The sequence below is a fragment of the Marinithermofilum abyssi genome (genome assembly GCF_014641195.1).
GTDB classification, from domain to species: domain Bacteria; phylum Bacillota; class Bacilli; order Thermoactinomycetales; family DSM-45169; genus Marinithermofilum; species Marinithermofilum abyssi.
Window position 1 is genome coordinate 1 of sequence record NZ_BMHQ01000014.1, and the last position, 57,671, is coordinate 57,671.

The window sequence follows — 57,671 nt, forward strand, 5'->3', positions numbered from 1 at the left end:
CGATCCATGGGAGGAGCGGATACCCAAGAAAACCGCGTTCTCCTTCACCCAAACTGTCACAACCAAGTCCACAGCCAAAATTTAACCGTTGAAAAGCCGCGTCCCTCACAGGGCGTTTGAGAGGCTTAAGCGGATTGCGGGGAAACTCGCACGATCCGTTCTTAGGGGGGAACGGCCCCGTAAGGGGCCTGCCCTACCCGACCCCCCTAAGGGTTTTTCATCGCAGAACGATCCTTAGGCGTATACGATCCCGATCAGAATAAGCGGAAAACAGCTTAACGTACCTTAGGGATTGCCGCTTTCCTAGTCTTTGTTTTTGAGGCACCAATAGTGCGATCCGCCTTACGGTAAAAACAACAGGAAATAGAAGGAGGGGGTAATTCATCTCCTCCCATTTCCAATAACCTTCAAGTTCTAGAAGTCTGGGAATAAGGATAAAAGAAGTAACCGCCATTCTGTTGAAAACCGCCCAAAATGGGCGGCTTTTTTCCGTCCATTATAAGATTGGAACGGCAATTCCAATCAATAATTAAAACACCACATGGCTTTCATCAGAAAAAAGACCTGTTTTAGCAGGTTTGAAAGACCGGTTGCTATCATTCTTATACAAAGTTTTTGGTGGGTATGCTATTTTATTGAGGCGTTTTTCAAGGGCAGCTCTTAAATAACTTAAAACACCCGTGCTATATACACGGGCTGGGAAACGGGTAAGCATACAAGGAGGTAAGTAAACATACAGGAACATCTTAATCTGTTGTTATCGTACAAAACACTAGCCCTTAAACAATCAACCAATGGATCCAAATTTCTAATTCCTAATTTTATATGTCTGACTGTCGGAAGGAGGAACGGTACACTCCCACGGCTTTAGCCATTTGGAGCAAGTCACATCAATCTGAATGAAGGACCTCGAGGCGGGTTTCAATAAACCGCTTTATCCTCTTCAACTTTTGATATTCCTGCATAGAATGACACAACATCGAGAAGCTTTCTTTTTCGGCTGTTCGAATATTCTTTTTTAAATGATGAGAGCCATCTAATGAAAAGCGAATGTACCCGCTCGAGAAAGGCCAGAGAGGTTTGTATAACTCCACATGCTGGATATCTTTAAATAATAGGGTGATATCTTCTAAGACATGCCGTTTTTTCCTAGTAATCGAATGGATGAGTTTTATGGAGCTTTGATACATACGGATACAACCACCTGATAATTTCAGTTCGTGCATGATATCCCTCCAGGTCTGCTTAAAAGTTCATTGGTTTTTAAACCTAAAACAGCCCGTGCTATTTACACGGGCTGGGAAGCAAAGGGTGTTATGTAGAAGAGGTTAGTAAAGATATAAAGGTTGTGACCTTGGCTTATCGTTATCATAGAAAACTTGAGCCACTCTAACAATCCACCATTGGATCCAATTTCTTTTTCCTACTTTCGTATTTCAGGCTATCGGAAGGAGGAGCGCTACAATCCGCCGCAAACACTATCCACCCTTCGTGAAAGAACCCCACCGGCTCCCTGTACATAAGGGAGCCGGTGATTTGTCCCGTCTAAACGCAAAGGAATTATTGGATTGTAGAAGTCACACCTTCTACAACTTCCTGTTGCTCTTTTACAATCTCTTTTGTGTCTTGCACTTGGGGCTGTACAGTATCCCGGTAGATATTTTTATTATCATCAGCCTTTTTAACTTCTTTACCTGTTTCCTTTGCGGCCTTTTTAATTTGATTTTTTCCTTGGAGAAAAAGCGTTGCTTTGGGAAACCACGAAAAAACCCCGGAGTGCCGTCCGGGGTCGGATCAATCATTCTCCCATGTATTTGATTCGGAATTCGGCCGGTTTCATAATTGGCAACGCTTCTTTGATGTGATCATCCTGAAAGTCCTTGTCTCCAGCAAGATATCCGGTTTGGTCAACATTCCGAAGTAAACGACTGGTTGATCTTTGGAATCTCGTATTACCGGCGCTTTTGATAAATCCATCTGTCGTAGATCCTCGATGTCAGCGTATTCATGCTCGGAATCATTCACCGTAACCTTGGGCCTAATGGCGCGTGACTTGTACTTTTTGAGTGCACTTTCGCATTGTGCCGCATCTCGTTGAATCTCTTGGAGTGGACAGTATAGGCTTCTAAGTCGGAGGAAAGGGAGCAACGGGCCACAGAGTCGAAGCTATATAGGTTTGTCATCCATCTGATTTTGTTCAGGTTCAGATCATCTGAAACGGTGAGATGGGAGTCATTTTCCTTATTGTCCGTTTATGTGAAAGTGAGATCGAAGAGGATGTGACCGGATAAATTGTGATATAATCAAGCGGCATAGAGAATCCATGTTCGCAGGTGGGATATCAGTGAGAATCATGGGAATCGATCCTGGAATCGCCATCGTGGGTTACGGGGTCCTGGATCAACGGGGGAATCAGTTGAAACCGGTGGATTACGGCAGCATTCAGACCGAGGCCGGACTTCCCACCTCGACGCGCTTAAAACAGATATATGATGCCGCGACCCATCTAATGGAGAAATACCGCCCCGATGTGGTGGCGATCGAGAAGCTGTATTTCAATCGAAATGTCACGACCGCCTTCACCGTGGGTCAAGCCAGAGGCGTGCTGATGCTGGCTGCAGAGGAGGCGGGAGCCGTGATCACCGAATATACGCCGCTTCAGGTGAAAATGGCAGTGGTGGGTTACGGTCAGGCGCAAAAACGGCAGATCCAAGAGATGGTCAAGATGCTCTTGAACCTGCCGCGAATTCCCCGGCCGGACGACGTGGCGGACGCTTTGGGTGTGGCGATTTGCCAGGCCCACTCGACTACGTTTGAACATCGGCTGGACAAAGGGGGTCGGGTGAGGTGATCGATTGCATTCGTGGGCAGATATTGTACAAAACCCTGGATTACTTCGTCGTGGAAACGGGCGGGGTTGGGTATCGCGTGTTTTGCGCCAACCCTTTTCAATGGCCAGAGGAAGGGGAGATTTGGGTCCATACCCATCAGGTGGTTCGGGAGGATGCCCTGATGCTCTACGGATTCCAACAGGCAGAAGAGCGGGACTTGTTCCGGTTATTGCTGGAGGTTTCGGGGATCGGTCCCAAGGGGGCGCTGGCCATCGTGGGGACGGGCAATCCGGGTGCCCTAGTACAGGCGGTGGAACGGGAAGACATCCGGTTCTTGACGAAACTGCCGGGTATCGGGAAAAAGACGGCGCAACGGCTTATCTTGGATCTGAAAGATAAGTTGGAAAAAGCGGGCTTCACCCAGAAATTCGGCGGGGTACATGCCGAGACGGCTGTGTCTAGTCCGCCATCGGATCAGATGCGGGAAGCGATTGAAGGCTTGAAAGCCCTCGGCTATAATGAGGAAGAAGCGAGATGGGCCGTGGAACAGGCCAAAGCGGATTTTGGCGGGAAAGAAGCGGGGCTGGATGAATGGATCCGAAAAGCCCTGCAAGTTTCGATGAGCCAGAAATGATAGGGGGGAGGCACGATGGAAGAACGCATCATCTCTTCCCGGATGACGGCGGATGATGAGCCGGTGGAGTTTAGTCTGCGACCCCGCTACCTATCGGATTATATCGGCCAAAGCCGAGTGAAAGAAAACCTGAAGATATACATAGAAGCCGCCAAGATGCGGAAAGAAACGCTGGATCATGTTCTCTTGTACGGCCCGCCGGGTTTGGGGAAAACCACTCTGTCCCATATTATCGCCAATGAGCTGGGTGTCAGTGTCCGCACTACGGCCGGGCCGGCCATTGAACGGCCGGGTGATCTCGCGGCGATTCTCACTAATCTTCAGCCTGGCGACCTGCTTTTTATCGATGAGATACACCGGTTGAACCGTTCGGTGGAAGAGGTGCTCTATCCCGCAATGGAGGACTTCGCCCTCGATATCGTGATCGGGAAAGGACCGAGCGCCCGTTCCGTCCGGCTGGACCTTCCACCTTTCACTTTGGTGGGAGCGACGACCCGTGCCGGTTCCCTATCGTCTCCTCTGCGGGATCGCTTTGGTGTGGTCAGCCGTCTGGAATACTATACCGTGGAGGAGTTGACGCTCATCGTCGAGCGAGCAGCAGATTTGTTGCAAGTGGGGATCCGCGAAGAAGGTGCGGCAGAAATCGCTTCCCGTGCTCGAGGCACCCCCCGTGTCGCCAATCGGTTGCTAAAGCGGGTGCGGGATTTTGTTCAGGTGCAAGGAGACGGGGTGATTACCGGCGAAACGGCCCGGGATGCATTGGACCGGATTCAGGTGGATAAACTGGGACTGGATCAAGTGGATCATAAGTTGCTCTTGTCCATCATGCAGCACTTTCGCGGAGGACCGGTCGGCTTGGAAACCATTGCGGCCACCATCGGGGAAGAGGCCCATACGGTGGAAGACGTATACGAGCCCTTCCTGATGCAGATTGGTTTTTTGCAGCGAACGCCCCGAGGGCGTATGGTCACTCCCCGGTGCTATCAACATTTTGGGGTGGAGATGCCCAAATGAGTCCCGTACCGAAGCTGTTGATTGTTGTCGGTGTTGTTTTAGTAGTCATCGGCCTGTTGTGGCAGCTTGGCGGCCGTTTTTTTCCGCTGGGCCGTTTGCCGGGAGATATCGTGGTTCAAAAAGAGAACTTCACCTTTTATTTTCCGGTGGTTACGAGCATCGTGTTAAGCGTGGTTTTGTCGTTGATTCTGTATCTGATTCGCCTGTTCCGATAAGGGGCGGGCGTTTTTCTTGGCGGACACTAAAAGAGGTGAACTGAAAATGGAAGTATCCGCGTTTGATTTTGAGTTGCCGGAGGAACTGATCGCCCAGACTCCGACCCCTGACCGTTCCTCCTCACGGCTCATGGTGGTGAATCGAAAAAACGAAACGATTGACCATGGCCGCTTTCCCGATTTGTTGAATTACTTGCGTGCCGGGGATCTGCTGGTACTGAATGACACCCGGGTGCGCCCGGCGCGGCTGATCGGTGTAAAAGAGGGGACCGGAGCCAAGATTGAGATGCTGCTGTTGACTCCGCTGGGGGAAAACCGGTGGGAAGTGTTGATGAAACCGGCCAAACGGGTCAAGCCGGGGACAGTGATCCATTTTGGCGAAGGCGCCTTAAGGGCCGTTGCCGAACAAGAGGCCGAAATGCCGGGAGGGAAGATCGTCCGGCTGGAATATGAAGCAGAAGATTTGGACGCCCTTTTGGAGACGTTGGGTGAGATGCCGCTGCCTCCGTATATCCGGGAGCGTTTGGATGATCCGGAGCGGTATCAAACCGTTTATTCCCGACATACCGGCTCGGTAGCCGCCCCAACAGCGGGGCTCCATTTCACGCCGGAGATTTTGCAGCAAGCGGAGCAAAAAGGGGTCCACATCGCCTATATTACGTTGCATGTCGGTCTAGGCACCTTTCGGCCTATATCGGCGGACCGGGTAGAAGATCATCATATGCATGCCGAGTATTACGAAATTCCCGAGGAGACGGCTTCCCTCATCCGGGAAACCGAACAAAGCGGGGGACGTGTGGTAGCCGTAGGTACTACAACGGTCAGAACCTTGGAGACGGTAGCCAGGGACCATGGTGAAATCCAAGCCACCAAAGGGTGGACGGACATCTTTATCTATCCCGGTTTTCAGTATCGGGTGGTGGATGCGCTTTTGACCAACTTTCACTTGCCCAAATCGACATTGTTGATGTTGGTAAGTGCGTTTGCCTCCAGGGATTTGATTCTGCGGGCATACCAAGAAGCGGTTCGTGAGCGGTACCGATTCTTCAGCTTTGGGGATGCGATGCTCATTTTGTAACACAAGCGTGACATCCTTCTTTCAATCCCGCCTTTTCCTCATGTATAATGGACGAGTAGGAGGAAGCGCCATTGGCTGTTCGTTATGAGTTAATCAAAATTTGCAAACAAACCGGGGCCCGGCTCGGACGTCTACATACGCCCCACGGCACCATTGACACACCGGTGTTTATGCCGGTGGGAACTCAAGCCACGGTAAAAACCATGAGCCCGGAAGAGCTGAAAGAGATGGGCAGCGGGATTATCCTGAGCAATACCTATCATCTCTTTCTCCGTCCGGGACATGAGATTGTGAAGGAAGCCGGGGGCCTGCATGGATTTATTAATTGGGACCGGGCGATCCTGACTGACAGCGGAGGATTCCAGGTCTTCAGTCTGAGCGACTTGCGAAAGATCGAGGAAGAAGGCGTTTCGTTCCGTTCCCATTTGAGCGGACAGCCCCTGTTCATTAGCCCGGAAAAGTCGATAGAAATTCAAAATGCGCTCGGAGCCGATATTATCATGGCTTTCGATGAGTGCCCGCCCTATCCGGCGGAACGCCGTTATGTCCGGGATTCTATGGATCGAACCCATCGTTGGCTGAAGCGGTGTGTTGGGGCCCATCAACGCCCGGAGGATCAGGCGTTGTTTGGCATTGTGCAAGGCGGGATGTACAAGGATCTCCGCCAAGAGAGCGCCAAGCAGATCACCTCGGTGGAATTGCCGGGCTATGCCATCGGAGGCCTCAGCGTGGGTGAATCCAAGGATCTGATGTACGAGATGCTGGAGGTGACGACCCCGCTTCTTCCGCAAAACAAACCCCGCTATCTGATGGGAGTGGGCTCCCCCGACGCGCTGGTGGAGGGAGTGATCCGGGGGGTGGACATGTTTGACTGCGTGCTGCCGACACGGATTGCGCGAAATGGGACCACGATGACCAGCCAGGGCCGGGTGGTGGTCCGCAATGCCAAATACGCCCGCGACTTCACCCCGCTGGATCCGGAATGCGATTGTTACACTTGTCGAAACTACAGCCGGGCCTATCTCCGCCATCTGATCAAGGCGGATGAAACTTTCGGCATCCGTCTGACGACCTACCACAACCTCTATTTCTTGCTTCGCCTGATGGAACAGATCCGGCAGGCGATTCTTGAAGATCGGTTGCAGGATTTTCGCGATGCCTTCTTCGAAAAGTATTACGGATCGGATGAAAATAAGCCCCGCCGAAGTTTTTAATCGCTGCAGGATGGGCGATGATGAAGATGGGTACTTAAATGGTTAGGAGGAATTTGTAATGAACCAGGGATTTTTGATGCAAATCTTGCCGTTGGTTGTGATCTTTGCGGTGTTTTATTTTTTGTTGATTCGTCCGCAGCAAAAGCGGCAAAAAGAACGAAATGCCATGTTGTCCGCTTTGAAAAAAGGGGACAAAGTGATCACCATCGGCGGACTTCACGGGACGATCACGGATCTGAACGATGAGCGCGTCACCCTTAAAGTGAGCGACAACACCCGTTTGGTATTTGAGCGTTCTGCAGTGAATGCGGTAGTGAACAGCAGCGAAAAGGAAGAGGGCAAAGAAAAAAGTGAAAGCTGAGCCTTACATGATACAATTGCGCAAAGCTCTTCTGCTTGTATAGGCAGATGAGCTTTTTTTTGTTGCATGAACGGAGGAGATTGCTGGGAAACGTTTCATGCTTCGCATTGTTGTTATTTTTATATGTATCTTCGGAAGAATTGTAAAAAATATTAAAAAAATAGAGAAAAATTTGTTATAATGAATATTTGAGAACGATTGTAAAAAACGGCACAGGAGGAAGGGTGATGGAAAAACCGAGCGCACGGAAATGTTTGAGTTTAGTGATGTTATTGGCGATGGTCATAGGGATGGTAGTAGTGCAATCGTCTGCACAGGCAATGTTTCCAATGGAATGGGAAAAGAGAAGTATCTATTTTATCATAACGGATCGTTTCTCCAATGGGGATCCGTCCAATGACAACTTCGGCGGAATTGACTCGGATCAGAGCGACCCGCGAAAATATCACGGGGGAGATTTTCAGGGGATCATCAACCAGCTTGATTACATTAAAAACATGGGCTTCACTGCCATCTGGATCACACCGGTCACGATGCAAAAAAGCGCCCATGCCTACCACGGGTATTGGACCTATGATTTTTACAGCGTGGACGGCCATCTGGGCGATATGAACAAGCTGAAGGGGCTGGTTTCCAAAGCCCGCGCCAAAGGGATCGCTGTCATGCTGGATGTGGTGGCCAACCATACGGGAGACTTCCAGCCCAACAACGGCTTTGCCAAAGCCCCTTTCGACAAGTCGGACTGGTATCACCACAACGGGGACGTTAAGGACTGGAACGATCAATGGTGGGTAGAAAACGGGGATGTTGCCGGCTTGGATGATTTGAACCAGGAGAATCCGGCAGTGGCTGCCGAGCTGGAAAAATGGATCAGCTGGACGGTGCAAACCACCGGGGTGGACGGCTTGCGCGTCGATACGGTGAAACATGTCCCAAAATGGTTTTGGAAGGATTTTGACGGGGCAGCCAACACCTTTACCCTGGGCGAGGTGTACCATGGGGATCCCGAATATGTAGGGGATTACTCCCATTATCTGGACGGTGTGTTGGATTTCCCGATGTATTACACCATCCGGGATGTCTTCGCGAAAGAACAATCCATGTACAAGGTGGCTGACCGTTTCAAACAAGACGGCTCCTACCGCAATAAACACCTGAATGGAGTCTTTATCGACAACCACGATGTTCCGCGCTTCTTAAACGAAGCCTCCGGCAGGCCCGGAGCCGACTGGGACAAATACCCGCAGATGAAAGCGGCGTTGGGCTTCCTGTTCACCATCCGGGGAATTCCTGTGATGTACCAGGGAACCGAACAGGGCTTCAGCGGAGGTCAGGATCCCTATAACCGCGAGGATATGGTCTTCAACGCCAATCACGAGTTGTACAAGTATGTAGCCAAATTGAATGCGGTACGGAATACCCATCCGGCGTTGCAAAACGGCAGCCAGCAGGAAAAATGGGTGGATGACGTATTTTATGCCTTCCAGCGCTCCAAAAACGGCGACGAAGTCGTAGTGATGATCAACAACTCCTGGAGCAATCAGTCCCGTACCGTTCCCCATCTCGACAACCTGCCGGACGGCACCACCATGTACAACCGGATGGGTTCAGATCAAGTGACGGTATCCGGCGGGAAAATCTCTGCCACACTGGGTCCGAAAGAAGTGAAGATTTTTACCAATTAAAAAGAGCCGGCATGTATTCATTTCTGCAAAAAAGCTTCCGGTGATATTCATCGGAAGCTTGGAACCATTTCTCGTCCTGGTCATCAACGGAGCGGATTCCCCGTGTTCACTCCGAACACCCCGCCTAAAGCACTTAAACTGGTCGCGCAGATGAGAAGCAGGGCAGGTTGGACCCGCATGGCTGTATCAAAGGCGAGAAAACCGATGATGAAAATAAGCAGAACATAGACCAAGCCGGTTAACCCGCCGTACAACCATCCTCTTCTACCGGCTTTTCTCCCGCTTACCCATCCCCCTGACAACAGTGCTGCCGCGTTAATCCCGTATGTAAAGTAGGGCAAGGTGGATTCCGAGATGGTGCTGAAACGCAGGAGTAAAGCGGTGATTACAGATCCTGCCAGAACCACAGCCAAAATGAGGGTTACCCCGCCCACCATGGGATTTCGGGTGATCGGGTTCCATTTTTCCGCCGAAGTTTCCTTCATGAACGTACACCTCCCGAGGGTGTTTGTACATGGGTATGAGCTTGTCGCCGTTTTTATGATATCGTGTCCCATCACCTCCTGATAAAAGGCCCCGTTTCTGTGGAGACTAAGGGTATTCCCTGGAGGAGTGTGGGTGACGTGGAGCTGTGGACGGTCATTTTGCGTTCGTTCTTCATTTACATCTTTGTCATGGTGATCATGCGCATGATGGGGAAAAGAGAAATCGGCAAACTGTCCGTGTTCGATGTGGTGGTGTCCATTATGATCGCGGATTTTGCCGTGTTATCCATCGAAGATCTGAAGATGCCGTTGATCAAAGGCATCATGCCCATCATCGTGGTGGCATCTGCCCAGATTCTTTTGTCATACATTTCCTTGAAAAATGCTAAGATCCGTCATATCGTAGATGGTGAACCCAGCGTTCTCATCCGAAACGGAAAGATTCAAGAAAAGGAGATGGCGCGTCAACGATATAATTTGGACGATTTAATGACACAGCTTCGGGAAAAAAACATTGCCCATGTAGACGACGTGGAGTTTGCCTTGTTGGAAACGACGGGCAAGCTGAGTGTGTTTCCAAAAAAAGATGTCACCTCTCAAGTGAAGCTGCCATTGCCGGTCATTATAGAAGGCAAGGTACAAGAAGACGCTCTGAAGCAAATCGGGCAAAACCGCTTTTGGCTCAAAAATCAAATTCAGAAATACGGATACCGGGACTGGAAAGAGATCTTCTTTGCCAGTATCGATCAGTATGGGAAGCTGTACATCGATCCCCGCAAGGATTAACGGGGAAAGAAGGGAGCCAGCCATTTTCCGATTCGGGGGATGCGCTCTATATCGTCCCTTTTCACTAGAGCCAAAACCACCAGGAATATACCGTAAGCTGCAAAGCTGGTGCCCGTGGATACAAGTACATTCAACAAAAGGGATCTGTTTCCGTGATGGAACAACCAGTACGCAACGGCTCCCATCCCGGACATTGCCAGTAACAGCTTCAGTAAATCCCGGCCCATCAACGTGACCGGTACATAGTGCAAGACAGTGAGAAAATGGAGAACCGTGACGATGATAATCCCGCAGTTGACTGCCAACACGACCCCGTCGATACCCAAACGGGGCTGGGAGGCCAGTAAAAAGATCAGCACGGTTTTGACGATGGCGCCGAAAATGGAGTTGCGCATCGCATCTTTCGCTTTGTCCAGGCCTTGCAATACGGCGGAAAACGGGCCCTGTAAATAGAGGAATAGAGCAAAGGGTGCCAGTATTTTCAGCAGGCGAGCCACATCCGGTTGATTGTACAATAAGAGGGTGAGCGGCTCTGCCAGAATGAACATGATTACCGCACAGGGGCCCCCTACCACCAGAGACAGTCGCATGGCCTGGTTTAAACGATGCTCCACCATTCGGTAATTGTTTTGCGCTGCTGCTTCGGAAATGGCAGGTACCAAAGAGACGGACAGGGCATAAGTGATAAACGCCGGAAAAAAGACCAACGGAACGGCCATCCCTTCCAGTTGTCCATAGAGGGAAGTGGATGCGGCTACGCCGATTCCGGCTAAAGCGAGACTTTGAGCAACGACGATCGGTTCTACAGCGTAGGCCAGAGAGCCCACCATGCGACTCGCTGTCACGGGTACGACAATCCGCAACAGTGGCCGAACGGTTTTCTTCACCCGTGACCACCCTCCGACGAGGCCGTAGTCGCTTAAACGAAACCGAAGAGGGGGCCGCTTCGGATCTTTTCGATAAGACTGAATCAGATAGAACATCCCTGCCGTCTCGCCGATCACCATGCCCAGCATGGCCCCTGCGGCGGCATATTCCACACCATACGGCAGGAGGTAGCGGGCCAAGATCAACACGGTAAAAATGCGTACAATCTGCTCCACAATTTGGGAAAACGCATAAGGGCTCATATGCTGCCGGCCTTGAAAATAACCTCGGAAAATGGAAGAGATGGCGACGATCGGAATGATCGGTGCAATTCCCAATAGAGCGTAAATAGCGCGCTCATCCGTCAGCAGCGTATGGGCGATCAAAGGTGCCAGCAGGATCGTCAATCCCGTGAAAAGAATGCTAGTACAGATGACAATTCCGATCGAAACGATTAAAATAGAACGGATGCGACGTTCATCTCTGACAGCTCCAGCCTCGGACACCAATTTGGAGATGGCGACAGGGAGGCCTGCAGTGGTGATCGTTAAAGTGAAAATCAGGATGGGGAAAGCCATTTGAAACAAGCCCATCCCTTCGTCGCCGATCAAACGCGAGAGGGCGATGCGGTAGACAAAGCCGAGCACTTTTGTCACAAAGCCGGCACCGACGAGAATGAGAGTCCCGTGCAAGAAGGTTTGCTTGGTCAAAGTGAGCCCTTCCTTCCGCGAAGTGGTTCGCTGTGATACAAGCTTATGCCCTTGTCCCCCTGCGGCATGACTCAAAATGTCGGAGAGAGTGGCAGGGAAACCGTCGAGGAATCACGAAAGGAAATGTCAAAATCCAACACGGGAGATCCCAACTCAACCAATTCAGACTAGGGGGGAACGTAGATGCGTCAACCCGCGTTGCGACAAACACTGAAGCCCGTTGTCAACCGAAAGAAAAAAGCGGCGGCTGTAGAGCTGTTAAGCGAATCGGAACTGATGAAATGCATTGAGGATTTATGTAACAGCAAGGCCGAAGAGTTTCGTTTTTACGGATATGAAAATGTGACCGGCGAGCAGGTGTGGGCCTGTGTTTCCGAAAGTTACCGGCGGGGGTGGCCGCGCCTGAACCGGCTGGTTAACGACATACTCTCCCTGAAAGCGACCCGTTTCATGAACTGGCTGATGGTCAGCGTATACAAAAACCCGGGCGATCAATAAAAGCTCGGGTTTTTGTGTTTGTGGTATAAAATTGACACACTCCGGCGGACTTGGGATAATGGGAATGGTTGTCTTTGAAATGAAGGAGGAGCGGCAGCATGAAGGTTCGCAAAGGAAAAGTTGTGGTCTTTTCGCTGTTGGTCATCGCCATTTTAGCCACAGTGGGGCTTACAACCCAACAAGTGATCAAAAATTTGACCTTGGGCTTGGATTTGCAAGGCGGGTTTGAGGTCTTATACGAAGCGAAACCCTTGGACAAAGGACAAAAGATTACGCCCCAAGTGCTGGCCAGTGCGGCAGGAGCACTTCAGAAACGGATCGATGTGCTGGGTGTGTCCGAGCCGGAAATCACCGTAGAGGGTAAGGACCGGATCCGGGTACAGCTGGCTGGTGTGACGGATCCGAAAAAAGCACGAAAAATTTTGGGTAAACCAGCAGTCCTGACATTCCGCGCTCCGGACGGCAAAAAGATTTTGATGCGCGGCACGGACTTGGCCGAGGGCGGTGCCAAGCAGGACTATGATCAGAACGGCCGTCCGGCTGTGATGGTCAAGTTTAAGGACAAAGAAAAGTTTGCGAAGTATACACGGGAATATGTAGGGCAACCCATGCCCATTTACCTGGATGATCAGCAGCTCTCCGCTCCGGTAATTCAGGAACCGATCCTGAATGGGGAAGCCAGCATTACGGGCAATTTCAAAGCCGAAGAAGCCAAGCAGCTAGCAGAACTATTGAACGCCGGTTCCTTGCCGGTGAAGCTGAAGGAGCTGCAAAGTTATGCGGTGGATGCCAGCCTCGGGAAAGCGTCCTTACAGGACAGCTTAATTGCCGGTCTGTATGCGGTCGGGTTCATCTTTCTGTTCATGATCGGTTATTACCGCCTTCCCGGACTGATTGCTGTAGTAACCCTTGTGGCATACAGCTATCTGGTGCTGCTTACCTTCTCCCTGTTGCACGTCACATTGACGCTGCCGGGGATTGCAGCATTCATCCTGGGGATCGGGATGGCGGTGGACGCCAATATCATCATGTATGAACGGGTCAAAGAGGAGATGCGGATCGGGAAAAGCATCCCGGTTGCCGTCAAGAGCGGTTCGAAGCGTTCTTTCCTGACGATTTTTGACGCCAATATCACGACGATTATTGCGGCAGCTGTGTTGTTCTATTTCGGGACCGCAGGCGTCCGTGGTTTCTCTGTCTCTCTGATCGTCAGCGTATTGGTCAGCTTCCTGACGGCAGTTGCCCTGTCGCGTATTCTGATGAACCAGCTGCTGAAGGCCAATGTACTAAAAAATCCGGGTTGGTTTGGCGTAAAGGAGGATGAGATCGGTGAACTCTAAAATCGACTTTGTAGGGAATCGAAAATGGTTCTTTCTCATCTCCGGCGTCATCATCCTGGCGGGTGTCCTTTCTTTGTTGGTGCAGGGTCTGAACCTGGGGATCGATTTTAAAAGCGGGACACGGATAGACATTACGATGGACAAGCCAGTCGGCCAACAAGCAGCGCAAGCGCAGTTGGAAAAGATGGGCTATGCCAATCCCGATGTCACCACTGGGGGCAACGGTCAGATTGTCGTTTTTCAGACCACAGAGACCTTGGATTCCGGCAAGGTAGAGCAAATCCGGGATCAATTCAGCAAAGCCTTTCACCAAAAAGTCCAGGTCGAAGAGCAGAAAGTGGATCCCGTCGTTGGGCGGGAGTTGGCGCGCAATGCGATTATTTCCGTGCTGGTCGCATCATTGGGGATTATATTGTACGTTACGCTGCGCTTTGAGTATCGATTTGCAGTGGCGGCCGTTTTGGCGCTCTTTTACGATGCGCTGTTCATCATCAGCGTTTTCTCACTGCTGCAATTGGAAGTGAATCTGGTGTTTATCGCAGCAGTGCTCACCATTGTGGGGTACTCCGTCAACGATACGATCGTGATTTTCGACCGGATCCGGGAAAACATGGACCGGGAAAAACCGAAGACCTGGGAAGAGCTGACCGCATTGGTGAACATCAGTATTCAACAAACCTTGGTGCGTTCGATCAATACGGTGCTCACCGTGGTGTTTGCGGCGGCAGCGCTGTACTTATTCGGCGGAGAGAGTATTAAAAACTTCTCCTTTGCCCTGTTGCTGGGTCTTTTCTCCGGTGCCTATTCCTCCATTTGCATCGCCAGCCAAATCTGGGTGGGATGGAAATGGCGCTCGATGCAGCGGCCCAAATCAGTACCGGGCAGCTGAATAAAGCCGATGGAAATGCATACAATGAGGATGAACGAAGCCGCGGGTTTCCCGCGGCTCATCTTTTCGGGAGGAACGTCACATGAACCGGGAGCAGATGCGGCAGGCGGAAGTGGGAGCATGGGTGGGGATCGTGGGAAATCTCCTCCTTGCCGTTATCAAGGGTGTGATCGGAGTCGTTTCCAACAGTCGTGCTTTGGTAGCAGATGCAGCCCATTCCGCTTCCGATGTGGCGGGTTCATTGGCTGTTCTGATCGGGCTTCGGGTTGCCCAAGTGCCTCCCGATGAGGATCATCCATACGGACATGGGAAAGCGGAATCGATTGCAGCCATCATTGTGGCGGTGTTGCTGGGGGTGGTCGGTGTGGAAATTGGTTACGGTTCTTTTCAAGTGCTGTTTTCCAAAGTGGAAGCCCCCGGCTGGCTGGCCGTCTTAGCCGCTGTGGTTTCGATGGTGGCAAAAGAAGCGATGTTTCAGTACAAATATCGTCTTGGGAAACGTCTCAACAGCCAATCCCTGATCGCCAATGCATGGGAGCACCGCTCCGATGTTTATTCGTCGTTGGCAGCGGTAGTCGGAATCGGGGGAGCCGTGTTGGGAGATCGTTACCACATCCCTTGGCTTGTATATATGGATGCGGTGGCGGGGGTTTTGGTTTCGCTGCTGGTGCTGAAAATGGCGGTGCATTTGTTGCGGGAGTCGATTCACAATACCCTGGACCATGTACTGCACGAGGAGGAAGCCTATGAACTCGTGGAAGCCGCGGGAAAAGTGGAAGGTGTTCGCCGAGTAGATGAGCTGCGCGCCCGGGAACACGGCTTTTATGTTATCGTAGATGCCAAAGTGGCCGTTAATCCGGATATAACGGTAGAAGAAGGTCACCGAATCGGGAAACGGGTGAAGGAAACCCTGGTGGAGCAGTTTGAACATGTCTCCGATGTCCTGGTCCATATTAATCCCTATCATCCGGGGGAGGGAGAAATGGATTGACCCATCCATTTTCCGGAGAAAGAGCTCCTCTGCCAAGCGACGGGTAGAAGAGCTTTTTGCTTAACTTCAGGAGTCCTTGTATGGATTTCGTCCGCCTTATGCTATAATGAAAGGCGGCAAAGCGAGGTGACGGACTGTATGCTGCGGTCCAAAACGCGCTGGCAATCGGTAGCGGCGGACCCTGCCCGCATACGGGAATTGAGCGAAGCCTTGGGAGTCAACCCGTTAATTGCCCGGTTGCTGGTAAACAGGGGCTTGGATGATGTAGACCGTGCCCGCCGGTTTCTTCATGTAGAAGCGGATGGGCTTTACGATCCCATTTTGATGGACGGAATGGAGGACGCGGTTCAGCGAATCCGCAGAGCCCTGGATCAAGAGGAACGGATCTGGATCTATGGGGATTACGATGCGGACGGTGTCAGCAGTACCGGTTTGATGATGCGGGTTTTTCGACAGTTGCAGGCCGATGTGGATTATTACATACCCAACCGGTTTACGGAAGGTTATGGACTAAACCGGGATGCTTTGCAAAAGGCAAAAGAGGCGGGCGTCGACTTGATCATTTCCGTGGATACGGGGATCAGTGCCGTGGAGGAAGCGCAAACGGCCCGGGAGTTGGGGTTGGATCTGATCATTACCGATCACCATGAACCCCCGGAAACGCTGCCGGAAGCTCTGGCAGTAATTAACCCCAAAAAACCGGGTTGTCCGTATCCCTTTGAAATGCTTGCCGGTGTCGGGGTTGCTTTTAAGCTGGCCCAAGCCTTGTTGGGGAGAGTCCCGGAAGAAGTATTGGAAGTGGCGGCGTTGGGAACAATTGCCGACCTGGTACCGTTGGTGGATGAAAATCGTATTTTGGCGGCATTGGGATTGGAACGGATGAATCGGCGAAAGCATGTAGGTTTGTCCGCTCTATTGGAGGTTTCCGGCATTGAAGGAGAAGTGAACGCCGGGCATGTCGGGTTTTCTCTCGGGCCCCGCATCAACGCCAGCGGGCGGTTGGATTCTGCCGGCCGTGCAGTGGAGCTGCTGCTCACGGAAGATCCGGAAGAAGCGCATCAGATTGCAAAAGAGCTGGATGGAATGAATCGGGAGCGTCAACAGTTGGTGGAGATGATCGCCGATGAAGCGTCTGCCATGGTGGCCAGCGAGCCCGACCGTCATCGCCGTGTCATTGTGGTGGCGGGGACCGGTTGGAATGTTGGGGTCATCGGCATTGTTGCCTCCCGTTTGGTGGAAAAATATTACCGACCCGCTATCGTGCTCGGCATCGATGAGGAAACCGGCACGGCTAAAGGGTCCGCCCGAAGTATTGCCGGGTTTGATATCTACCGGGCACTAGCCCGCTGTGCCGATCTGTTACCCCATTTTGGAGGGCACCAAATGGCGGCGGGGATGTCCCTGCCCGCGGAAAACCTTTCTTCCCTGCATGAGCGGCTGAACGGGATTGCAGAGGAGTGGCTGACAGAAGAGGATTATATCCCTTTAACCCAGGTGGACGCGGAACTGACGGTTCAGGACGTGAATCTGGATTTGATCGAACAGTTGGAGCAGTTGCAGCCATACGGCATAGGCAACCCGACTCCCCGCTTCCGGATCACCGGAGCGAAGCTGGGGCGGATGCAGTTGATCGGCCGGGAAAAAAACCATGTAAAAATGGCCCTCGAACAGGAAGGGATTACTCTGGATGCGGTAGGCTTTCGAATGGGAGAGTTGGCGGAAGAGATCGCCCCGCGTTCCCGGGTGGAGCTCTTAGGGGAGTTGCAGATCAATGAGTGGAACCAGCGCCGATCCCCGCAATTGTTGGTTCGTGATGTGGCTGTTCCCCATCTTCAACTCTTCGACTGGCGCGGAAACGGGATCGATGTCAGCCGGTTTGACCGCCTGATCGCTGCTGAGGATGCCTTGTTTATCGGGAACCGGAAGGAGCAGCCGGATCTGTATCTGCGCGTTCAGTCCGGGAGTGCTGTGTGGAAGGACTGGGACGAAATACAAAGTCCGGCTGGGTCGGGAATGGATCGGACATTTACACAAGTGGTGTTTGCCGGACTGCCTCCGTGCATCCCTATTTTCGAAAGGTGCCTTCGGTCTCAAACCGGGTTGCACCGTATATACTTTGCCTATGGCGATGCCGAATGGGATGACGGGTTGGTCCGGACGCCGGAGCGGGAGCATTTCAAACAATTGTATGCGGCGCTTTTACGGGCCAAACGGATTGATCTCCGGCGGGATCTGGAGAAACTGTCCAGGGTGACGGGATTGTCGAAGCGGTGGATTCGATTTATGATGCAGGTGTTTGATGAGCTGGGTTTTGTCCATCAGCAGCAAGCGGCATGGGAAGTCGTAACCCCCGCCGGTAAACGTCCGCTGACGGAATCCGAACTGTACCGCAAGCAGCAAGACCGTGAGCAGGTGATAGAGCGGCTGGTCTATTCCTCGTATCGGGATTTGTGTCATTATGTATCCACTTTCTTCCCACATGAAATGAAGGCAGGAGGAACAGAGAATGGACTTCAAAGAGAAAATTCGCGAAATCGAGGACTTCCCGCAGCCGGGAGTTCGGTTTAAAGATATAACGACACTGTTGAAAGACGGGAAGGCGTTTCGCGCTGCGATCGATACCATGGCAGAACGCTTGAAAGACAAAGAGATTGACGTGATCGTCGGTCCCGAAGCCCGGGGATTTGTGGTAGGTACTCCCCTTGCTTATGCATTGGGGATCGGATTTGTACCGGTTCGTAAATCCGGCAAGCTGCCCGGTGAAACGGTAGAAGCGGGTTACAGCCTGGAATACGGAAAGGATCAGCTGGCCATCCACAAAGATGCGATTGAGCCCGGACAACGGGTTCTGGTCGTGGACGATCTGCTCGCCACCGGCGGTACGGTGAGTGCCACCTTGCAATTGGTTAATCAACTGAAAGGCAAAGTGGTGGGAGCTGCTTTTGTGATTGAGCTGTCCTATTTGGAAGGCCGCAAGAAGCTGGAAGAACAAAACGTCGACATCTTCTCTCTGGTCCAATATTAAGAAGGAAACCTCAGCACCGATGCCAGATCGGTGCTTTTTTGTTTGAAAAAGAGGGAAATGGAGGTGTTGGGATGCAGGCCTTGGACAAATCGCGCCGGGAAGACTATATGGCGGAAGATGTAGAGAATCTGGAAGAGCCGGAATTTCGGTTTGCCCTGATCGGGATGGTGTTGTGGTTGATGGCAGTGGGTGTCTATGTTCTCTTGGTCAGGTTTAACTGGATTCAGGGTTTGTAGAGGAAATGGTTGTAGGATCGGGTTGAAAGCGCTCTCTTGCTATCGGAGGCAGGAGAGCGTTTTAAAATAGTCCTTGTCGAAAAAAAGAAAATTTTCCGACAGGAGATTTCGCTATTCGACAAGACGTTGCCGTATGGAAGGAGATTGTAATCGATTTCACATGTCGATAATTGACGAAATTAAAAAAATGGTTAATAAACACTTAAAATTAACCCTATTGAATAAATGATTGAAATCTAGTAGCATAAAATACTGATCAGGATTACACAAACTGGATGTAGGGAGGCGACATTGTGGAAGAGTACTCCTTTTGGGAGGAGATCCTCAAACGATTGGACCGCGGGGAGTCGCAAGCCTCCATTGCCCAGTCCTTGGGGTGGACACGGGGGCGGTTTCGATACCGGCTGCAAAAATTTCAGGAGAGCCAGCGGCAAGCCCAACGCGAGATGGCCGCTGTCATGACTGAAAAGTCACACGTCCCCCATCGCTTGGAGAAGCTAGAGATATGGATGGATGAGTCCTGGTCGAGAGAAGGAATCGCGGATCGCTTGGTGCTGATGACAAAGGATCCCTGGACGGTGTTTGCCTACTGGACCGTTAGTGCTTCGCGCAAAGAGATGGTACAAGAACATTTTGAAACCGGCTGGGATCAACTTCCTTGGATGTTGCGCTTATCGGATGTCACCGACATGGAATATGACGGGCATTATGCTCATCAACAGATGGCTGTGTCGATTCATCCTTGTGATGATCACTGGTACTTTCGCGGTATTCAGCCCGGGCGTCGATATATAGCGGAGTTGGGTACACGAACCATTCGGGATGATTTTTTCGTACTCTTGCGCTCCAATGTTGCGGTTACGCCTCCCGTCGCCGGAGAGCAGGAGGCAAGCTCCCGTCGATTCGTTCAGGTAAGTGAGCCCAAGCGGCCGTCCGGAACGACGGGCAGGACAGGCCACCCGTATTTCCCCTCTCAAGATATTCCCTGGTCTGAACGTTTCAACGGTTATTCCCTGGAAGAGCGGGAGGGCAGATAAACGTGGCGGAAGGTTACTTTTCTCTTGTGTTGCATGCGCATCTGCCCTATGTTCGTCATCCGGAACAGAAAGATGTGCTGGAGGAACGCTGGCTCTTTGAAGCGGTGACGGAATCTTACATACCCTTGTTGCAAACCTTTCAGGGGTTGATCCGGGACGGAGTGGATTTTCGGGTGACCCTCTCCCTCAGCCCGACCTTGGTGTCCATGTTGGCGGACCCGCTGCTTCAGGAGCGGACATTGCAGCATTTAAACGGCCTGGTGGAACTATCCGAAAAGGAAATCGCGCGAACAGAGAAAATGCCAGAATTTCATTCGTTGGCCCAGGAGTACCACCAGCGTTTTTTGGCCATTCGTCAATTTTTCCTCCGGTATGACGGCAATCTGCTCCTGCCGTTCAAGGAACTGATGGAACAAGGGAGAGCGGAGTTAATTACCTCCGCGGCCACCCATGCCTTTTTGCCGTTGGTATTGACGGAAGAAGCGGTTCGGGCCCAACTGGCCACTGCCGTCGAAACACAGGAACATCACTTCGGTGTCAGGCCCCAGGGGATCTGGCTGCCGGAGTGCGGCTACTATCCAGGACTGGACCGTTTATTGGAGGAGCAAGGACTTCGCTATTTTTTCACGGATGCCCACGGACTGAAACAAGCACAGCTGCAACCCGCTTTCGGTCTTTCTTCCCCGATAGTCACCCCTCGCCGTATAGCTGTGTTTGCCAGAGATGAGATGGCTTCCCAGCAGGTGTGGAGTTCCAAAGAAGGATACCCCGGGGATGTGGATTATCGGGAGTATTATCGCGATATCGGGTTTGATCTGGATTGGGAAACGATTGGCCCCTACGTTCATCCCGACGGCATCCGCATCAATACGGGCATCAAGTATTACCGGATTACAGGAAAAGGTGATCACAAAGAACCGTATCATCCGGGGTGGGCCCGGGAGAAAGCAGCTTCTCATGCAGGCCATTTTCTGCACCTGTTGACCCACAGAGTAAAAGAAGAGCGTCAATCGATCGGCCGCCAACCGGTGATTACCGCCCCCTACGATGCGGAGTTGTTTGGACATTGGTGGTATGAGGGACCGGCCTGGATCGACCTGTTGCTACGTAAAATCCACTATGATCAAACAACGGTCAAAACGATCACCCCCACGGAATATTTATCTCTCTATCCCGATTATCCGGAAGCCAATTTGAATATGAGCACGTGGGGCCGGCACGGTTATGCAGATGTTTGGTTGCGGGAGGAGAACGACTGGATTTATCCGGCGCTGCACCGGGCGGAAACGCGCATGGTGGAGATGGCGGATCGGTATGCGGGAACGAAGGAGCCTCTCAGAAAACGCGCACTTAACCAAGCAGCCCGGGAGCTAATGTTGGCTCAAGGAAGTGACTGGGCATTTATCATGGATGGAAAAACCATGGTGGAGTATGCGGTAAAACGAACGAAGCATCACATCAACCGGTTTCAACGGCTGGCCGATATGGTGGAAACGGGGGAGGTGGATGAAGAGGCGCTGTCGACGCTGGAAGCCTTGGATCCCATATTCCCCAGGTTAAATGCAGCTCATTACCGATCCCGGCGGTCCGATGAAGTCCGGATACAACATCCGCACCGTCCGCGTCTCTTGATGCTCTCCTGGGAATTTCCTCCGATGACGGTGGGCGGTCTTTCCCGTCATGTGTATGACCTTTCTCGTCATTTAGTCAAGATCGGCTGGGAAGTGCACGTATTGACGACAGAGGTGGAGGGCTATCCCCATGAAGAGGAGATCCAGGGGGTGCACGTGCATCGTGTCCATGTGATGCGCCCATTCGGTGAGGAATTCATCCACTGGGTTTTTCAGCTCAATCTGATGATGGTCGATGCATGCAACATGCTGATCAAAGACGGACTGCGGTTTGATTTGGTTCATGCCCATGACTGGCTGGTGGGTCAGGCGGCCAAAACAATCAAACACCGCTTCGGTATCCCGTTGGTCGCAACCATTCATGCGACAGAACACGGCCGGAATCAGGGCATCCATTCGGATCTGCAACGGAAAATCCATCATCGGGAATGGAGTCTCACTTATGAAGCCCAGCGTGTGATTTTGTGCAGCAACTACATGAAACAAGAAGTGGAGCAGTATTTCCAGCTGCCCGCTGACAAGCTGGATGTGATCCCGAACGGGGTGGATCCGGATCAATTGGTGCTTCTGCATGCAGGGGATGGATCTTTGGAACCCTTTGCGATGGAACATGAGCGCATCATTCTTTTTGTTGGCCGCTTGGTACAGGAAAAAGGGGTGCAAACCCTTTTGGATGCCGCCCCCTCGATTCTGAAGGATTTTCCCGAGGCCAAATTCGTGATCGTTGGCAAAGGGCCGATGAAGCCGGAACTGGAATCCCAGGCTCGTTCCCTCGGGTTGGGAGACAAAGTGTTGTTTACGGGTTTTATTTCCGATGAGGAACGCAACCGACTGTTGGCTACCGCAACGGTTGCTGTTTTCCCAAGCTTGTACGAACCTTTTGGGATTGTGGCCCTGGAAGCCATGGCCGCCGGCATTCCCGTGGTCGTATCCGATGTAGGAGGACTGGCAGACGTAGTCGAACATGAACGAAACGGATTAAAAATGTATCCGGGAGATGCTTTTTCCCTGGCTTTACAAGTTCGCTCGATCCTGTCCTATCCGGATCGGGCGCAACGATTGGCTGAAGCGGGGAGAAAAGAGGTATCCCGCTTTGATTGGCACCGGATTGCGGAACAGACCGACCGAGTGTATCGAAACGTGTTGGGAAACGCCGCCCTTTCCAGCGGAAAGCAAGAGATTGCAGCCGCCATGGATGGAAAATGACAGAGGATAGAGAAATTTGGGTCAAAGTGAGAGGAGAAATGCATGGATGAAAGCTGTAATCATGGCTGGTGGAAAAGGAACCCGTCTGCGTCCGTTAACAAGCCGACTCCCCAAACCGATGGTGCCGTTGTTGAACAAGCCTTGCATGGAGTACATCATAGAGCTGCTGAAGCGTTACGGTATTACGGACATCGCCGTCACTGTGCAATATTTGCCTCAAGTCATCCAAAGTCACTTTGGAGACGGCTCCGATTACGGCGTCCGTCTGCACTATTTTGAGGAATCTTCCCCGTTGGGCACGGCGGGCAGTGTGAAAAATGCGGAATCGTTTCTGGATGACACCTTTATCGTGATCAGCGGGGATGCTCTGACGGATTTTAACTTGGAAAGAGCGATTGCCTTCCATCGGGAAAAACAGGCTCTGGGAACCCTGGTGATGACACGGGTGGAAGTGCCTTTGGAATACGGCGTTGTGATGACGGATGCGACAGGAAAAATCATCCGCTTCCTGGAAAAACCGAGTTGGAGCGAAGTCTTCAGCGATACGGTCAACACGGGGATTTATGTGTTGGAGCCTGAGATTCTTTCCCTCTTTAATCGTGGAGAGGTTTTTGATTTCAGCAAAGATTTGTTTCCGATGATGCTGGATCAGGGACTGCCTTTGTACGGGTATGAGGCGGAGGGATACTGGTCTGATATCGGCAATTTGACCCAATACCGGAAAACGCAGCTGGATATGATGGACGGCCGTGTGAATGTTCGAATCCCGGGGACGGAAATCCAGCCCGGGGTCTGGGTTGGACAGGATTGCTCGCTGGATACCGAAGCGGAGTACACGGCACCTGTGATGATTGGAGATGGGACTGTGATCCAACCGGGAGCCAAAGTGGGTCCTTATGCCGTCTTGGGTCGTCATAACCGGGTCGGAAGCGGTGCCGAGATTTTGCGCTCTGTGGTGTGGAACCGGACGTATATCGGGGAGGCAGCATCCTTGTCCGGTACGACCGTTACCCAAGATGTTCGTATTGGGACCGGAGCCCGGTTGGCGGAAGAATCCGTCGTCGGTACCAACAGTAGGATCGGCGAGATGGCGTGGCTGCGATCGGGAGTAAAATTGTGGCCGGAAAAACGGGTAGCCCCTTCGGCAGTTCTCTCGTCATCCTTGGTATGGGAACAGGGGGCCGAAGCGGAACTTTTCGGCAGTGACGGGATCAGCGGCTTGATCAATATGGACCTCACCCCGGAAAAAGCGGGCAAAATTGCTGCGGCTTTTGCTTCCCTGTTCAAAAAAGGCTCCGTGATTGCCGTTACTACGGATGGGGATGATTTTGGGCGGATTTTGCGATATGCGGTCACGGCAAGCCTGTTGGCTGCAGGGCATCATGTCCGGGACGGGGGAGAGATGCCTGCACCCGTCGCACGGTTTACCGTTTTACATCTCTCTTGTGACGCAGGCATTCATCTGCGGAGATCTTCTGTTGCCGGCGAAGAAAAAGTGGTGCTGCAGTTCTTCGATCATCAAGGGCTTCCTATTGACAAAGGGTGGGAACGAAAAATAGAGAACGCCTTTCTGCAGGAGGAAGCGTTGCGTCCTGCAGAAGGAGGTTACGGATGTTTGGAGCCAGTGAATGGGATGATGGAAGCGTATCGGCGGGAAGTGCTGCAGGAGGTGGATGTGGCAGCCATCCGGGAACACGGGATCAAAGTGGTCTTGTATGCAGCAGATTCCCGGGTATTCTCTGTCGTGCAACCGCTCTTGGGCGAGTTGGGCTGCCGTGTGGTGACTGTGATCGGCGGAAACGGTCAGCTGAGTCAGGAAGTAAAAGACAACAGGGCCGACCTGGGGATTGCTATCGATGGGAGTGCACAATCCTTTACCTTGTTTACGGAGACGGGGCGTATTGTGACCGAAGCAGAAACGGTCATGCTCCAAACCCTGTTGGCAGTCTCCCGTCAACAGCAAGTACCGGTTCCCGTCACCGCTCCTTCCGCCTTGGAAGAGTGGTTGGAGCAATCCGGAATTCAAACCCTCCGCACCAAAGGAAATCAACGGGCCATCCTTTCCCCGGGCAGCCGGCGGGGTGTGCAAATCTTTTTCGATGCTTGCAGCACCTTGGCGGCGTTGCTGGCCTACAGCACTTCACGCAAGCAGACGTTGCAACAGATTATCGAAGCGTTGCCGCTGGTCCATATGCAGACAGAACGGGTTGCTTGCCCCGTCGAGGCCAAGGGCCGGGTCATGCGCCGGCTGATGGAAGAGATGAAGGGGCGCCGTCTGGAGCTGATCGACGGCATCAAAGTATTGATGGAAAACGGATGGGCGCTGATTTTGCCCGATGAAGAAAAAGCGTATTTCCAGGTCGTGGCTGAAGGAACAACGGCAGAAGCGGCAGATGCGCTGGTAGCGATGTATAAGGAAAAAATATTACTCCATCAGCGGTAAAGCAAACGACGAGCCATTCATGTATGCTGCCTCCACTTAGGTGGGGGTTTTTTGTTTGGGCGCTCATTTTTTTTCGAGGATTGTGACAAGGAGTGTTTGGGGTACGTATAAAGACAGTAAAGGTTTTCATGGAGGCCGAGGTGTCCATAATGGAGGGTGAAGGGAGAGGTGTCCATGTTGAAACAGTTGCACGAGGTGCTCGAGACGATGCGCCTGCCCAACGGAGCCTATATCGCCAGCCCTTCCAAGGATTACTCTTATGTGTGGATCCGTGACGTGGTGTATACGGTGTTACCGTACCTGACAACCAATTGCACTCGTTATCAGAAAGCCTATCACGCGTTGCTGGATCTGTTCCGCAAATACGAGTGGAAGATTGACATTCACACCAAGAAGAAACCCATCTATCTATATGAGTATATCCACGCCCGGTATCGGAAGGATCTCACGGAAATCGATGAGCCATGGGGTCATGCGCAAAACGATGCCATCGGGGCATTTTTATGGGGGGCGGCACAAGGTGTACGCCAAGGCAAGCCTGTTTTACGTGATGAGAAGGATCGGGAAATCCTTCAGAAGTTGGTTCGTTATCTGGGGTGTGTAGAATACTGGGATCACGCGGATAACGGCATGTGGGAAGAAAACATGGAGGTGCACGCTTCCAGTGTAGGAGCGTGTGTGGCCGGTATGAAGGCGGTTCGTCTGCTGGTGGATGTTCCGGATGAGCTGATTCACAAAGGTGAAAACACGCTCCAACTGTTACTGCCGCGAGAAAGCGTTACCAAGGAAACGGACCTGGCATTGCTGTCCTTGATCTATCCCTATCAGGTGGTGGATCGGCAAATGGCCCATCGCATCCTGGTGAAAGTGACAGGCAAACTGGCACGGACCTACGGCTGTATTCGCTATCAGGGTGATCAATATTACAACGGCGGCAGCGAGGCGGAATGGTGTTTCGGTTTTCCATGGCTGGGTCTGTGCTACTCGGTGCTTGGCAACGCAGCCAAAAGGGAAAAGTACTGGAACAAAACCAAAAAGATTCTTACAGAGGATGGCCGGATTCCCGAGTTGTATATCGGGGGAACCGATCAGCCCAACGGAAATACCCCGTTGGCTTGGGCGGTATCCATGGTATCACTGTTGCAGAAGCATATGCCGGAAGAGGCGTTGGTAGGAGCGGAATAAAGCTCGACAGGAGTGCCCCCGTTATCGGGGGTTTTTTCCATGAACGGTTTAGATAAGTTGCAGTTTCATGGATAATAAGAAACATGGCGGGAATGAAAGGATGAGAATGTACGATGTCTTTTTCGCCTCCTCCTGTTCTCCAAATCGTGGGCTACTCCAACTCCGGCAAAACAACTTTGCTCACAAGTCTGGTGTCTCATTTGACCGATCTAGGCTTTCGGGTAGGAACCATCAAACATCACCATCGGGAAATGGAAATGGACAAGCCTGGTAAAGACTCCTGGAAGCACCGGCAATCGGGAGCACACCGGACGGCACTCCTCGCTGCCAATCAAGCAGCTGTCTTTTTTTCACAAACGCTGGCATTGGAAGAATGTTTGTTTTACTTTGCCGATCTGGATATTGTCCTGGTGGAGGGGTATAAGTGGCTCTCTTACCCCAAGCTGGTCATGATGAGAGGCGCGGAAGACCTCCCGTTACTTCAACAACTGACCAATATTCGCGGTATCGTGGTGGAAAAGAGATTCCCTGATCTTCCGTGGGATCAGTACGGGGAAGACGAGTTGGATCGCATCGCGAAGGAGGTACTGCTTCCAATCATTCATGATGGAGGAAGAAAGCGGGGAGAAGGGTGACTTCCAATACATCCTATCTTGATAAGAGATGCATCTTGATCAGAAGGTTGAATAGAGAGGCTGTAGGTAAGGGGCTTTCTTCATCAGAGAAACGCGTTGCAGGGAGTTCTCAGTCTTTTTCGGCATTTCTGGTACAATACCCTTGAAGCGGTAGTGAAAACTCGGATGAAAGGGAGAGGGAGATGCCGTTTTATCATCGGTTGGGCAATATTCCACAGAAGCGTCACACGCAGTTCCGCAAGCCGGACGGCACGCTGTACCGGGAACAAGTGATGGGAACCAAGGGCTTTTCCGGGATCCAATCCATACTGTATCATCACTATCCGCCGACGCAGGTGAGCCGGGTGGAAAAAGTGCGCGATTGGACGATTCCCGTGGAGGAGTCCGGGGCTAACCGCCATCGTCATCTGAAAAGTTTTGACGTGGCACAGCCGGAGAAAAACGACCCGGTAGACGGTCGTGTATATCTGTTAGCCAATGAGGATGTGGTGATCGGGGTAGCAGCCCCCACAAAACCGATGGACTACTTTTTCCGCAATAGCGACGGGGATGAAGTGCTGTTTGTGCATGAAGGGGAAGGGGAGCTGCAAACCGTTTTCGGTACACTGACCTATAGGCCCGGGGATTATATGGTGATTCCTGTGGGAACCACCTACCGGTTGGAGATGAAAAGTGAACGGAGCCGTTTTCTGGTGATTGAGACCACGGGAGAGATCACGCCTCCGAAGCGATACCGAAATGAGTTCGGTCAATTGATGGAACACAGTCCCTATTGCGAACGGGATATTCGTGTCCCTGAACGGCTGGACACCTGGCTGGAAGAAGGAAGCTTTGAAGTGAGGGTCAAAGCACGCAATGCCCTTCATTCCTACACCTATGATTTTCATCCCTTTGATGTGGTGGGATGGGACGGCTATCTTTATCCCTGGATCTTCAACATCGACGATTTTGAGCCGATCACGGGACGCATTCACCAGCCGCCACCGGTGCATCAAACCTTTGCCGGACCCAATTTTGTGGTCTGTTCCTTTGTGCCGCGGCTGTATGATTATCATCCGGAAGCGATTCCGGCGCCCTATTACCACAGCAATGTAAACAGCGATGAAGTGTTGTATTATGTGGATGGGAACTTTATGAGCCGTAAAGGAGTGCGGGAAGGTTCCATCACCCTTCATCCCAGCGGCATCCCTCACGGTCCCCATCCGGGGAAGACAGAGGCCAGCATCGGAAAAGAGCGGACGGAGGAGTTGGCGGTGATGATCGACACCTTCCGCCCCCTCCATGTGACCCAAGCGGCGCTGCAAGTGGAAGACCCGGACTACATGTACAGCTGGCTCCCATAACAGACCCGATTTTCACGACAAAGGATGTGGCACTATGAACATCGATCCGAAACAGCAGGAAAAGTTGGCCAATTACAAGTTGTTAATCGGCAGTGTCCTGCCACGTCCCATCGCTTTTGTCACTTCGATGAACCGGCGGGGAGTGGTGAATGCCGCTCCCTTCAGCTTTTTCACCGTGATGAGCGATGATCCGCCGATGGTGAGCATTACCTGCATGCGCAAACCCGGCAATCTCCCCAAGGATACCGCCCGCAATATTGCCGAAACCGGGGAGTATGTCATCCATGTGGTGGACGGGGAGAATGTCCGTCAGGTCAACCAGACCTCTACGGATTTCCCCCCGGATGTGAGCGAGGTGGAAGCAGTCGGCTTCGATCTTTTGCCCAGCGAAAAAGTACGGGTGCCCCGCATCGCCCAAACGAAGATCCAAATGGAGTGTCGGCTGCATCAAATTCTGCCGATGGGCGGGACCGTCGGTGCGCCCAATGCCGATGTGGTTATCGGGGAAGTGGTGATGTTCCATATCGATGATGCGTTGTATGAGGCAGGACGCATCGACACAGCCCGTTTGGACCCGGTGGGCCGTCTGGCCGGTGTCACCTATGGCAAGGTGGGTGAGACGTTCTCCTTGCCCCGTCAGAAATATGCAGAGTGGGTGGAACAGAAGAAAGAAAGATGAAAAATTGGGCAACGGATTCAACCCGTTGCCTTTTTTGATGAATGTTCAAAAATTTCCTTCTATACGGTTGATACTAAAGGACTCTATAAAAAGAGGAGATTATCTTTGACTGCAACTCAAGCGGGGTTCCTTACCAACACGCCGCTCGGGTACTGGTCGCCCAGAAACCGAACGGAGCGCGGATCAGCAAGAAGGAGTCCACTGGGTATTGCACCTGTTGTCAGGGGAGTAAGTCTCCCCCTGTCCAGCCGACCCACGCCCAAAAAAGTCCGCCTGCGTATGTCAGAAGCAGATAGGTGAACAGGGCGATTCGTTCCTGTTGTCTTCCAAGCTGAATGCTTTCCCAATTTAGGGTGGAAAACGTGGTAAAAGCGCCGAGAAATCCAGTCCCCAGAAGCAGCATGGCGGTGGTGGAAACGCCGATTCCCCACAGCCCTCCGAGTAAAAGAGACCCGATCCAGTTGACGGTCAGGGTGCCCCAGGGAATCTGCGCAGACCATCGTCTCTTCACCCAGTGGGTGAGAGTGAAACGGGCGATCGCACCCAAAAAACCTCCGAAGCCAACCAGCAGTGCATGCCACATCAAGTTAGTCCCTCCTTTTCAGCAGGACGGGAACCAAGTCCGACGCGGAAGCCGAGCCAAGCCATTGCCAATCCTCCTGCAAAGCTGAGGAACAGATATAACCCGGCGATCGCCCAACGTCCGTTTTGGAGCAGCTGGAGAGTTTCTACACTGAAAGTGGAAAAGGTGGTAAAGGATCCGATCAACCCCGTTCCGACACTGCTTCGAACCGATTCCGGCAAAGCTTTGGCCCAGCGGCTCGTGTTCCACCATCCCAGAACAAAGGACCCGATCCCATTGGCGATCCATGTAGCCAACGGAAAACCAGCAACCCACCCGCCTATCACAACCAGGCCCAAACCGTATCGCAGCCATGCGCCGATTACACCGGCACAACCGATGGCCAATATCTGCATGGTTTCAACGCTCCCGTTTATCTTATGCGTCATATTGGATCCACAACAGACAACTCCTGCCCCCGCCGGCAGGAGTTGTCATCTGGCAAAGGATGGGGACCCATACCCACACCTTTCACCTTCAGTGTAGCCTATTTGAGACGGGAGGATCAAACACTCCTCCCTTAAATTTGTGTAAAAATCGGGTGAAAAAAATCTGAAAATAAACAAAAAAGCCCTTGCATATTTTGTTTCACATGTGTATTATATAACACAAATACAAAGACGGAAATTGTACTAATACAATCATGCCGCCATTCCATTTACAACGATTTTTGGGAGGGTTACGTTATGCAACAGCCGGAAACCCTGAAATACCGCGGAATGTATACCAAAGTTCCGGGAGATCCTTCCCGCTGGCGCAAATGGGAAGAGATGGGGTGTGCCTTGTTGGACGAAGAAAACAAGTTGGCCGAACAGGTACAATGGACAGGGGGAGAAAACCGGTTTCCCCGCGCTTTTCAAATGCTGGCCCCAGGGGGAACCGTCGTTCTGGGAGCAGGAACCAAGGGGCATCATTACACCTTTATGGGGAAACCGGGAACGAAATCGTCGGAAGCGATGCTGAAACAGGCGGAGATGGAACGGGGAGAGAGTGTGCTGCTCTATTACGGTATTCAGGGTGAGGCCGTGGACACGGTAGGTTTGGCCATGATGGAGACCGCTGTTACGCTTGGCGGGCGAGTAGGGGTGCTGTGCCGGACGACCGAACAGAAACGGTTTTTGGAAACCCGAGGCTATATTCACAACCTGTGCGGCATTTTGACCTTGCCGGAAATCCGGGCACAACATCCTCGATTCGACTGGCCGCCGTCGATGCCGGCACTTGCGGATGCCCGCCGTCAACCCCGGGAACACGCATTGTTATGGGAGTTGTATCTGACCCGTACGGTGCAGCCTGTGATCAAAGAAGTGAAACGGCTGTTTCAGATGTCAGGTTGGGTGGATCTCGTGATTGAACGGGCGGCCCAGGACGCATTGGGAGTCAGTGTGGCATTGACCCATCCGGACAAGGGGCGGATCGTCTACGGTGAAAACATGGCCGGACGCCGGTACAGCTTCTATGCCCCCTGGATCCAGGAAAGCCGCCGCCGGGTGATTATGCCTGCTGCCGTGATTGCGGGGAATGCGGTAACTTCAGCGCAGCAAGATGCGGAACCGAAGTATGAGGAATCCACTGCCCATTTGGGATGACGACTCGTCACGAACGGGCTGTTGGACATAGAAAGGATCAAAATGATGACAAAGTCTAGTAAAAGCTCTTCTGCCCAGGAACGACGGGTAGAAGAGCTTTTTGCTGTTTTCAAGAGGTTTGTCGTCAATCTGTAGTTCCTAATGGGGTGTTTTTTTGTACATCGGATTAAATTTTCAAACAACAAACACCATCCGACAATATTTTCCTCTGAATCTTGTTAAGATAAAAGCAAGAGAGTAGGAGGGGTGACGATGAAAAGGAAGTTTCGTTGGCTCGTCCTGTGGTTGACGGTTGTGTTGGCTTTGTCGGGGATAGCGGTGCCCTTAAGTACCACAGCAGCGGCTCCTCCAGAGGAACGGTTGCAGCATGCACTGTTACTCGAGATCCAGAAAATGAAACAATCTCCTGAAGCCGAGGGAATGGTCGTCGGTTTTGAAGTGGATTCCCTTTCCAACGGAAAAGTGTTGGCAGCTCATCGGGCAGAGCAAACCTTTGTGCCGGACTCGGCGGTCCAGTTGTTGACTGCGGCTGCAGCGGTGGACCATTGGCCAAAGGATTGGAAAACTTCCACCCGCTTGTCTGTGGATGGCAAGGTGAGCGGGGATGGAACATTGACGGGGGATGTGATTCTGGAAGGGAGGGGAGATCCCTTTGTAGAAACCCGTGATCTTGAGCGCTTGGCGAAAGGATTGAAACAGAAGGGAGTGCGCCGGATCACAGGAAACCTCGTCGTGGATGATACACACTTTGACCGGATTCGTCTGGGAGAGAGCTGGATGTGGGATGAAGAACCCTTCTCCTACAGCGCACAAATAGGAGCTTTGGGTGTAAACGGAAATACGGTGGATGTAACGGTAAACCCTGGCGACTGGCGGGAACCTCCCGAGGTGAACGTCTCGCCTGCACCCGAGTATATGCGGGTGGTCAATCGGGCGCAAACGGTTTTGGGAACGGACGACAGTATTCGCGTCGAACGGACCCGGGCGCGCAATGAACTGGTGATTACCGGAGAAATCGGGCTGTTTCACAGACCTGTACGGGTGAAACGAACGGTGGAGGAGCCGGACCTGTTTACCGGTCATGTGATGAAACACGCCCTCGAGGAGCAAGGGATTGTTTTTTCGGATGCTTCCCGGGTGATTCGGGGCACAGTTAATTGGGGCGAGGCAGTAGTCCAACTCTCTTCTCCTTCCCTGGATTTCTGGTTGAGAGAGATGATCCACAAGGATGATCACCTGGCTGCCGAGATGCTGTTAAAGCAGCTGGGGGCGGAAGAGAAGCAGGTCGGAAGCGCAGAAAAAGGGATTGATGCGGTACAAGATTTTACGAAACGATTGGCCATTCCCGATGCCGGCAATCTGCAGCAAAAAGATGGCTCCGGATTTTCCCGGATGAATGTGGTCTCTCCCTGCCACCTGGTTCATCTGATGGAAGGAATGGACAAGCATCCGGAAGGTAGGCGGTACTTTTCTTTGTTGCCAACAGCAGGGGAAAAAGGACCGCTGCAGGAACGGATGACAGGATCAGCCGCCGAGGGGCGTCTGCAGGCCGTCCCCTCGGAAGCTGAAGGAATCGGCGGTTTGACCGGCTTGGTAACCGCAGAGAATGGGGAGAAGCTGGCTTTTTCCATTATGATCAACGGGGTAAACCGGTCGGAAGATGCCCGCCGTCTGGTGGATGAGATGGGAGAAACGATTGCCTCCTATCCGGATGTCCCGGATCCCGGTCCTCCGTCTCCCGATCCCAAGCTCCCCTTGAACGAAACACTGGATCCAATCCTTAAAGATCCCGCCTATAAAGGGATCATTTACGGGGTAGCTGTCCGTTCGGTCAATACCGGGGAAACGCTCTACGACGAAAATGCGAAGAGCTTGATGACTCCCGCCTCCAACACCAAGCTTTTTACCTCAGCGGCGGTGTTGGAAGCGTTGGGGTCGGATGCCCGCTACGAGACGAGGCTATACAGAACAGGCCCGGTGGAACAGGGGGTTTTAAAAGGGGACTTGGTACTGCAAGGGACAGGAGATCCCACCTGGTCCACGGAAGGCTCCCTGCAAGTGCAGGAAGGACCTACTTTGGAGCAGGTGGTCCAAGACATCCAGAAGGCGGGGATACGGCGGATTGAAGGGAATCTGGTGGCGGATACGTCTGCTTTTTCCGATGCGGTATACGGCAAGGGCTGGGCCTGGGATAACGAGAGTGACTACTACCAGCCACAGATTACGGCCCTCACCATGAATCGGGGCACCGTTCGCTTCGATTATTTGCCGGGAGAGAAGCCGGGCGATCCCATTCAACTGAACCTGACTCCGAAAACCAACTACGTCCGGGTAGTTAATGAAGTGACGACGGGCACTGCCGGTTCCAAGAACACGTTGCGCATCCAACGGGATCGGGGGAGCAACACCATTCGGCTCACCGGAAGCATCCCCGTCGATTTCAAAGGGGATTACACCCGGGTTCCTGTGGAAAATCCCCACTTGTACGTGATGACCGTGTTAAAAGAGAATCTGGAAAAAGAAGGAGTGATCCTTTCCGATTCTTCCCGGGTCACATCCAATACATTGCCGAGGGGAGCGGAACCGATCGCCGTATATACTTCTCCGCCGCTGGCAGAGATCGTTAGTTACCTCAATAAAAACAGCGACAACTTTTATGCCGAGATGTTGCTGAAAACCGCCGGGTACAGAAAGGAAAGGGAAGGTACAACTGCCGCAGGGCTGCGGGTGGTGGAGCAGCATTTGAAGAAAATAGGGTTCACCTCGCCTTACCAAATGGAAGATGGTTCCGGTTTGACTCGGTATACCTTGTTTTCCCCGGAACAATTGGTCACCTTGCTCACCGCGATGACGAAGCAAAAGGAGTTTGCTCCCTTTTATGAGTCTCTCCCCGTTGCAGGGGTGGACGGCACCTTGAAAAACCGCATGAAAAATACCGCTGCCCAGGGAAATCTCCGGGGGAAAACCGGTTCATTGACCCATGTCAGTTCGTTGTCCGGCTATGTAACGACCCGTGACGGGGAACGTTTGGCTTATGCCATTGTGATGAACGGATATACGGAAGCTTCGGAGCGGTCCCTGCAGGATCGGATCGGACAGGCGTTGGCGGAGTTTTCCCGAGGATCTCGCTAAAAGGAAAAAGGGAGAGGATCTTCATGGGATGGGGTAAAAAAAACGGGGTGCTGTGGAGTGTGATGGGGCTGTTGTTTTCCTTCTGGGGCTCGGCGGCAGGGTATGCGGAGGAGTCCAATCGTTCGTTCCGTGCATTCTGGGTGGATGCCTTTCATGACGGGGTGAAAACCCCGGATCAGGTGGACAAGCTGCTTGCCGATGTGAAAGAGGCCAATGCCAATGCCGTGATCGTACAAGTGCGGCGGAGGGGAGACGCCTACTTCAACCAGGCATTGGAGCCCCGCACCCAAGATCCTAGGTTGCAGCCGAGGTATGATCCCTTGGCTGATCTGATTCAAAAAGCCCATGCCTCCCAACCCCGGATCGAGGTACATGCTTGGCTGGCCACTTTGCCGATCTGGAATTCGGAAACACCGCCGCTGTCGGATCGGCATGTGTTCAACCAACACGGTCCCTCTACGGTGGGGAGGGATTACTGGCTAATGGAACGGGTAGATGGTGTCAACCGAAACGGGGCGGACTATGTGCTGGATCCAGGACATCCGGATGCCCTGGACTATACCGCGGACCAGTATGTGAACGTAGTCCGGCATTATGCAGTAGACGGTATCCACTTGGATCTGGTCCGGTACATGGGCCCCGACTGGGGGTATAACCCGACGGCGTTGGAACACTACCAGAAGCAAACGGGCACCGCCGATAAGCCGGCTCCCGATGATCCCCGGTGGAAAGCCTGGCGGCGGGAGCAGGTGGATCATCTGATGCGGCAAGTTTATCTCCGCTCCATCGCCGTTCGTCCAGACGTCAAAGTATCCGCTGCGGTGATCGCCTGGCAACAAGGTCCCTCCACGTTGGAAGAATACCGACAGTCGGCTCCCTATCAGCAAGTGTTGCAAGATTGGAACGGTTGGCTGGAAGAGGGGATCATCGATATGGCGATTCCCATGAACTATAACAGGGAACATGTTCCCTTGCAAAAAGAATGGTTTGACCAGTGGATCGCCTGGGAGAAAGACCATCAACATCAGCGGCACATCGCAGCCGGGCCCGGGATTTACCTAAATGCTGTAGAAGGCAGTCTCGCCCAGATCCGCAGGGCAATGGCTCCTTCCGCTGCCGGGAACCGCCTGGCCGGGGTCAGCCTCTACAGCTATGCGGTCACCAATAAGGACGGAGTTCCCAGTTTGGACTTCTTTCGTGCCCTCAGTAAGGAAAGCCCTTATGGTCAACCCGTATTTTCAGAAAAGGCGGAAGTGCCCGAAATGTCGTGGAAATCGCAGCCGACAAAAGGCTATCTCATGGGTCGGCTAGTGATAAATGACGATATCGCAGACAACCGGGAAGTGATCATTCGCGGGGATCACCAACAAGAGTACCGGGTTCGAACCGGTGGAAACGGATTTTTCGGAAAAGCAAATCTTGCGCCGGGGTATTATGTGGTTCAGGTGAAATCGGGCTCCAATTCCCTGTCCCGGTCTGTCATTGTTAAGGCGGGGCGTGTATCGGAAGTGAACATTCGGAAGAAGTGATGGTATATCCCTCCGAATCTGTCGGGGGGATTTCCTGGTCAAAAAAGACCGCAGAAGCGGTCGGAAGGTCGACGGGCATTGCTTGGAATGTCCGTCCTTTTCGGGATGAGGACGAAGAAGAGAAAGAAGGGTTTTACTTAGAAGCTTACCTTGATCTCCTGCGATCAAAACGAACCAGAGATTAATTTGAAAGGAGAAAACGTAGGTTCTAGGAGTACAATGCCTCTGCAAATTTTGTCATGGAAATGGCTGTAGACGTGCTGTGGATAGTATTTCTGAGAAGCAAAGCGATAAGGAAAATCCAAGAAGGAAGAATGAGAAATGGCTAGGATGACGTGTAAATGTGGGGAGATTCTTTCAACTATAAGATCTCCCAATGAAATCGAGCTCATCGTTTATACTGATGTCGAATGGGATGAGATTGTGAACATGGATATACAAAGTCCTTTAGACATTCCGCACCTAAAAAAGAGGTATGGATCTGCCCAAGATGTGATCGTCTCTTCGTTTTTAACGGTTCCAATGATCTGGAGTACCATCCGTTAGCCAAAATAACTCATCACCGTTGTCTGTTATTCCCCAAGGCAAAAGGCCGTTTTTATTTGGATATACTTCATGCTTGAAATGATGAGGAAATTCATTTTTCAATACTGTGTATGCGTCTAAGATGTCACTTTTTTCACTGATCAAATTCAGATGCTCATTATCGACAAACGGATTCAACACCCAAATAAAGTGTTCTATACTACCTGTCCCGTAAATTGAAATAAACTCTTTATAGTCTGTAGGTAAAGGGGTCCCTAGCTGTTTTTCGATATCCTCAAAAGTCCTTTGTCCTCCAAATGTTGGGGTGGCGGGTGGTCTCAAGATTTGCTTTAAGTGTTCTACCGAGCTTTCCAGTTAAAAACGGATCCGAAAGGGGCGAAAAGGGGGAAGAGGAGTCGGGCAAAAGCAAACAAACAAATATACATACGGTTGCAAAAACGCGCCAATTCTCTGTATTATCGCACTATACTGTATGGAAAGGACGACACGATTCCCATGAAATACGATCCCCTTTACAATCCCTATCCCTCCCAACGCATGACGGTTTACGCACGCAAAGGAATGGTGGCCACGTCCCAGCCATTGGCTGCCCAGGCGGGGCTGGACATGCTGAAAAGAGGGGGAAATGCTGTCGATGCCGCCGTGGCGGCGGCAGCCTGTCTCACCGTCGTGGAGCCCACTTCCAACGGTATCGGCGGTGACGCGTTTGCCATCGTGTGGCATCAGGGGCGCATGTACGGATTAAACGCCAGCGGACCCGCTCCCCGTGCGCTGACAGTGGAACGGGTTCGTCAAGCCGGTTACGATGAGATGCCCGAGTATGGATGGCTGCCTGTTACCGTTCCCGGCGCGCCCGCGGCTTGGGCGGCACTGTCCCACAGATTCGGCAGGCTTCCTTTGAAGGAAGTGTTGGAACCGGCCGCCTGCTATGCAGAAGAAGGGTATCCCTTGACACCTGTGTTGGCCCGGTTTTGGCAGCAGGCTGTGGAAACCTATCGGCAGGTGCTTCATGGCGAAGAGTTTCGGCACTGGTTTGCCACCTTTGCACCGGATGAAAAAGCGCCGAGGGCGGGAGAAATGTGGTCATCCCCCGCTCATGCCGACACGTTGCGGGAAATCGGTGAGTCCGATGGGGAATCCTTTTACCGGGGGGAGTTGGCCGAGCAAATTCACCGCTTTGCGCAATCCTTTGATGCTCCTCTGTCCAAAGAGGATCTGGCTGATTATCAGCCGGAGTGGGTCGATCCAATTTCGGTTTGTTACCGGGGATACGATATTTGGGAGATGCCCCCCAACGGCCAGGGATTAGTCGCCCTGATGGTGCTGAACATCCTGAAGGGATTTTCATTGGGCGAAAAGGAAAGTATAGAATCTTATCATCGGCAGGTGGAAGCGATCAAACTGGCGTTTGCGGACGGTCGGCAAACCATCACCGACCCTCGCGATATGACGATCAGCGTCGAGGATTTGTTGTCGGAAGCCTATACGGAAAAACGGAGAAGCCTGATCGGTCACAATGCCATCCATCCATCCCCCGGCCAACCACTCAGGGGAGGGACGGTCTATCTGGCCGCTGCGGACGGGGAAGGAAATATGGTTTCGTTCATCCAGAGCAATTATATGGGGTTTGGATCGGGATTGGTGGTACCCGAAACGGGTATCAGCCTGCATAACCGGGGCCATACGTTTTCTCTTAAAGGGGAGGATGCCAACTGCCTCGCTCCGGGTAAACGTACCTACCATACGATCATGCCCGGGTTTGTTACCCGAGGCGGCGACGCCATCGGTCCTTTTGGGGTGATGGGAGCGTTTATGCAGCCCCAGGGTCATGTACAAGTGATCCTCAACTCGGTGGATTATTACCTGAACCCGCAAGCCGCCCTGAACGCCCCGCGCTGGCAGTGGATGGGCGGCAAAAAGGTAGCGGTGGAACAGGATGTTCCCGCTCATATCGTGAAAGGGTTGTTGCGCAGGGGGCATGATATCCGCATCGCGCCGCATTCGGGCAGATTTGGAAGAGGTCAGATCATTTGGCGGGATCCGGTGACCGGCGTACTCTCAGGAGGGACAGAGCCCCGGACTGACGGTGCGATCGCGGTGTGGTAAACGGGTTCCATCTCCGACGGGCAGGATCATTATCGAAGGGGGTCAGAGCGTGCCGTCAGTCAGTAAAAATTCCTTGTACACGGATGTGGATCAGGAGAGAAGGCATCAAGAATCCCCACGATCAGCAAGAGACATCCGCGGTCCTTTCGAACGGGATTATGGCCGTATCATACATAGTGCTGCGTTTCGCCGGCTCCAATCCAAAACCCAGGTGCTGGGGGTGGAGGCAGGGGATTTTCATCGCACCCGCTTGACACACTCCCTGGAAGTGGCACAGATCGCCCGGAGTATAGCTGCTCAGTTGAACCGGACTGTTTGGCATGGGGAGAGCGGACGGCGGCTGGATCTGTCTTTGATTGAAGCGGCGGCATTGGCTCATGATTTGGGTCATCCTCCATTCGGGCATCAAGGGGAACGGGCCCTCAACTGCTGTATGCGTCAATATGGCGGCTTTGAAGGCAATGCCCATACATTTCGGTTGTTAACTCGGTTGGAGGGAAAGCGGGGAGAAGGGCTCAATCTGACCCGAGGATTGCTTCTCAGTGTCATCAAGTATCCGGTTCGTTACGATCAGGCAGTAAAGGTGTTAAGCAGTGTACAGAGAGATCAGCCGCCTAAATCCAGTGTGTTTTCCTGTGACCGGGAGGTATTTGAATGGTTGTTGTCTCCCTACAGCCCGAAAGAGCAATCCTTTTTCCAAGAACAGATGCCGGCTCCCAAGGGGGGTCGGCTGACCCGTCATCTTACCTTGGAATGCTCCATTATTGAGCTGGCTGACGACATCGCTTACGCCACGCATGACTTGGAAGACGCCATCAGCCTGGGGTGGGTAGAACCGGCAGAACTGGCCGAACAGCTGGTCGAATGGGGACATCTGCCGGAAGAACTCCGCAACGCAAGTGCACTTCTTCGGGGGCTTTCCCTGAAAGAGACGGATGCCAAACATCGGCTGAAAAATGCAATCGCTTATCTGATCTCAGGTTTTGTAACGAGGGTGTCCGTGGAAAGCCAGGGGGAAGAAGGCTACTCTCCCCGCTTTCGTTACCGGGCAGTACTGGAGCCGGAGTGGCTCCATTTCATTGAGCGCTTAAAAAAGTTAGTGAAGCAGCGCGTGATTGACTCTCCACCTGTCCAAGCCACCGGCTGGAAAGGGGAACGAGTGGTACGACTTTTGTTTGATGCCTTTCGGGATGAAGTGAAATTGCTTCCGGAAAGCGACAGAATGATCATCCAGGCGTCACCGGAGGATAAAGAGCGCATCATTTGTGATTATATCGCTGGGATGACCGATCACTTTGCTCTTAAATGGGCGCAGAGACTATATGGGAATGGACCGATGGTTCCATGAATCCCGCTTTCCCTGCATGAGAAAAATACCCCCTGTGACAGACTAATGGGGAATCAAAGAAACCATGGGTCACCAAAGGGGGCAGAGATATGCGGAAGTTTGGTGTATTCCTTATCGTAACGGCTATGATGTCGCTATTTGGAAGCATCTCTTCTCTCACGGCGGACGCAGATCGGAGTACAGTGGCCGAAGATTTTCTTCTCGAGGGAACGATGCATTATCTCGATGTGCAAGGGGGCTGCTGGGTGTTGCAGGATGATCAGGGGAACCGGTATCAGTTGATCGGGAACACCCAGTCATTAGAAAAAGAAGGGTTGCGTGTGGTGGTCAAAGTACGTCCAGGGACGGGACTTGTGAGCAAATGCATGGTCGGGAAACTGGTGCGGCTGGTGGAGGTAGTGGAAAGGAAGTAAACGAAAAATAGGGATAGAATGGATGATGAGTTTGGCCACATTATAAAGTAGTACAAAAGTGGAAGGATAAATGACCGGGAATAAAAAGCCACGGATTTAATTTGCCTAAAATCCACTGTGGTTGGTGGAAGTAAACAATCAAAAGAAACCGAAGGAATAGGCGGTCAGGCTATGGAAGGCTCTCCAAGCCCCCCGGTTGCATATTCTATTTTGAAAGCTCTTACCTAGATAAACCCGGAGGGGAGAGCGTATGAAACATCCACAGGCATTTGCCACTCAGCTGGTTCATGGTTCGTTGGCACCTTGTCCGCATACGGGGGCGATTGTTCTGCCGCTGTATCAAGCATCCACGTTTGTATTTGATCATGCGGAACAAGGAGCAAAGCGGTTCGCCGGGGAAGAAGAGGGCTATATATACACGCGGCTGGGAAATCCCACCCTGCAGCAGTGGAAAAGAAAATGGCGGAGTTGGAAGGGGCGGAAGCAGGTGTGGCCTTGGGGTCACAGGAGCAGATGGATATTCTCCGCATGACCAGCTTAAAGGACATCGGCGGGGTATTGTCCCCCTTTGACGCATGGCTGCTGTTACGGGGTCTGAAGACCTTGGCTGTTCGCATGGACCGGCATGTGGAAAACGCCCGAGAAGTGGCTCGTTTTCTGCATGAACATCCTGCCGTATCCGAAGTTTTTTATCCGGGGCTGGCACATCATCCGCAACGGGCGTTGGTGGAAAAACAGATGCGGGCACCGGGCGGTATGATCACTTTCCGGGTAAAGGGCGGACAAGAAGCTGCTTTTCGCATGCTGAACCGTTACAGCTATGTACTCTTACCGTCAGCCTGGGAGAAGTGACCACGCTGATTCAACACCTGGCGACGATGACCCATTCATCGATTCCCGAACCCCTTCGACGGCAATGGGGATTACGGAGGATATGATCCGGCTCTCCGTTGGAATAGAAGATGTGAGAGATATCATTTCGGATCTGGAACAGGTGTTGAACGAGCTGAACTGAGAGAAGAGGGTGATTTGCTTCCCCCAGATGTTTCTGCCCGTACTCCCTCTGCGACGTCACTGATGTTCTGCTGTCCGTTCCGAATCGATGGCCGAGTCAAGAGGCAACGGTGATTTTTCCTTTGCCTGTGCCTCAGCTTTCGTTTGATAAGAAAAGCTTCATCATCCCTGCATGTTATCATTGGAAAAATATTCTTGAACCCTCCGGCAAGAGGTGGTATAGTGTATCTACATCCTTCAAAAAATTTAATAGAAATTATGGATTCTTCTTTAATCTTACGGAACAATATTCGACATATGTGATGGGTACGGTTTGAAAAGACGGGAGAAGGAGGTTGGATTTGAGTAATATTTGGGATTATTTTGACAAATGGTGAGGAAGCTCAAGGACGCAAAGAGTCCATGGAAGATTGACGGTGAATGGATGGTTATAACAGATCCTTTAAAATCATTATAAATGTAACAGTTCCAGTCATTGCGATTTTCCAATTCTGGATATCTTGGTGGTGGAATAACAAGTGGTTCTCAAAAAAAGCCGGCGTTACCAAGAGCTGCGGGAAATCCTCCCCGCCATCGACGGATGTGTACAAGCCCTTTTGCGTTTGGATAATCTACAGGATACAGGTACGATCCAAATGGTTTGGAGCAAGGTGCAGGAGTTGCAAGAAACGGTACACCGGCGCCAATTGACAGAGCGGCATCCTCAAGTGCACGAGGTTGTCAGCTTTTTGTATCTTTCCTGTTTCAGTCTGCTGTTTTTAAACGGGGAGTCTTTTCCGGCCTATCAAGAAGAAGTGAGGCAACGGTACAAGATACTTTTGCGGACTATTTACATCTTAAGGCGCTATCCCTCTTTTGATAAAAAAAGGATCAGCAATTTGTGAATGGTATTTTCAAAGCGGAAAATGTCGTGCTTCATCTGAACAGAGCTCTACATGCCGTTTTTTGAGGTTCGCCTGCCGGATTGGTATCCATTATAGCTGTCTGTCCAAAACAGCTCCCGTCAGCTATCAGCTGCGGGAGCTGTTTTCATTAGAAGTAATTTTTCTTTTCGCTTTTCTTTTTCACTGCGGGCTTCTTTGGGTTGGACTGCTGTTCCGACGGTTCACTGACATCAGCAAACACCTGAACCAGCGGTTGACGCTCGATGTCCAGTGTGTCGGGCATCACATGGTTTTCCTCGGTTTCTTTTAATTTTACATTCTCCACTTCGATGGTATGTACTTCTTTTCGGATCCGGATGGAGTTGACTTCAAAGTATTTTTCCAGCAGCGAGCGCAGATCTTGGTGAAATTCTTCTTTTTGCATTCCTTCTTTTTCACGGGCGATATCGATTTGAATGTCCATCTTTCGCATGTGGTTTTCCATCCTCCTCCAGTCCATTGCGATAAAAGGAATTGAAAAGGCCCCGATTTCATAGTAGAACAAAGTTTTGTCGCGAACAATATAAAAAAAGCCGCTTCCGAAGGAAGCGGCAGATAGTGTTATCCCGTGTTTTTAGCGGGTAGGGTTGATCCGGTTAAACTTTTCTCGGGTTTTTCAACGGTCGGGGCGGGCATGCCTTCGCGGTCAATTTAGACACGACATAAATGGCAATCAAGCTGCTTACCATGGCGAAGGTTCGGTAGGGGAACAGCACTTCGCCATTCTCGACCATCGGATAAGGAATCAGTCGAGGAATGTGAAGTACAGGATCACCGCCGCCAAACCGCAATACAAACGCAACGATCAAGCCGGCGATGGAGCCATATTTGTTTGCGCTTTTGGAGAACAGTGCCATCGTCAGCTGCGGGAACAGCATAACATAAACAAAGTCACTGCAGAGAATCCACAGATCATTGACACTTCGCACGTTCAGTGCGATCAAGGTGGCTGCTACACCGACAATCAAAATAGCACGCTTAATCACTTTGCCCAGCTGTTGTGCTGTAGCATTCGGCTTTACCAAGGGGCGGTAAACGTTCCAGGAAGACATGGAAGCTGCCGACAAAATGGAGGCATCGACAGAGGACATTACTGCTGCAGCCAAGGCACCTAATCCCAGTGCTGCAATAAACTCTGGAGTCAGGTAGCGAAGCACATAAGGGAAGACCATCGCAGCATTTTCCGGCTTTTCAACACCGAGGGCACTCCAATCAGCATTGTAGCCCATGATCCCGATCAAGGTGGAGGGGATGGCGATAATCAAGGCAACGAAGCCAGCCATGATGGAGAGCCACATGGCGACATTGGGGCTTTTGGCGGAAAGCACCCGTTGGAAGTACACTTGCCATGGAATACCGCCGAAAACCACCAAGAGGGCGAAATCCCACCATTGCCAGTAAGCGTTGCCCCAACTCGGATCCTTCCATCCATCCAACGGAGGGAACAAGCTGGTATAGTTGGTTCCCATTTTACTCATTCCGGCAGAGTATTTTGCCCAGTTTTCAGCTAGTCCACCGGTGTGTTCCATGGCAAATGGAATAATCAAAAACAGTCCGAGCAAGATGATGGAAAGTTGCACTGCGTCTGTATATGCAACAGACCACATGCCACCGACGATGGTATAAGCGATGGCGAATATCGCCGAAATAATAATAGAGGTTGTGAAATCCAAGCCAAGGATGGTTCCGAAGGTGGTTCCCAGAGCCGTCAAAATAGCGCCGCTCCAGAAAACCTCTCCGGCCAGTGCGGGTAAGAAAAGAATGCTGGTTACTTTTTTACCGAAGCGAGCTTCCAATGGATCCAGCATCGTGGTAAACTCATAAGCCCGCATTTTACGAGCGTAGAAGATACCGCCAATAATCAAGCTGGCTGCGTATCCCCATGGCGCTTGGGCCCATACCAGACCCTGGGAGTAGGTTACCTCTGCGGTACCGTTGATATATCCGCCGCCAACCCAGGTGGCACTCATCGAAAACATCCCGACCCATAGTGGGATCGAACGTCCGGCCAACATCATGCCTTTCAGCCCGGTGCTGTTGTTTTTGGCGGCAAAGACGCCGACATAGTAGACCACGAAAAAGAACACCATCATAAAGATTAAGCCGGGCCAAAAGATGTTACGTCCGGTATATGCAGCATAGCCGATCAAAAAGATGCTCAGTAAAACGATTCCCCAAATCCCTAGTTTGCTGTACTTCGAAGACTGATCTTCTGTAATACCAGCCATAAAGGTGCATCATCTCCTCTTAGATGTCATGTTTTACTCAGTGTCTTCAGGAATGGAGACCAGATCAAAGATTTTCCCGCTTTCAAATACATCGACCATTCGTTCCAGCCAAGCGTAGTAGCGTTTCGCTTCTTTCAGTTTCTCTAAATCTTTGCGGATGCGATCCGTTGTTTCCGGGGAGATGTCCTCCTCTTCCAAAAGGCGTTTCAAGTTTTGCTCCGTTTTGGCAAGAGCTTTCCGGTTGATTTGGATCTCCTTTTCCCACTGTTGAGCAAAAAACTCTACAAAGGAACGAAATTGATCGTGTTCTGCCTCGTAGAGATCCTTCCGGACTCCTTTTTGCCATTTTTTGTGGACCAGCTTGAGGCGGGAAAGGGCTCGAACGCCCGTGCTCATACTGGTTTTGCTCATTCCCGTCCGACTTCTCATCTCATCCAGGGTCATCGGGTCTTCATGAAAAAACATGATCCCGTACAGTCGTCCCATAGATGGACTCAAACCGTACATTTCCATCGTTTCGGACAGGGATTCGATATATTCCTGCCGTGCTTCTTCCAGCTTGGATTCCTCATTGGATCCCACTTGAGACACTCCTCTCGGACTGGCCCCAATACTCCAGTACCCCAAAATGTTCAGGATGAAACGTTTGTACAGTTTTTTTTGAACGAACGTTTCACATGGTAACACAGACCAGGATAAAGTCAAATGTAAACCCTTGATTCCAGCATGTACTAGAAATTACCATTCTATTTCGCCGGTTGCAAAGAAAAAAAGGGAATGTTATGCTAGCCAACGAACAGTTCGTACAGAAAAAACCGTACAAACGAAACCAATCTCACGGAGGAGGGAGTCCGCCCGTGGAAACCAAACGCATGTTTATCGATGGGGAATGGGTTGAGGCCCAGTCCGGGGAAACACGCGAGATTATCAACCCCTATAATCAGGAAGTCATCGCCGTCGTTCCCGAAGCAGGACGGGATGACGCAAAACGTGCGATTCAAGCGGCACGGAAAGCCTTTGATGAAGGACTTTGGCCGGACATGCCCGCAACGGAACGGGGACAAAAACTGTATCAAGTGGCCGAATTGATCGAGAAAAACAAAGAGGAGCTGGCTCGTCTGGAAACCCTGGACACCGGGAAAACCCTGGTGGAAAGCCAGGCAGACATGGATGATATCGCCGGAGTATTCCGTTATTATGCAGGACTTGCGGATAAAGACGGCGGGGAAATGATCGACGCCCCCATAGAAAATGCCGTCAGCAAAGTGGTTCGGGAACCCGTCGGGGTTTGCGGTATGATCACGCCGTGGAACTACCCGTTGCTGCAAGCGTCTTGGAAGCTGGCTCCTGCACTGGCTGCCGGTTGCACCATGGTGTTGAAGCCGAGTGAAATCACTCCGCTGACCACCCTGAAAATCGCCGAACTGTTGGAAGAAGTAGGATTCCCGAAAGGTGTGGTCAACATTGTGACCGGCGCCGGTCCGACTGTGGGTGCGGAGCTTTCCGAAAACACCGATGTGGATCTGATTTCCTTCACCGGCGGGATCGAAACCGGGAAGAAGATCATGCAAGCCGCATCCAACAACGTGAAGAAAATTGCGTTGGAGTTGGGCGGGAAGAACCCGAATATCGTTTTTGCCGACAGCGACTTCGAAACGGCGGTGGATTACGCGTTGAATGCCGTCTACTTCCACGCGGGACAAGTCTGCTCCGCCGGAGCGCGCCTGTTGGTGGAAGAAAACATTCACGATCGCTTTGTGGAAGAGCTCGTAAAAAGGGTGAAAAACATTAAGCTGGGTAACGGCATGGATGAAAACACTCAGATGGGGCCGCTCACTTCCGCGGAACATCGCACCAAAGTGGAAAAATATATCGAGATTGGGAAAGAAGAAGGCGCTAAGCTTCTGATCGGGGGCAAACGTCCGGAAGGGGCAGCGTTTGAAAAAGGATTCTTTGTGGAACCCACCATCTTTGACGGGTGTACTTCTGACATGCGGATCGTACAGGAAGAGACCTTTGGACCGATACTGACGATTGAAACCTTCCGTACGGAAGAAGAAGCGATCCGTCTGGCCAACGATACGATTTACGGATTGGCCGGTGCTGTTTGGACCGGTGATATGAACCGTGCGCAACGGGTCAGCCGTGCGTTGCGGATGGGTACCGTTTGGATCAACGATTTCCATCCCTACTTCCCGCAAGCACCCTGGGGCGGATACAAACAGTCCGGAATCGGTCGTGAATTGGGTAAAACCGGTCTGGAAGAATACACGGAGCAAAAACACATTTTCCAAAATCTCGACCCGCAGCCGATGAAGTGGTTCGGTTGATCAAAAACAACGCCATAGGCGTAAAGAGCAATAAAGACTTTCTATATATATCTTTCAAGGGAGGTCTGATGCGATATGATGCGTACAGAACAAATGCTGTCCCAAAAAGAATTCGTGATGCCCACCAAAGTGGTGTCTGGTATCGGTGCCGCCAGAAACGTGGGAGAAGAAGTGAAACAACTCGGCGTTACCAAAGCCATGATCGTAACGGACAAAGGCATCTATAATGCCGGGATCACCCAACCCATTGAAAAAAGCCTGAAAGAGGCCGGTATCGATGTGCACGTGTTCAACGAAATCCAAGGGGAACCGGATACGGAACTGATCGCTCTCGGCAGCAAAGCCTTCAATGAAAACAAGTGCGACGGCCTGGTAGCCATCGGCGGCGGCAGTTCCATGGACACCGCCAAAGCGGTCGGGGTGGAAGTAGTGCACGGTGAACCGGTCCTCAACTATGAAGCATCCGATAACGGCAAGCCCCTGGAAAAACGGATTCCTCCATTGACCACCATCCCGACGACAGCAGGGACCGGTTCCGAAGTAACCCAATGGGCGGTTATTAAAGACCCGGTTCGCGAGATCAAATTTAACGTCGGCGGTCCGTTGATCCCGGCTCACTTGGCCGTCATCGATCCTGAATTACACCTGTCCATGCCGCGGCACATTACTGCTGCTACTGGTGTGGATGCGCTGTCTCACGCCATCGAGTGCTACACCATGAACCAATCCCAGCCGATTACGGACTCGGTGGCATTGCTGGCAATGGAATATGTCGCTAAATATCTGCGTCGTGCCTATGCGAACGGCAACGACATCGAAGCTCGTTACCACATGGCTCAAGCTGCCATGTTGGCCGGCCTTTCCTACGGTAGCGACTCCGCCGGTGCAGCCCACGCCATGGCCCAAACCCTGGGCGGTATGGTTCCGGTGATGCACGGACAATGTGTCTCCGCCATGCTTCCGGCTGTGATGGAGTTTAACTGGAAAGGTGCTCCGGATAAATTTGCCCGTATCGCCAAAGCTCTGGGTGTGGACACCGAAGGCATGTCTACCGAAGAGGCCGCCAAAGCTTCCGTACTTGCAGTGGAGCAACTGGTGAAAGACGTCGAAATTCCGACGCTGTTGGAGCAAGGCGTCAACCCGGATGAGATCGACCGTTATGCCAAAGCCGCCTTTGAAGATCCGCAAACCTTCGGCAATCCGCGGGATGTGGACCTGGACGGTTACAAATGGATCTATCGCCGTTGCCTGGGCTTGGAAGAGTCCACTCTCTATTAAATGGACGGTGATAACAAAACTCCCGGCTTTTAAGGCCGGGAGTTTTTTGTGGTTAAGGCAGCTCCACATAGTCATCGAGGAAGTTGCGCGCAGATGGCGTATCCAGGCGGTAGATCACGTTGGTGGCTCTGCACATGCTATCCCCGGTTACCGTTACACCGGCGATTATATCGGTTTCATTTTCACCGGCTCCCAGAAAGTTTGGTCCGCCGGAATCTCCGTTGCACGTACCGCCATCGCCGGTAGAGGTGTTTTGCGAGAGGCGGAGCCAGTTGTCATTTAGGGCATCAAACTGAGAGACAGCCATCCAGCGTCCGCCGTCATAAGGGTGAGTCGGCCCGCCGGGCTGGGTGACGGGCTCTCGGATTCCATAACCAACAGCGGTGAAGGGTTGGTCTTTCAGCGCACCCTTAGCCGCTAATCGGTCAAATAAGCCGGATGTCGGCAACCGGGCGGGCTGGACTCCTTTTACCGGTTGATCCAAAATGACTACAGCCAAATCAGCGGGATTAGACTGACGTTGATTGTAATCCGGGTGAGTTACCCATTTTCCGTGATACAAACGAGTAGAGGGAGTGACGGGATCTACGTCGTCATCGAAACTGACCCAGATTTGATCGCGGGGGATCCCTTTGGATTCCAGATGTGCCGTGCAGTGGGCGGCGGTCAGGAAGACTGTTGGAGCAATGAGTGTACCGGTGCACAAATGCTCCTTGACACCGGGTGTGTTGTACTCCGCGATCAAGGCGCCCGTATTGGGATGACGACCGTTGTCCGGTTCTCCGTAGGTGATGGCCTGGGCGGGCCAAGCGGGAACCAAGAAAACCAAAGCGAACACCAAAGCGAACCACCAGGAGTTTCTTTTCATTTCAGGAGCCTCCTTTCAATGACCGATGATTTCGACTCTTCCACAAACAACTCCTGCCATAGAAAAAAACCCGGAACCGCAGTTCCGGGTTTTTTCTGTATGGATTATTTTTTTGTCACTTGTATGGTCTGGGTGGGAGTGATCGTCTGTCCGTTGATTTTGATGTCGGCGTTCTTGGGATTGCCCAGGGTGATCCACAAATCGGTGGTGACACTTTTGGGGTGCTTAAATCGGAACAGTTCCCCTTTTTTCAGGGTGATGTCTTTTAGATAACCGCCGTTTTGATGTTCTTTGATCTGAACCCAGCAGGTGTCTTTCGCTTGAATTTCCACCTCGGTATCCCGGACGTTTTTCATTTCGTATCGACTGATTCCGCTGGTGGTATCTCGGTCTACCAGTGCCAAACCGAAAGATTCGCTTTCAGCGTCCGCCGAAGAGTGAGATTGGGCTTGTATCTTTTGAGGTTCTTCCGCTGGTTGGCCCAACCAACTGTACCCGGCCCATACCGCTCCCGGCAGGATGAATAAGGCGATGGTCGCTACCGCTAAGCTGGCTTTGTTCCAGGAGCGCTGCGGTTTGGAACGGTTGGATTTGTTCCGTTTCCCCTCTTTTGGCGATGCGGAGTCAGTCAAGGTACCCGCCGGATTGGAATGACGGGATGGGGGATCCTGCCGTGCTGGATTATGGCGGGGTTCTTTCGGACGGTGATGTTGGCGGCCGGCGGCTCCGACGCTTGACGATGAGAAACGTTGCGTCCGGGAAAGACTGGATTGGCTTCCGGCGGCAGTTTCGTCCGAAGGTTTCGGTGTTGGTGATGTCCGGCGAAAACGTCCGGTCCCGCTGTTCACACCAGTCGCTTGCCGGTCTGACTGTTGCTTTATGTTTCTCGCAGTCTGGGATCGAGTTGGGGGTTCCTCAGAATTATGGGATGGGACCGGCAAGGCGGGCATCGGGTTCACTTTGGTTTCCTTGGGTTGCGGCTGTTTCAGAGCACGGTGTTTAGCCGTCTGTGAGTTGGCATGGACGGGCCGGAATCGTCCCGTGCGATTCAGGTTCTGGCTTTCCTGTCCTGAAGTCGGCGAGACCGGACGAAATGGTCCCGTGCGATTCAGGTTCTGACTTTCCTGTCCCGAAGTCGGCGAGACTGGACGAAATGGTCCTGTCCGGTTCAGGTTGTGATGTTGATGTTTTGAATCCTGGTCAGGATGCACTGTTTCCTCCGATTGGGGAGGAAGGGAGGCACGATATTTTTTCAACAGTTTGGTCGGTTCCAGTCCCACTTGTGCGGCATATACACGGATATAGGAACGCACGTAAAAGGGGCTTGGCAAACGGTCAAATTGACCGGCTTCCAATGCGGCCAAATCATGCTGAGCGATCCGGGTCTTGTCCTGCATTTCTTCCAGGCTGAGACCCGCTTGTTGTCTCGCTTTTTTCAACGCAGCTCCGATTTCGTTCTGCATGGGGGGCACCTCCTGATTCCGGTTGGATGATATCTTGGACAAACCCCCGTTGGACCGTAAAGATTGGTTCTCTGTTTTTCTCTCACCAGGGCACTTTTATTCAAAGATACCATGCTTTTCTGCCAGTTTATAGGCTTTCCCACGGTTTTAACCAAAGGGATAAAAAATCTTTACGAAACATTAATGGATGAGAGAGGTTATTAGTTTATATCCCGCTACCGGATTCGAGAGGGTGACTTCTTCAAAGGTCGAAACCTCTTGAGCCGAGTGTCAACCAGGTTCCCATCCGGGCCATAGACGTAGAGATTAATGGCTAATATTTACGGAGGAGAATTACATGCCGTTCTGAGGCTGGTTTGTTTTGATCGGAGGTGTGCGATTGAACACGGGTATACACCCATGGTTGATACCTCTATCGATGAATGGTCTTAACCGGCTAGACTGCAGGTTGAATCAAAAGGTTGGCCGCCATGAAAACATAAAAACAGAACGGGGGAAGAAGATGATTACTCCTTTGACACCACTGGACTGGTTACGTCGTGTCATCAAATATTACCCGGACAAAACGGCTGTGGTGGATGAAGGAAAGCGATTTACTTACCGGGAATTCGGGAAACGGGTAAGCCGCCTTTCAAACGCCCTTCGCCAATATGGAATCAGAAACCGGGATCACGTAGCAGTGATGCTCCCCAATACCCATCCGATGTTGGAAAGCTTTTACGCAATTGGCCAGTTGGGAGCAGTAATCGTTCCAATCAACTACCGGTTATCCGCCCAAGATATCGCCTATATCCTGAAACACAGCGACAGTAAGGTCCTGATTGTAGACGATCAGTTTGCCGATAAAGTCCCCCATGATCGCCCTCAAAGTTGGAGAAAATAGTAATCGTCTCCGGTGAAGGGGGATCAGCAGTTTCGCTACCGGGGATCGATTACGAAAATTTTTGGCCGGTCCCAAGGATGAACCGATACAGGCGGAGATCGACGAAAACCAGATGCTAAGCTTGCCGTGATCCAAAAAGCACAGGATCTCTTAGGCTTGGAAATGATCCATGTGTACGGTGCAACAGAAGTTTCCCCGTTTATTCTCTATTGCGAATGGAAAAAGGAATTTGAATCCCTTTCAACGGAAAGACAAGCCTTGATCAAATCTCGGCAGGGTGTGGAAATGGCTTTCAACGGAGAAACCAAAGTGGTTCGGCAAGATAACGACACTCAGGAAGTCGAATGGAACGGACGGGAGATCGGTGAAATCGTAGCCCGCGGAGTGATGGACGGGTATTACAAGCAACCGGGAGAAACGCAAAAAGCCATTCGCAATGGATGGTATCACACCGGCGATCTGGCCGTCGTTCATCCCGGCGGCTACATCGAGATACTGGACCGGCTCAAAGACATTATTATATCCGGCGGTGAAAATATCTCCTCCACTGAAGTGGAAGGTGTTCTGTATAAGCATCCCGGCGTAATGGAAGTTGCAGTGATCGCGGTGCCACACGAAAAATGGGGTGAGACTCCAAAAGCTCTGGTGGTGCGGAAGGAGGGCGCGGATGTGACCGAAGCGGACCTAATCGATTTCTGTCGCGAACAGATGGCTCACTTTAAAGTGCCCAGGTCGGTCGAATTCGTGAAATCGCTGCCGAAGACGGCTACCGGAAAATTGCAGAAATTCAAACTGCGGGAGCAATATTGGACAGGAAGGGAAAAGGTCAACTAGGGTGTTTTCCGATTGCTCCCACCCCTGGCTGTCGGGCCGGTGTAATATGGTGCAAGAGGTATCTATCGTGAATCAGAAACATTCGATCAAGAAGTCGTTCAAAAAGTATCTAAGTTGGAAAAGGGCTATATCCCTCAGTGAACCATGGGAAAAAGAAGGTTAGTTATTTAATAGCTAACGAATATCGGCGAGGGCTTAATTCAAGTGGAAACGTGGTCTTTTTAGCTTCACGCTGTTCGCTCCCTTAGAGAGCCGTCAATACTCCGTTTAACTTTACTGAATATGCATTCTGTAAAGTCAACAGCCGAAAAAGGCTGTTTTTTTCTTTATAGGATACGAAACAAGGAAGGATGGAGACATTAGCAACGGAAAAACGGATCTGGTTGGGAAACGTGAGCTGATTCCAAAGATAAATCAATGCGTCCATTTATTTTTGCTCTTTTAACCACCTATACAGGGTCGTCCTAGAAATACCTAACATTTTTGCAGCTTTTGAGATATTCCCATGGGTTTGTTCAAGGGCATGTCTTAAAGCTTTATTTCGTGATTCAATTGGAAGAAGAGTGGTTGCATCGGGTTCTATGGAACGCTCTTTAATTATTTGCATCAAAGTTAGGGGACTGATGATCTCTTCATCTACAAATACACTGGCAGCAATTAAGACGTTTTTCAGCTCACGGATATTACCGGGCCAATCATATTGGAAGAGAACATCAAGAGACTCTTGAGTTAATTTTTTTTGGATACCGAAGAGATGAAAAAAGTAGTGAGCCAAATAGGGGATATCCTCTTTTCTTTCCCGAAGCGGAGGTAGTTGTATGGGCAGAACAAAGAGCCGATAGAACAAGTCCTCCCGAAACTTTCCTTCTCGTACAAGTTCCTTTAAGTTCTCATGAGTCGCAGTAATTACCCGGGTATCGACTTGGTATTCCTTGTTACTTCCAACGGGCCGAACAGTTTGTTCTTGAAGGAACCTGAGAAGTGCTACCTGCAAATCTGGACTTAACTCCGCAACTTCGTCCAAAAAAATGGTCCCTTTATGGGCAGAACGTAGTTTTCCTATATATCCACCTCGTTTGGCTCCAGTAAAAGCGCCTTCCTCATAGCCAAACAGCTCACTTTCTACCAGATGAGACGGTATGGCTCCACAGTTTAAAGCGACAAAAGGCCCAGTCGCTCTTGAACTAAGACGATGAATATATTTTGCCACTAATTCCTTGCCCGTCCCGCTCTCTCCTTGTATGCTAACCGGATAGGATACGAAGGCCGCTTTTTTGCTTAGTTCTAAGGCTTTTTTAAAAGTTTCGCTGGTACCTGTTACCCCTTCGAAAATCGGATCTTCAAAACACTCGTTCAACTCGGGAAGTAGATGAAAGCGTTGTTTTATTTTCTCTTCCAGAGACGCTGCCATTGTTGTAACAATGCCAAGCAAATACGGATGTGCTTTTTCAACTGGGCCGGAAACATCCAAAACGGCAATAAGGTCTCCCGATGCCGTTTTAATAGGGGCCGCAGCACAACACCAATCGTGGGAGGAGACTGTAAAATGCTGAAATCCTTCTACATATAAGGCTTTTTTTGTATTCAACGCGGTTCCGATCGCGTTCGTACCGATACACTCCTCAGTCCATTTTGCCCCGGGCAAAAAGCGCATTTTTTTAGCCTTCTCAAGTGTTCTTGGGTAACCTTCCTGGGTAAGAATAAACCCGTCCTGGTCAATGAAGAGCGCAATCATCTCATGCTCATGTAAAAACGCTTTCAATTCTTTGATAAGTAGTTTTGCTTCCGTTATTAGGACATCCAGTCGGTTCCGCCGTTTTTCCAACTCCTTTGGTGTTAAAACGATATCCGTGGCCTCACGAAAGGGGTTAATTTCCAATGCTTTGCATCGTGACCAAGATTCTTGGATTACTTTTTCCATTCGGTTTGCATCTAAAGTGCCCTCTTGAACGAACCGTTTCCAAGTAGCCTTTGTCAGACGCATGGGGTAAACCTCCTTTCGGTTTACATAAATGGACATCTGTGAAACGATTTGTAACACATGAACAAGTAGATTAACTATTTAGATAAAATACGTCCCGAAAATTCAATAACTTTAACTTGGCATTACATTTGCTTTGTTTATTGCACGGATAGAAGTTTCTAAGAGGAGGGGATTACATATGGAAAACACTGAGGTGAAACAAAATCTCATCAGCAAAGATCATGGACTTTGGATTTTTCGCAAGATGGTACAAATTCGAAAGTTCGAGGACTCTGTGCACGATATTTTTGCAAAAGGAAAGATCCCGGGGTTTGTCCATTTATATGCTGGTGAAGAAGCAGTAGCCGTCGGAGTATGTGCTCATTTGACAAAGCAAGATTTTATTACCTCCACACATCGCGGTCATGGACATTGTATCGCAAAAGAATGTGACTTAAAAGGCATGATGGCTGAAATTTACGGTAAAACTACGGGGCTTTGCAAAGGAAAAGGAGGCTCCATGCATATTGCGGATTTTGAAAAAGGCATGTTAGGGGCCAACGGAATTGTTGGAGGAGGTATACCGCTGGCCTGTGGATCCGCTCTGACTGCGAAAGTAAAGGGAACGGACCAAGTCACAGTATGCTTCTTTGGTGATGGGGGGAACAACCAAGGAACCTTCCATGAAGGGTTGAACCTTGCAGCCATTTGGAAATTACCCGTTGTCTTTGTTGCTGAAAACAACGGATATGCAGAGGCAACTCCTTTCCATTATGCATCCAGCTGTACCAATATTGCTGATCGAGCCCAGTCTTATAACATTCCCGGCGTTCATGTCGATGGGAAGGACGTAGTTGCTGTTTATCAAGCGGCTAAGGAAGCGGTTGACCGTGCGAAGAGAGGGGAAGGACCGACGCTTATTGAGTGCAAAACCTATCGGAATTACGGTCACTTTGAAGGTGATGCTCAAACTTATAAAACCGAAGAAGAAACGAAAGATCACTTGGCTGAGAAGGATGCCATTCAATCTTTTAAGCAATATTTGACTGAAGAAGGGATAACGACCAAGGAATATCTAGAAAAGATCGAACAAGAGGTTGATCAAGAGGTCCAGGAAGCCATTCAGTTTGCTGAAGAAAGTCCTTTTCCCACGGAGGATGACTTGCTCACAGATGTGTATGTTTCTTATCCAACGGATGGAGGTGTGGCTTAATGAGTCGAAAACTCTCGTTTGCAGAAGCGATTCGCGAAGCCTTAGATCTTGAAATGAGCAAAAATCCCGATGTAATCCTGCTGGGAGAAGATGTTGCCGGCGGTGCCCAAGTGGATCATCTTCAGGATGATGAAGCGTGGGGTGGCGTTCTTGGGGTGACCAAAGGTCTCGTAAAAAAATTTGGACGCGAGCGAGTCTTGGATACTCCCATAAGCGAGTCCGCTTTAATTGGCGCCGCTGTAAGTGCTGCCTCCACGGGGTTGCGCCCAGTCGCCGAGCTCATGTTTAACGATTTTATGGGCGTTTGCTTTGATCAGATGCTGAACCAAGGAGCGAAATTTCGGTACATGTTTGGGGGGAAAGTAAAGACTCCTGTTACGATTCGGACAACGCACGGTGCCGGCTTTCGCGCTGCAGCACAACATTCGCAAAGTCTTTATTCGATGTTCACGTTTGTTCCCGGTTTAAAAGTGGTCGTTCCGTCGACACCCGCGGATGCAAAGGGGTTACTTCTTACGGCCATTCAAGACGATGACCCGGTGATCTTTTTTGAAGATAAGACCCTCTATAACACCAAGGGCGAAGTACCTGAAGGTGAGTATAAAATCCCGCTTGGACAAGCGGATATCAAACGAAGCGGAAACGATATCACCATCGTAGGAATTGGAAAACAGGTTCATACAGCACTGAAAGCAGCGGATAAATTATCCAAACGAGGAGTTGAAGCGGAAGTAGTAGACCCGCGCACTCTGTCTCCGTTGGACAGTACAACGATCTTGGAGTCCGTTGAAAAAACCTCTCGCCTTGTGATCGTAGATGAATCGAATCCGCGGTGCAACGTTGCAACCGATATTGCCGCTATGGTAGCCGATCAAGGATTCGACTTTTTGGATGCCCCCATCAAACGTGTCACCGCACCTCATACTCCGGTTCCATTTTCACCGACCCTGGAAGACCTTTATCTTCCATCACCAGAGAAAATCATCGCCGCAGTTGAAGAGATTATTGGTGATACATTGACAACAGTTTAAATCGTTGAAAGGACAGAGAGGATTGCCACCCCTTTCTGTCCTTTGAAAAATCATGAGAACGGGAGGTCTTTCTAGATGGCAACGGAAATTGTCATGCCTAAACTAGGTATGTCGATGGAAGAAGGGACAGTGGTTGAGTGGATGAAAAACGAGGGAGAGCAAGTGGAAAAAGGAGAACCTGTTGTTACTATTAGCTCCGAAAAAACGGAAATTGAGGTCGAGGCACCCGATTCCGGAGTTTTATCCATTGTTGTCCCTCAAGATGGCGTGGTCCCTGTTTCGGAGGTAATTGGACTGGTGAGTGCCGAGGGGGAAGATGTCCAACCAAGAAAGGACGAAACCGATAAAGGAAAAACTCAGCAATCTGGTAAGAAGAAAACCCCCGTCTCCCCGGCTGCACGTAAATTGGCGAAAAAAGAAAATATCGATCTCTTCAGTATTCAAGGAACCGGTCCTGGAAACCGGATTACGAAAGAGGACGTTTTACGGGCCATCGCAAACAAAAAAGAGGCGGCAGCTACTGTTGAAACACGCCATCGTGTTAAAACCACCGCGGAAGAAATCCGAGAAGTTCCGGTCTCGGGTATTCGGAAAGTGATTGCAGACCGGATGTATCAGAGTCTGCAAGAGTCCGCTCAACTTACCCTACATACTGAAGTTGACGCTACCGAGTTAGTTCGATTACGCCAACAAATGAAGGAAGATGTAGCTCAACGGTTTGGCGTGAATCTAACTTACAACGATTTCATAGCCAGAGCTACCGTTTTGACACTTCAAAATCATCCCCAGTTGAATGCAAAATGGAAGGAAACGCGCATCATTCAATTTGAACATATTCATTTAGGGATTGCGCTTTCTACAGAACGCGGATTAATGGTTCCTGTGGTACGAAATGCGCAGGAAAGATCATTCATTCAGTTATCCCAAGAAATTAAATTTCTCACCTCTGCTGGGAAAGAAGGAAAATTGTCAACGGATGATTTGAGCGGCAGCACCTTTACCATAACCAACTTGGGATCCTACGGTATGGATGAATTTACACCCATTTTAAACCCACCCGAGGTTGGGATCTTAGGTGTAGGAAGAATCATCGAAAAACCGGCCGTCTTTGATGGCAGAATTACAATTCGATCGTTGATGAAATTAAGCTTAACGTTTGACCACCGGGTTTTAGACGGTGCACCCGCGGCAGAATTCCTACAGGATTTAACTTCGTATATCGAAAATCCTTACCGGTTAATTTCCTTCGAGGATAACAGGAGATGAGTGAAGTGAAGAAAGACGTTGTCGTTATTGGTGGAGGACCAGGGGGTTATGTCGCTGCCATACGAGCGGCTCAA

51 protein-coding genes and 2 pseudogenes (1 of these 53 running past the window's edge) are annotated in these 57,671 nt (G+C 51.2%); 41 read left to right on the forward strand and 12 right to left on the reverse strand.

Annotation, left to right across the window (positions count from 1 at the left end):
* The first annotated feature begins 6 nt into the window (after positions 1-6).
* Positions 7-120 (forward strand): HNH endonuclease, encoded by a 114-nt coding sequence (locus IEW70_RS18580; protein ID WP_373285987.1) that lies wholly within the window; start codon positions 7-9, stop codon positions 118-120.
* Between the two features lie 770 nt (positions 121-890).
* Here the strand turns inward: IEW70_RS18580 and IEW70_RS15745 are convergent.
* Complete coding sequence (locus IEW70_RS15745) at positions 891-1,226, reverse strand: hypothetical protein (RefSeq protein ID WP_188648877.1); 336 nt, start codon at positions 1,224-1,226, stop codon at positions 891-893.
* A 1,118-nt stretch (positions 1,227-2,344) separates the two neighbouring features.
* Between IEW70_RS15745 and ruvC the strand changes: the two genes are divergently transcribed.
* The 8 genes and pseudogenes from ruvC to IEW70_RS15785 form a co-directional block, all read left to right on the forward strand.
* A complete protein-coding gene (ruvC, locus tag IEW70_RS15750) occupies positions 2,345-2,851 on the forward strand; it encodes a crossover junction endodeoxyribonuclease RuvC (RefSeq protein WP_188648878.1) in 507 nt (168 codons plus the stop codon).
* Positions 2,848-3,465 carry a Holliday junction branch migration protein RuvA gene (ruvA, locus tag IEW70_RS15755; RefSeq protein WP_188648879.1) on the forward strand — a complete coding sequence of 206 codons (618 nt, stop codon included), beginning with the start codon at positions 2,848-2,850 and terminating at the stop codon, positions 3,463-3,465. The genes ruvC and ruvA overlap by 4 nt, the downstream gene beginning before the upstream one ends.
* A 15-nt stretch (positions 3,466-3,480) precedes the next feature.
* Positions 3,481-4,479, forward strand: coding sequence for a Holliday junction branch migration DNA helicase RuvB (gene ruvB, locus IEW70_RS15760; RefSeq protein ID WP_188648880.1), 999 nt, complete (start codon positions 3,481-3,483; stop codon positions 4,477-4,479).
* Positions 4,476-4,694 (forward strand): DUF2905 domain-containing protein, encoded by a 219-nt coding sequence (locus tag IEW70_RS15765; RefSeq protein ID WP_188648881.1) that lies wholly within the window; start codon positions 4,476-4,478, stop codon positions 4,692-4,694. The genes ruvB and IEW70_RS15765 overlap by 4 nt, the downstream gene beginning before the upstream one ends.
* A 46-nt stretch (positions 4,695-4,740) precedes the next feature.
* Entirely contained in the window at positions 4,741-5,772 is a 1,032-nt protein-coding gene (gene queA / locus IEW70_RS15770; protein WP_188648882.1) for a tRNA preQ1(34) S-adenosylmethionine ribosyltransferase-isomerase QueA, read from the forward strand.
* 71 nt (positions 5,773-5,843) lie between these two features.
* Positions 5,844-6,986 carry a tRNA guanosine(34) transglycosylase Tgt gene (tgt, locus tag IEW70_RS15775; RefSeq protein ID WP_188648883.1) on the forward strand — a complete coding sequence of 381 codons (1,143 nt, stop codon included), beginning with the start codon at positions 5,844-5,846 and terminating at the stop codon, positions 6,984-6,986.
* Positions 6,987-7,044: 58 nt separating this feature from the next.
* Complete coding sequence (yajC, locus tag IEW70_RS15780) at positions 7,045-7,347, forward strand: preprotein translocase subunit YajC (RefSeq protein ID WP_188648884.1); 303 nt, start codon at positions 7,045-7,047, stop codon at positions 7,345-7,347.
* Positions 7,348-7,679: 332 nt separating this feature from the next.
* A pseudogene (locus tag IEW70_RS15785) lies at positions 7,680-9,032 on the forward strand (alpha-amylase family glycosyl hydrolase); the annotation flags it as partial.
* Positions 9,033-9,115: 83 nt separating this feature from the next.
* Here the strand turns inward: IEW70_RS15785 and IEW70_RS15790 are convergent.
* Positions 9,116-9,517, reverse strand: a complete 402-nt coding sequence (locus IEW70_RS15790) for a TIGR04086 family membrane protein (protein ID WP_188648886.1) — start codon at positions 9,515-9,517, stop codon at positions 9,116-9,118.
* 138 nt (positions 9,518-9,655) lie between these two features.
* Here IEW70_RS15790 and IEW70_RS15795 point away from each other — a divergent pair, with 138 nt between their 5' ends.
* Positions 9,656-10,303, forward strand: coding sequence for a DUF421 domain-containing protein (locus IEW70_RS15795; protein WP_188648887.1), 648 nt, complete (start codon positions 9,656-9,658; stop codon positions 10,301-10,303).
* On the opposite strand, the gene spoVB is transcribed toward IEW70_RS15795, so the two are convergent.
* Positions 10,300-11,880, reverse strand: coding sequence for a stage V sporulation protein B (gene spoVB, locus IEW70_RS15800; RefSeq protein WP_188648888.1), 1,581 nt, complete (start codon positions 11,878-11,880; stop codon positions 10,300-10,302). The genes IEW70_RS15795 and spoVB overlap by 4 nt on opposite strands.
* 183 nt (positions 11,881-12,063) lie before the next feature.
* Between spoVB and IEW70_RS15805 the strand changes: the two genes are divergently transcribed.
* The 14 genes from IEW70_RS15805 (at position 12,064) to IEW70_RS15865 (ending at position 29,018) form a co-directional block, all read left to right on the forward strand.
* Positions 12,064-12,378, forward strand: coding sequence for a post-transcriptional regulator (locus IEW70_RS15805; RefSeq protein WP_188648889.1), 315 nt, complete (start codon positions 12,064-12,066; stop codon positions 12,376-12,378).
* A gap of 98 nt (positions 12,379-12,476) precedes the next feature.
* Positions 12,477-13,718 carry a protein translocase subunit SecD gene (secD, locus tag IEW70_RS18585; RefSeq protein WP_373285985.1) on the forward strand — a complete coding sequence of 414 codons (1,242 nt, stop codon included), beginning with the start codon at positions 12,477-12,479 and terminating at the stop codon, positions 13,716-13,718.
* Positions 13,699-14,607: a protein translocase subunit SecF gene (gene secF, locus IEW70_RS18590; RefSeq protein WP_373285986.1), complete on the forward strand. Its 909-nt coding sequence runs from the start codon at positions 13,699-13,701 to the stop codon at positions 14,605-14,607. The genes secD and secF overlap by 20 nt, the downstream gene beginning before the upstream one ends.
* An 82-nt stretch (positions 14,608-14,689) precedes the next feature.
* Complete coding sequence (locus IEW70_RS15815; RefSeq protein ID WP_188648890.1) at positions 14,690-15,598, forward strand: cation diffusion facilitator family transporter; 909 nt, start codon at positions 14,690-14,692, stop codon at positions 15,596-15,598.
* Positions 15,599-15,736: 138 nt separating this feature from the next.
* Complete coding sequence (gene recJ / locus IEW70_RS15820; protein WP_188648891.1) at positions 15,737-18,166, forward strand: single-stranded-DNA-specific exonuclease RecJ; 2,430 nt, start codon at positions 15,737-15,739, stop codon at positions 18,164-18,166.
* The gene (locus tag IEW70_RS15825; RefSeq protein WP_188648892.1) at positions 18,105-18,623 is read left to right on the forward strand and encodes an adenine phosphoribosyltransferase; all 519 of its coding nucleotides are present in this window, start codon (positions 18,105-18,107) and stop codon (positions 18,621-18,623) included. The genes recJ and IEW70_RS15825 overlap by 62 nt, the downstream gene beginning before the upstream one ends.
* A gap of 71 nt (positions 18,624-18,694) precedes the next feature.
* The gene (locus tag IEW70_RS15830) at positions 18,695-18,859 is read left to right on the forward strand and encodes a hypothetical protein (protein WP_188648893.1); all 165 of its coding nucleotides are present in this window, start codon (positions 18,695-18,697) and stop codon (positions 18,857-18,859) included.
* A 293-nt stretch (positions 18,860-19,152) separates the two neighbouring features.
* The gene (locus IEW70_RS15835) at positions 19,153-19,896 is read left to right on the forward strand and encodes a DUF4912 domain-containing protein (RefSeq protein WP_188648894.1); all 744 of its coding nucleotides are present in this window, start codon (positions 19,153-19,155) and stop codon (positions 19,894-19,896) included.
* Positions 19,897-19,898: 2 nt separating this feature from the next.
* On the forward strand, positions 19,899-22,733 hold the full coding sequence (locus IEW70_RS15840; RefSeq protein ID WP_188648895.1) for a 1,4-alpha-glucan branching protein domain-containing protein: 2,835 nt from the start codon (positions 19,899-19,901) through the stop codon (positions 22,731-22,733).
* A gap of 46 nt (positions 22,734-22,779) precedes the next feature.
* On the forward strand, positions 22,780-25,176 hold the full coding sequence (locus tag IEW70_RS15845; protein ID WP_188648896.1) for a sugar phosphate nucleotidyltransferase: 2,397 nt from the start codon (positions 22,780-22,782) through the stop codon (positions 25,174-25,176).
* Positions 25,177-25,350: 174 nt separating this feature from the next.
* Positions 25,351-26,361: a glycoside hydrolase family 15 protein gene (locus tag IEW70_RS15850; RefSeq protein WP_188648897.1), complete on the forward strand. Its 1,011-nt coding sequence runs from the start codon at positions 25,351-25,353 to the stop codon at positions 26,359-26,361.
* Positions 26,362-26,474: 113 nt separating this feature from the next.
* Entirely contained in the window at positions 26,475-26,996 is a 522-nt protein-coding gene (mobB, locus tag IEW70_RS15855) for a molybdopterin-guanine dinucleotide biosynthesis protein B (protein ID WP_188648898.1), read from the forward strand.
* Between the two features lie 182 nt (positions 26,997-27,178).
* The gene (locus IEW70_RS15860) at positions 27,179-28,339 is read left to right on the forward strand and encodes a homogentisate 1,2-dioxygenase (RefSeq protein ID WP_188648899.1); all 1,161 of its coding nucleotides are present in this window, start codon (positions 27,179-27,181) and stop codon (positions 28,337-28,339) included.
* A gap of 34 nt (positions 28,340-28,373) precedes the next feature.
* Positions 28,374-29,018: a flavin reductase family protein gene (locus IEW70_RS15865; RefSeq protein ID WP_188648900.1), complete on the forward strand. Its 645-nt coding sequence runs from the start codon at positions 28,374-28,376 to the stop codon at positions 29,016-29,018.
* A 220-nt stretch (positions 29,019-29,238) separates the two neighbouring features.
* Here IEW70_RS15865 and IEW70_RS15870 read toward each other — a convergent pair whose 3' ends face one another.
* Both IEW70_RS15870 and IEW70_RS15875 read right to left on the reverse strand, forming a co-directional pair.
* Positions 29,239-29,601 (reverse strand): fluoride efflux transporter FluC, encoded by a 363-nt coding sequence (locus IEW70_RS15870; RefSeq protein ID WP_188648926.1) that lies wholly within the window; start codon positions 29,599-29,601, stop codon positions 29,239-29,241.
* Complete coding sequence (locus tag IEW70_RS15875; RefSeq protein ID WP_188648901.1) at positions 29,601-29,996, reverse strand: fluoride efflux transporter FluC; 396 nt, start codon at positions 29,994-29,996, stop codon at positions 29,601-29,603. Before IEW70_RS15875 ends, IEW70_RS15870 begins: the two co-directional genes overlap by 1 nt.
* Positions 29,997-30,326: 330 nt before the next feature.
* On the opposite strand from IEW70_RS15875, the gene IEW70_RS15880 reads away from it, so the two are divergent.
* The 4 genes from IEW70_RS15880 to IEW70_RS18725 all read left to right on the forward strand — a co-directional run bounded on the left by IEW70_RS15880 (position 30,327) and on the right by IEW70_RS18725 (position 36,436).
* A complete protein-coding gene (locus IEW70_RS15880) occupies positions 30,327-31,229 on the forward strand; it encodes a hypothetical protein (protein ID WP_188648902.1) in 903 nt (300 codons plus the stop codon).
* A 252-nt stretch (positions 31,230-31,481) separates the two neighbouring features.
* Positions 31,482-34,361 (forward strand): D-alanyl-D-alanine carboxypeptidase/D-alanyl-D-alanine endopeptidase, encoded by a 2,880-nt coding sequence (gene dacB, locus IEW70_RS15885; protein ID WP_188648903.1) that lies wholly within the window; start codon positions 31,482-31,484, stop codon positions 34,359-34,361.
* A gap of 23 nt (positions 34,362-34,384) precedes the next feature.
* Entirely contained in the window at positions 34,385-35,890 is a 1,506-nt protein-coding gene (locus IEW70_RS15890) for a family 10 glycosylhydrolase (RefSeq protein WP_188648904.1), read from the forward strand.
* 330 nt (positions 35,891-36,220) lie between these two features.
* Positions 36,221-36,436 carry a DUF8617 domain-containing protein gene (locus IEW70_RS18725; RefSeq protein WP_505712057.1) on the forward strand — a complete coding sequence of 72 codons (216 nt, stop codon included), beginning with the start codon at positions 36,221-36,223 and terminating at the stop codon, positions 36,434-36,436.
* On the opposite strand, the gene IEW70_RS15895 is transcribed toward IEW70_RS18725, so the two are convergent.
* The gene (locus IEW70_RS15895) at positions 36,401-36,757 is read right to left on the reverse strand and encodes an SMI1/KNR4 family protein (RefSeq protein WP_188648905.1); all 357 of its coding nucleotides are present in this window, start codon (positions 36,755-36,757) and stop codon (positions 36,401-36,403) included. The genes IEW70_RS18725 and IEW70_RS15895 overlap by 36 nt on opposite strands.
* A gap of 174 nt (positions 36,758-36,931) precedes the next feature.
* On the opposite strand from IEW70_RS15895, the gene IEW70_RS15900 reads away from it, so the two are divergent.
* The 5 genes and pseudogenes from IEW70_RS15900 to IEW70_RS15920 all read left to right on the forward strand — a co-directional run bounded on the left by IEW70_RS15900 (position 36,932) and on the right by IEW70_RS15920 (position 42,201).
* Positions 36,932-38,542 (forward strand): gamma-glutamyltransferase family protein, encoded by a 1,611-nt coding sequence (locus IEW70_RS15900; protein WP_188648906.1) that lies wholly within the window; start codon positions 36,932-36,934, stop codon positions 38,540-38,542.
* A gap of 49 nt (positions 38,543-38,591) precedes the next feature.
* Positions 38,592-39,890 (forward strand): anti-phage deoxyguanosine triphosphatase, encoded by a 1,299-nt coding sequence (locus IEW70_RS15905; protein WP_188648907.1) that lies wholly within the window; start codon positions 38,592-38,594, stop codon positions 39,888-39,890.
* A gap of 89 nt (positions 39,891-39,979) precedes the next feature.
* Positions 39,980-40,303, forward strand: a complete 324-nt coding sequence (locus IEW70_RS15910; protein WP_188648908.1) for a hypothetical protein — start codon at positions 39,980-39,982, stop codon at positions 40,301-40,303.
* A 250-nt stretch (positions 40,304-40,553) separates the two neighbouring features.
* Positions 40,554-41,318 (forward strand): annotated as a pseudogene (locus IEW70_RS18305) (trans-sulfuration enzyme family protein).
* A 517-nt stretch (positions 41,319-41,835) separates the two neighbouring features.
* Complete coding sequence (locus tag IEW70_RS15920; protein WP_188648909.1) at positions 41,836-42,201, forward strand: hypothetical protein; 366 nt, start codon at positions 41,836-41,838, stop codon at positions 42,199-42,201.
* 148 nt (positions 42,202-42,349) lie between these two features.
* On the opposite strand, the gene IEW70_RS15925 is transcribed toward IEW70_RS15920, so the two are convergent.
* From IEW70_RS15925 to cudC, 3 genes are all read right to left on the reverse strand, one after another.
* Positions 42,350-42,673: a hypothetical protein gene (locus tag IEW70_RS15925; protein WP_188648910.1), complete on the reverse strand. Its 324-nt coding sequence runs from the start codon at positions 42,671-42,673 to the stop codon at positions 42,350-42,352.
* Positions 42,674-42,836: 163 nt separating this feature from the next.
* Positions 42,837-44,468: a high affinity choline transporter 1 gene (locus IEW70_RS15930; RefSeq protein WP_188648911.1), complete on the reverse strand. Its 1,632-nt coding sequence runs from the start codon at positions 44,466-44,468 to the stop codon at positions 42,837-42,839.
* A gap of 33 nt (positions 44,469-44,501) precedes the next feature.
* Complete coding sequence (cudC, locus tag IEW70_RS15935; RefSeq protein WP_229752037.1) at positions 44,502-45,050, reverse strand: choline uptake/conversion transcriptional regulator CudC; 549 nt, start codon at positions 45,048-45,050, stop codon at positions 44,502-44,504.
* A gap of 290 nt (positions 45,051-45,340) precedes the next feature.
* Here cudC and betB point away from each other — a divergent pair, with 290 nt between their 5' ends.
* Positions 45,341-46,798 (forward strand): betaine-aldehyde dehydrogenase, encoded by a 1,458-nt coding sequence (betB, locus tag IEW70_RS15940; RefSeq protein WP_229752038.1) that lies wholly within the window; start codon positions 45,341-45,343, stop codon positions 46,796-46,798.
* 78 nt (positions 46,799-46,876) lie between these two features.
* The gene (gbsB, locus tag IEW70_RS15945; RefSeq protein ID WP_373285988.1) at positions 46,877-48,076 is read left to right on the forward strand and encodes a choline dehydrogenase; all 1,200 of its coding nucleotides are present in this window, start codon (positions 46,877-46,879) and stop codon (positions 48,074-48,076) included.
* 52 nt (positions 48,077-48,128) lie between these two features.
* On the opposite strand, the gene IEW70_RS15950 is transcribed toward gbsB, so the two are convergent.
* Positions 48,129-48,944, reverse strand: a complete 816-nt coding sequence (locus tag IEW70_RS15950; RefSeq protein WP_188648915.1) for a S1 family peptidase — start codon at positions 48,942-48,944, stop codon at positions 48,129-48,131.
* Positions 48,945-49,048: 104 nt separating this feature from the next.
* Positions 49,049-50,407, reverse strand: a complete 1,359-nt coding sequence (locus IEW70_RS15955) for a helix-turn-helix domain-containing protein (RefSeq protein WP_188648916.1) — start codon at positions 50,405-50,407, stop codon at positions 49,049-49,051.
* A 502-nt stretch (positions 50,408-50,909) separates the two neighbouring features.
* On the opposite strand from IEW70_RS15955, the gene IEW70_RS15960 reads away from it, so the two are divergent.
* Together IEW70_RS15960 and IEW70_RS15965 are read left to right on the forward strand one after the other, a co-directional pair.
* Positions 50,910-51,290: an AMP-binding protein gene (locus tag IEW70_RS15960; protein WP_188648917.1), complete on the forward strand. Its 381-nt coding sequence runs from the start codon at positions 50,910-50,912 to the stop codon at positions 51,288-51,290.
* 162 nt (positions 51,291-51,452) lie between these two features.
* Positions 51,453-52,124: an AMP-binding enzyme gene (locus IEW70_RS15965; RefSeq protein ID WP_188648927.1), complete on the forward strand. Its 672-nt coding sequence runs from the start codon at positions 51,453-51,455 to the stop codon at positions 52,122-52,124.
* A gap of 427 nt (positions 52,125-52,551) precedes the next feature.
* Here IEW70_RS15965 and IEW70_RS15970 read toward each other — a convergent pair whose 3' ends face one another.
* The gene (locus tag IEW70_RS15970; protein WP_188648918.1) at positions 52,552-54,108 is read right to left on the reverse strand and encodes a sigma-54-dependent Fis family transcriptional regulator; all 1,557 of its coding nucleotides are present in this window, start codon (positions 54,106-54,108) and stop codon (positions 52,552-52,554) included.
* Between the two features lie 178 nt (positions 54,109-54,286).
* Here IEW70_RS15970 and IEW70_RS15975 point away from each other — a divergent pair, with 178 nt between their 5' ends.
* From IEW70_RS15975 to lpdA, 4 genes are all read left to right on the forward strand, one after another.
* On the forward strand, positions 54,287-55,300 hold the full coding sequence (locus tag IEW70_RS15975; RefSeq protein ID WP_188648919.1) for a thiamine pyrophosphate-dependent dehydrogenase E1 component subunit alpha: 1,014 nt from the start codon (positions 54,287-54,289) through the stop codon (positions 55,298-55,300).
* Positions 55,300-56,331, forward strand: coding sequence for an alpha-ketoacid dehydrogenase subunit beta (locus tag IEW70_RS15980; RefSeq protein WP_188648920.1), 1,032 nt, complete (start codon positions 55,300-55,302; stop codon positions 56,329-56,331). The genes IEW70_RS15975 and IEW70_RS15980 overlap by 1 nt, the downstream gene beginning before the upstream one ends.
* Positions 56,332-56,406: 75 nt before the next feature.
* On the forward strand, positions 56,407-57,597 hold the full coding sequence (locus tag IEW70_RS15985) for a dihydrolipoamide acetyltransferase family protein (RefSeq protein WP_188648921.1): 1,191 nt from the start codon (positions 56,407-56,409) through the stop codon (positions 57,595-57,597).
* Positions 57,594-57,671, forward strand: partial view of a dihydrolipoyl dehydrogenase gene (gene lpdA, locus IEW70_RS15990; RefSeq protein WP_188648922.1) — the start only. It continues 1,347 nt past the right edge of the window; only the first 78 of its 1,425 coding nucleotides appear in the window; its start codon is at positions 57,594-57,596; its stop codon lies off the right edge, out of view. Before IEW70_RS15985 ends, lpdA begins: the two co-directional genes overlap by 4 nt.

What these genes read in the sequence shown, in the direction of transcription:
- IEW70_RS18580 (WP_373285987.1), top strand. Translation starts at nt 7, where the DNA reads ATGGGAGGAGCGGATACCCAAGAAAACCGCGTTCTCCTTCACCCAAAC.
- IEW70_RS15745 (WP_188648877.1), bottom strand. Translation starts at nt 1,226, where the DNA reads ATGCACGAACTGAAATTATCAGGTGGTTGTATCCGTATGTATCAAAGC.
- ruvB (WP_188648880.1), top strand. Translation starts at nt 3,481, where the DNA reads ATGGAAGAACGCATCATCTCTTCCCGGATGACGGCGGATGATGAGCCG.
- IEW70_RS15765 (WP_188648881.1), top strand. Translation starts at nt 4,476, where the DNA reads ATGAGTCCCGTACCGAAGCTGTTGATTGTTGTCGGTGTTGTTTTAGTA.
- queA (WP_188648882.1), top strand. Translation starts at nt 4,741, where the DNA reads ATGGAAGTATCCGCGTTTGATTTTGAGTTGCCGGAGGAACTGATCGCC.
- yajC (WP_188648884.1), top strand. Translation starts at nt 7,045, where the DNA reads ATGAACCAGGGATTTTTGATGCAAATCTTGCCGTTGGTTGTGATCTTT.
- IEW70_RS15790 (WP_188648886.1), bottom strand. Translation starts at nt 9,517, where the DNA reads ATGAAGGAAACTTCGGCGGAAAAATGGAACCCGATCACCCGAAATCCC.
- IEW70_RS15805 (WP_188648889.1), top strand. Translation starts at nt 12,064, where the DNA reads ATGCGTCAACCCGCGTTGCGACAAACACTGAAGCCCGTTGTCAACCGA.
- secD (WP_373285985.1), top strand. Translation starts at nt 12,477, where the DNA reads ATGAAGGTTCGCAAAGGAAAAGTTGTGGTCTTTTCGCTGTTGGTCATC.
- secF (WP_373285986.1), top strand. Translation starts at nt 13,699, where the DNA reads ATGAGATCGGTGAACTCTAAAATCGACTTTGTAGGGAATCGAAAATGG.
- IEW70_RS15815 (WP_188648890.1), top strand. Translation starts at nt 14,690, where the DNA reads ATGAACCGGGAGCAGATGCGGCAGGCGGAAGTGGGAGCATGGGTGGGG.
- recJ (WP_188648891.1), top strand. Translation starts at nt 15,737, where the DNA reads ATGCTGCGGTCCAAAACGCGCTGGCAATCGGTAGCGGCGGACCCTGCC.
- IEW70_RS15825 (WP_188648892.1), top strand. Translation starts at nt 18,105, where the DNA reads ATGGACTTCAAAGAGAAAATTCGCGAAATCGAGGACTTCCCGCAGCCG.
- IEW70_RS15830 (WP_188648893.1), top strand. Translation starts at nt 18,695, where the DNA reads ATGCAGGCCTTGGACAAATCGCGCCGGGAAGACTATATGGCGGAAGAT.
- IEW70_RS15845 (WP_188648896.1), top strand. Translation starts at nt 22,780, where the DNA reads ATGAAAGCTGTAATCATGGCTGGTGGAAAAGGAACCCGTCTGCGTCCG.
- IEW70_RS15850 (WP_188648897.1), top strand. Translation starts at nt 25,351, where the DNA reads ATGTTGAAACAGTTGCACGAGGTGCTCGAGACGATGCGCCTGCCCAAC.
- mobB (WP_188648898.1), top strand. Translation starts at nt 26,475, where the DNA reads ATGTCTTTTTCGCCTCCTCCTGTTCTCCAAATCGTGGGCTACTCCAAC.
- IEW70_RS15860 (WP_188648899.1), top strand. Translation starts at nt 27,179, where the DNA reads ATGCCGTTTTATCATCGGTTGGGCAATATTCCACAGAAGCGTCACACG.
- IEW70_RS15865 (WP_188648900.1), top strand. Translation starts at nt 28,374, where the DNA reads ATGAACATCGATCCGAAACAGCAGGAAAAGTTGGCCAATTACAAGTTG.
- IEW70_RS15870 (WP_188648926.1), bottom strand. Translation starts at nt 29,601, where the DNA reads ATGTGGCATGCACTGCTGGTTGGCTTCGGAGGTTTTTTGGGTGCGATC.
- IEW70_RS15875 (WP_188648901.1), bottom strand. Translation starts at nt 29,996, where the DNA reads ATGCAGATATTGGCCATCGGTTGTGCCGGTGTAATCGGCGCATGGCTG.
- IEW70_RS15880 (WP_188648902.1), top strand. Translation starts at nt 30,327, where the DNA reads ATGCAACAGCCGGAAACCCTGAAATACCGCGGAATGTATACCAAAGTT.
- dacB (WP_188648903.1), top strand. Translation starts at nt 31,482, where the DNA reads ATGAAAAGGAAGTTTCGTTGGCTCGTCCTGTGGTTGACGGTTGTGTTG.
- IEW70_RS15890 (WP_188648904.1), top strand. Translation starts at nt 34,385, where the DNA reads ATGGGATGGGGTAAAAAAAACGGGGTGCTGTGGAGTGTGATGGGGCTG.
- IEW70_RS18725 (WP_505712057.1), top strand. Translation starts at nt 36,221, where the DNA reads ATGACGTGTAAATGTGGGGAGATTCTTTCAACTATAAGATCTCCCAAT.
- IEW70_RS15900 (WP_188648906.1), top strand. Translation starts at nt 36,932, where the DNA reads ATGAAATACGATCCCCTTTACAATCCCTATCCCTCCCAACGCATGACG.
- IEW70_RS15910 (WP_188648908.1), top strand. Translation starts at nt 39,980, where the DNA reads ATGCGGAAGTTTGGTGTATTCCTTATCGTAACGGCTATGATGTCGCTA.
- IEW70_RS15925 (WP_188648910.1), bottom strand. Translation starts at nt 42,673, where the DNA reads ATGCGAAAGATGGACATTCAAATCGATATCGCCCGTGAAAAAGAAGGA.
- IEW70_RS15930 (WP_188648911.1), bottom strand. Translation starts at nt 44,468, where the DNA reads ATGGCTGGTATTACAGAAGATCAGTCTTCGAAGTACAGCAAACTAGGG.
- betB (WP_229752038.1), top strand. Translation starts at nt 45,341, where the DNA reads ATGTTTATCGATGGGGAATGGGTTGAGGCCCAGTCCGGGGAAACACGC.
- gbsB (WP_373285988.1), top strand. Translation starts at nt 46,877, where the DNA reads ATGCGTACAGAACAAATGCTGTCCCAAAAAGAATTCGTGATGCCCACC.
- IEW70_RS15950 (WP_188648915.1), bottom strand. Translation starts at nt 48,944, where the DNA reads ATGAAAAGAAACTCCTGGTGGTTCGCTTTGGTGTTCGCTTTGGTTTTC.
- IEW70_RS15955 (WP_188648916.1), bottom strand. Translation starts at nt 50,407, where the DNA reads ATGCAGAACGAAATCGGAGCTGCGTTGAAAAAAGCGAGACAACAAGCG.
- IEW70_RS15960 (WP_188648917.1), top strand. Translation starts at nt 50,910, where the DNA reads ATGATTACTCCTTTGACACCACTGGACTGGTTACGTCGTGTCATCAAA.
- IEW70_RS15965 (WP_188648927.1), top strand. Translation starts at nt 51,453, where the DNA reads ATGATCCATGTGTACGGTGCAACAGAAGTTTCCCCGTTTATTCTCTAT.
- IEW70_RS15970 (WP_188648918.1), bottom strand. Translation starts at nt 54,108, where the DNA reads ATGCGTCTGACAAAGGCTACTTGGAAACGGTTCGTTCAAGAGGGCACT.
- IEW70_RS15975 (WP_188648919.1), top strand. Translation starts at nt 54,287, where the DNA reads ATGGAAAACACTGAGGTGAAACAAAATCTCATCAGCAAAGATCATGGA.
- IEW70_RS15980 (WP_188648920.1), top strand. Translation starts at nt 55,300, where the DNA reads ATGAGTCGAAAACTCTCGTTTGCAGAAGCGATTCGCGAAGCCTTAGAT.
- IEW70_RS15985 (WP_188648921.1), top strand. Translation starts at nt 56,407, where the DNA reads ATGGCAACGGAAATTGTCATGCCTAAACTAGGTATGTCGATGGAAGAA.